The sequence below is a fragment of the Pseudomonas sp. BJa3 genome (assembly GCF_026343815.1).
GTDB lineage: Bacteria > Pseudomonadota > Gammaproteobacteria > Pseudomonadales > Pseudomonadaceae > Aquipseudomonas > Aquipseudomonas soli.
The window spans coordinates 230,687-288,357 of the sequence record NZ_JAOXMC010000002.1 but is presented as its reverse complement, the minus strand read 5'-3'; the positions used below and the strand labels follow the sequence as shown (position 1 = coordinate 288,357).

48 protein-coding genes (2 of these 48 running past the window's edge) are annotated in these 57,671 nt (G+C 64.4%); 25 read left to right on the top strand and 23 right to left on the bottom strand.

The genetic code is table 11. The features are described 5' to 3' along the window. Positions 1-1,029, bottom strand: the 5' portion of a protein-coding gene (locus tag OH705_RS03055; RefSeq protein ID WP_104443965.1) for a glutamine--tRNA ligase/YqeY domain fusion protein. It extends 675 nt beyond the left edge of the window; 1,029 of the gene's 1,704 nt are visible here — the first part of the coding sequence; its start codon is at positions 1,027-1,029; its stop codon lies beyond the left edge, outside the window. 247 nt (positions 1,030-1,276) lie between these two features. Here OH705_RS03055 and OH705_RS03050 point away from each other — a divergent pair, with 247 nt between their 5' ends. Both OH705_RS03050 and OH705_RS03045 read left to right on the top strand, forming a co-directional pair. After that, positions 1,277-1,777, top strand: coding sequence for a peptidylprolyl isomerase (locus OH705_RS03050; protein WP_023630093.1), 501 nt, complete (start codon positions 1,277-1,279; stop codon positions 1,775-1,777). Continuing rightward, positions 1,774-2,496 carry a UDP-2,3-diacylglucosamine diphosphatase gene (locus OH705_RS03045; protein WP_267300923.1) on the top strand — a complete coding sequence of 241 codons (723 nt, stop codon included), beginning with the start codon at positions 1,774-1,776 and terminating at the stop codon, positions 2,494-2,496. Before OH705_RS03050 ends, OH705_RS03045 begins: the two co-directional genes overlap by 4 nt. A gap of 71 nt (positions 2,497-2,567) precedes the next feature. Here the strand turns inward: OH705_RS03045 and OH705_RS03040 are convergent, their stop codons facing one another. Further along, entirely contained in the window at positions 2,568-4,874 is a 2,307-nt protein-coding gene (locus tag OH705_RS03040; RefSeq protein WP_416383563.1) for an acylase, read from the bottom strand. A gap of 200 nt (positions 4,875-5,074) precedes the next feature. Here OH705_RS03040 and OH705_RS03035 point away from each other — a divergent pair, with 200 nt between their 5' ends. Further along, entirely contained in the window at positions 5,075-5,437 is a 363-nt protein-coding gene (locus OH705_RS03035) for a fe2+ zn2+ uptake regulation protein (RefSeq protein WP_038705997.1), read from the top strand. A gap of 36 nt (positions 5,438-5,473) precedes the next feature. Here OH705_RS03035 and OH705_RS03030 read toward each other — a convergent pair whose 3' ends face one another. Then, a complete protein-coding gene (locus OH705_RS03030) occupies positions 5,474-5,662 on the bottom strand; it encodes a hypothetical protein (RefSeq protein ID WP_023632313.1) in 189 nt (62 codons plus the stop codon). Between the two features lie 443 nt (positions 5,663-6,105). Between OH705_RS03030 and OH705_RS03025 the strand changes: the two genes are divergently transcribed. Then, positions 6,106-6,474 (top strand): Mor transcription activator family protein, encoded by a 369-nt coding sequence (locus OH705_RS03025; RefSeq protein ID WP_038705996.1) that lies wholly within the window; start codon positions 6,106-6,108, stop codon positions 6,472-6,474. Between the two features lie 138 nt (positions 6,475-6,612). Here the strand turns inward: OH705_RS03025 and OH705_RS03020 are convergent, their stop codons facing one another. Next, positions 6,613-7,824 carry a PucR family transcriptional regulator gene (locus tag OH705_RS03020; protein ID WP_267300921.1) on the bottom strand — a complete coding sequence of 404 codons (1,212 nt, stop codon included), beginning with the start codon at positions 7,822-7,824 and terminating at the stop codon, positions 6,613-6,615. Between the two features lie 240 nt (positions 7,825-8,064). Between OH705_RS03020 and OH705_RS03015 the strand changes: the two genes are divergently transcribed. Next, positions 8,065-8,934, top strand: coding sequence for a phytanoyl-CoA dioxygenase family protein (locus tag OH705_RS03015; protein ID WP_031314477.1), 870 nt, complete (start codon positions 8,065-8,067; stop codon positions 8,932-8,934). A 172-nt stretch (positions 8,935-9,106) separates the two neighbouring features. Here the strand turns inward: OH705_RS03015 and OH705_RS03010 are convergent, their stop codons facing one another. The 7 genes from OH705_RS03010 to OH705_RS02980 form a co-directional block, all read right to left on the bottom strand. Beyond that, complete coding sequence (locus OH705_RS03010) at positions 9,107-10,069, bottom strand: WD40/YVTN/BNR-like repeat-containing protein (protein WP_038705995.1); 963 nt, start codon at positions 10,067-10,069, stop codon at positions 9,107-9,109. A 10-nt stretch (positions 10,070-10,079) separates the two neighbouring features. Beyond that, positions 10,080-12,494 carry an efflux RND transporter permease subunit gene (locus OH705_RS03005; RefSeq protein ID WP_052062193.1) on the bottom strand — a complete coding sequence of 805 codons (2,415 nt, stop codon included), beginning with the start codon at positions 12,492-12,494 and terminating at the stop codon, positions 10,080-10,082. Between the two features lie 8 nt (positions 12,495-12,502). Beyond that, on the bottom strand, positions 12,503-14,149 hold the full coding sequence (locus tag OH705_RS03000; RefSeq protein ID WP_312025792.1) for a DUF1302 domain-containing protein: 1,647 nt from the start codon (positions 14,147-14,149) through the stop codon (positions 12,503-12,505). A gap of 26 nt (positions 14,150-14,175) precedes the next feature. Continuing rightward, a complete protein-coding gene (locus OH705_RS02995; protein ID WP_038705993.1) occupies positions 14,176-15,597 on the bottom strand; it encodes a DUF1329 domain-containing protein in 1,422 nt (473 codons plus the stop codon). 422 nt (positions 15,598-16,019) lie between these two features. Then, positions 16,020-16,670 (bottom strand): hypothetical protein, encoded by a 651-nt coding sequence (locus tag OH705_RS02990; RefSeq protein ID WP_123902578.1) that lies wholly within the window; start codon positions 16,668-16,670, stop codon positions 16,020-16,022. A 165-nt stretch (positions 16,671-16,835) separates the two neighbouring features. Then, complete coding sequence (locus tag OH705_RS02985; protein WP_267300918.1) at positions 16,836-17,051, bottom strand: hypothetical protein; 216 nt, start codon at positions 17,049-17,051, stop codon at positions 16,836-16,838. Between the two features lie 71 nt (positions 17,052-17,122). After that, a complete protein-coding gene (locus tag OH705_RS02980; protein WP_023628924.1) occupies positions 17,123-18,010 on the bottom strand; it encodes a phytanoyl-CoA dioxygenase family protein in 888 nt (295 codons plus the stop codon). Between the two features lie 391 nt (positions 18,011-18,401). Between OH705_RS02980 and OH705_RS02975 the strand changes: the two genes are divergently transcribed. The 9 genes from OH705_RS02975 to OH705_RS02935 all read left to right on the top strand — a co-directional run bounded on the left by OH705_RS02975 (position 18,402) and on the right by OH705_RS02935 (position 29,648). Continuing rightward, positions 18,402-18,980: a TetR/AcrR family transcriptional regulator gene (locus tag OH705_RS02975; RefSeq protein ID WP_023628925.1), complete on the top strand. Its 579-nt coding sequence runs from the start codon at positions 18,402-18,404 to the stop codon at positions 18,978-18,980. A gap of 288 nt (positions 18,981-19,268) precedes the next feature. After that, the gene (locus OH705_RS02970; protein WP_023628926.1) at positions 19,269-20,795 is read left to right on the top strand and encodes a flavin-containing monooxygenase; all 1,527 of its coding nucleotides are present in this window, start codon (positions 19,269-19,271) and stop codon (positions 20,793-20,795) included. After that, positions 20,792-21,667 carry an alpha/beta fold hydrolase gene (locus OH705_RS02965; RefSeq protein ID WP_023628927.1) on the top strand — a complete coding sequence of 292 codons (876 nt, stop codon included), beginning with the start codon at positions 20,792-20,794 and terminating at the stop codon, positions 21,665-21,667. The genes OH705_RS02970 and OH705_RS02965 overlap by 4 nt, the downstream gene beginning before the upstream one ends. A 218-nt stretch (positions 21,668-21,885) precedes the next feature. Further along, on the top strand, positions 21,886-23,043 hold the full coding sequence (locus OH705_RS02960) for an iron-containing alcohol dehydrogenase (RefSeq protein ID WP_110605051.1): 1,158 nt from the start codon (positions 21,886-21,888) through the stop codon (positions 23,041-23,043). 12 nt (positions 23,044-23,055) lie between these two features. Next, on the top strand, positions 23,056-24,387 hold the full coding sequence (locus OH705_RS02955; RefSeq protein ID WP_267300915.1) for an APC family permease: 1,332 nt from the start codon (positions 23,056-23,058) through the stop codon (positions 24,385-24,387). Positions 24,388-24,466: 79 nt separating this feature from the next. Then, positions 24,467-25,891, top strand: coding sequence for a gamma-aminobutyraldehyde dehydrogenase (locus tag OH705_RS02950; protein ID WP_267300913.1), 1,425 nt, complete (start codon positions 24,467-24,469; stop codon positions 25,889-25,891). 43 nt (positions 25,892-25,934) lie between these two features. Beyond that, the gene (locus tag OH705_RS02945; RefSeq protein WP_038705991.1) at positions 25,935-27,188 is read left to right on the top strand and encodes an aspartate aminotransferase family protein; all 1,254 of its coding nucleotides are present in this window, start codon (positions 25,935-25,937) and stop codon (positions 27,186-27,188) included. A 96-nt stretch (positions 27,189-27,284) separates the two neighbouring features. Then, positions 27,285-28,664: an aspartate aminotransferase family protein gene (locus OH705_RS02940; RefSeq protein WP_267300911.1), complete on the top strand. Its 1,380-nt coding sequence runs from the start codon at positions 27,285-27,287 to the stop codon at positions 28,662-28,664. 117 nt (positions 28,665-28,781) lie between these two features. After that, positions 28,782-29,648, top strand: a complete 867-nt coding sequence (locus tag OH705_RS02935; RefSeq protein ID WP_416383565.1) for an NAD(P)-binding domain-containing protein — start codon at positions 28,782-28,784, stop codon at positions 29,646-29,648. Positions 29,649-29,903: 255 nt separating this feature from the next. Here the strand turns inward: OH705_RS02935 and OH705_RS02930 are convergent, their stop codons facing one another. From OH705_RS02930 to OH705_RS02900, 7 genes are all read right to left on the bottom strand, one after another. After that, positions 29,904-30,953 (bottom strand): AraC family transcriptional regulator, encoded by a 1,050-nt coding sequence (locus tag OH705_RS02930; RefSeq protein ID WP_094011254.1) that lies wholly within the window; start codon positions 30,951-30,953, stop codon positions 29,904-29,906. Continuing rightward, a complete protein-coding gene (locus OH705_RS02925; protein WP_094011194.1) occupies positions 30,946-31,974 on the bottom strand; it encodes an AraC family transcriptional regulator in 1,029 nt (342 codons plus the stop codon). The genes OH705_RS02930 and OH705_RS02925 overlap by 8 nt, the downstream gene beginning before the upstream one ends. A 141-nt stretch (positions 31,975-32,115) precedes the next feature. Then, positions 32,116-33,786 (bottom strand): long-chain-fatty-acid--CoA ligase, encoded by a 1,671-nt coding sequence (locus tag OH705_RS02920; RefSeq protein WP_416383562.1) that lies wholly within the window; start codon positions 33,784-33,786, stop codon positions 32,116-32,118. A 106-nt stretch (positions 33,787-33,892) separates the two neighbouring features. Next, on the bottom strand, positions 33,893-34,660 hold the full coding sequence (locus OH705_RS02915; protein WP_267300905.1) for an SDR family NAD(P)-dependent oxidoreductase: 768 nt from the start codon (positions 34,658-34,660) through the stop codon (positions 33,893-33,895). Next, positions 34,660-35,832 (bottom strand): acyl-CoA dehydrogenase family protein, encoded by a 1,173-nt coding sequence (locus tag OH705_RS02910; protein ID WP_267300904.1) that lies wholly within the window; start codon positions 35,830-35,832, stop codon positions 34,660-34,662. The genes OH705_RS02915 and OH705_RS02910 overlap by 1 nt, the downstream gene beginning before the upstream one ends. A 54-nt stretch (positions 35,833-35,886) precedes the next feature. After that, complete coding sequence (locus OH705_RS02905; protein WP_094011192.1) at positions 35,887-36,243, bottom strand: DUF6285 domain-containing protein; 357 nt, start codon at positions 36,241-36,243, stop codon at positions 35,887-35,889. Then, entirely contained in the window at positions 36,240-37,298 is a 1,059-nt protein-coding gene (locus tag OH705_RS02900; RefSeq protein WP_038705986.1) for a phosphotransferase family protein, read from the bottom strand. The genes OH705_RS02905 and OH705_RS02900 overlap by 4 nt, the downstream gene beginning before the upstream one ends. A gap of 202 nt (positions 37,299-37,500) precedes the next feature. Here OH705_RS02900 and prpR point away from each other — a divergent pair, with 202 nt between their 5' ends. Then, a complete protein-coding gene (gene prpR, locus OH705_RS02895) occupies positions 37,501-39,450 on the top strand; it encodes a propionate catabolism operon regulatory protein PrpR (protein WP_094011191.1) in 1,950 nt (649 codons plus the stop codon). Positions 39,451-39,501: 51 nt separating this feature from the next. On the opposite strand, the gene OH705_RS02890 is transcribed toward prpR, so the two are convergent. Genes OH705_RS02890 through OH705_RS02880 form a run of 3 tightly spaced genes read right to left on the bottom strand, consistent with a single transcriptional unit; the run spans position 39,502 to position 45,618 of the window. Next, complete coding sequence (locus tag OH705_RS02890; RefSeq protein WP_267300901.1) at positions 39,502-43,176, bottom strand: translocation/assembly module TamB domain-containing protein; 3,675 nt, start codon at positions 43,174-43,176, stop codon at positions 39,502-39,504. After that, the gene (locus OH705_RS02885) at positions 43,173-44,915 is read right to left on the bottom strand and encodes an autotransporter assembly complex protein TamA (RefSeq protein WP_094011189.1); all 1,743 of its coding nucleotides are present in this window, start codon (positions 44,913-44,915) and stop codon (positions 43,173-43,175) included. The genes OH705_RS02890 and OH705_RS02885 overlap by 4 nt, the downstream gene beginning before the upstream one ends. Positions 44,916-44,967: 52 nt before the next feature. After that, positions 44,968-45,618: a GNAT family N-acetyltransferase gene (locus OH705_RS02880; protein WP_104443978.1), complete on the bottom strand. Its 651-nt coding sequence runs from the start codon at positions 45,616-45,618 to the stop codon at positions 44,968-44,970. Between the two features lie 163 nt (positions 45,619-45,781). Between OH705_RS02880 and xthA the strand changes: the two genes are divergently transcribed. From xthA to OH705_RS02855, 5 genes are all read left to right on the top strand, one after another. Then, the gene (gene xthA / locus OH705_RS02875) at positions 45,782-46,594 is read left to right on the top strand and encodes an exodeoxyribonuclease III (RefSeq protein WP_267300899.1); all 813 of its coding nucleotides are present in this window, start codon (positions 45,782-45,784) and stop codon (positions 46,592-46,594) included. Between the two features lie 137 nt (positions 46,595-46,731). Continuing rightward, positions 46,732-47,610 carry a formylglycine-generating enzyme family protein gene (locus OH705_RS02870; RefSeq protein ID WP_094011187.1) on the top strand — a complete coding sequence of 293 codons (879 nt, stop codon included), beginning with the start codon at positions 46,732-46,734 and terminating at the stop codon, positions 47,608-47,610. Between the two features lie 119 nt (positions 47,611-47,729). Further along, positions 47,730-49,394: a cyclic peptide export ABC transporter gene (locus tag OH705_RS02865; protein WP_038705980.1), complete on the top strand. Its 1,665-nt coding sequence runs from the start codon at positions 47,730-47,732 to the stop codon at positions 49,392-49,394. Between the two features lie 228 nt (positions 49,395-49,622). After that, complete coding sequence (locus OH705_RS02860; RefSeq protein ID WP_267300898.1) at positions 49,623-52,079, top strand: TonB-dependent siderophore receptor; 2,457 nt, start codon at positions 49,623-49,625, stop codon at positions 52,077-52,079. A 130-nt stretch (positions 52,080-52,209) separates the two neighbouring features. Continuing rightward, complete coding sequence (locus tag OH705_RS02855) at positions 52,210-53,217, top strand: GlxA family transcriptional regulator (RefSeq protein WP_038705978.1); 1,008 nt, start codon at positions 52,210-52,212, stop codon at positions 53,215-53,217. Between the two features lie 45 nt (positions 53,218-53,262). Here OH705_RS02855 and OH705_RS02850 read toward each other — a convergent pair whose 3' ends face one another. Together OH705_RS02850 and OH705_RS02845 are read right to left on the bottom strand one after the other, a co-directional pair. Further along, on the bottom strand, positions 53,263-53,778 hold the full coding sequence (locus OH705_RS02850) for a thioredoxin family protein (protein ID WP_094011253.1): 516 nt from the start codon (positions 53,776-53,778) through the stop codon (positions 53,263-53,265). Between the two features lie 19 nt (positions 53,779-53,797). Further along, a complete protein-coding gene (locus OH705_RS02845; RefSeq protein WP_023632725.1) occupies positions 53,798-54,073 on the bottom strand; it encodes a DUF2790 domain-containing protein in 276 nt (91 codons plus the stop codon). 219 nt (positions 54,074-54,292) lie between these two features. Here OH705_RS02845 and OH705_RS02840 point away from each other — a divergent pair, with 219 nt between their 5' ends. The 5 genes from OH705_RS02840 to OH705_RS02820 all read left to right on the top strand — a co-directional run. Next, positions 54,293-55,033 carry a response regulator gene (locus OH705_RS02840; RefSeq protein WP_046855862.1) on the top strand — a complete coding sequence of 247 codons (741 nt, stop codon included), beginning with the start codon at positions 54,293-54,295 and terminating at the stop codon, positions 55,031-55,033. Beyond that, entirely contained in the window at positions 55,030-56,316 is a 1,287-nt protein-coding gene (locus OH705_RS02835; protein ID WP_104443982.1) for a sensor histidine kinase, read from the top strand. The genes OH705_RS02840 and OH705_RS02835 overlap by 4 nt, the downstream gene beginning before the upstream one ends. Before the next feature lie 149 nt (positions 56,317-56,465). Then, positions 56,466-57,164: an AzlC family ABC transporter permease gene (locus OH705_RS02830; protein ID WP_038705975.1), complete on the top strand. Its 699-nt coding sequence runs from the start codon at positions 56,466-56,468 to the stop codon at positions 57,162-57,164. Then, complete coding sequence (locus OH705_RS02825; RefSeq protein WP_023632701.1) at positions 57,161-57,475, top strand: AzlD domain-containing protein; 315 nt, start codon at positions 57,161-57,163, stop codon at positions 57,473-57,475. Before OH705_RS02830 ends, OH705_RS02825 begins: the two co-directional genes overlap by 4 nt. Continuing rightward, a protein-coding gene (locus OH705_RS02820; RefSeq protein ID WP_267300892.1) for an AraC family transcriptional regulator crosses the window boundary here: on the top strand, positions 57,472-57,671 show its 5' portion. 637 nt of this gene lie beyond the right edge of the window; the window shows 200 of its 837 coding nt (coding positions 1-200); its start codon is at positions 57,472-57,474; its stop codon lies beyond the right edge, outside the window. Before OH705_RS02825 ends, OH705_RS02820 begins: the two co-directional genes overlap by 4 nt.

The window sequence follows — 57,671 nt, the reverse complement described above, 5'->3', positions numbered from 1 at the left end:
GAACTCGAGCATCGCCATGTCGACCACGCCGTCGGAACGGTTGGTGCCGATCATCTCGCAGAAGTTGCGGATCGAGGCCGGGGTGTAGCCGCGGCGGCGGTAGCCCGACAGGGTCGACATGCGCGGATCGTCCCAGGCCTCGACGTGGCCTTCGTCCACCAACTGCTTGAGCTTGCGCTTGGAGGTGATGGTGTAGTTCAGGTTCAGGCGGCTGAACTCGTACTGGCGCGGGTGCGCCGGCACCGGCAGCTTGTCGAGGAACCAGTCGTACAGCGGGCGGTGGCTCTCGAACTCCAGGGTGCAGATCGAGTGGGTGATGCCTTCGATGGCGTCCGACTGACCGTGGGTGAAGTCATAGTTGGGGTAGATGCACCACTTGTCACCGGTCTGATGGTGATGGGCATGGCGGATGCGGTACAGGATCGGGTCGCGCAGGTTCATGTTCGGCGAGGCCATGTCGATCTTAGCGCGCAGCACGCGCTCGCCGTCCTTGAATTCGCCGGCCTTCATGCGGGCGAACAGGTCCAGGTTGTCCTCGACGCTGCGCTCGCGGAACGGGCTGTTCTTGCCTGGCTCGGTCAGGCTGCCGCGGTATTCCTTGGCCTGCTCGGGGGTCAGGTCGCAGACGTAGGCGTTGCCCGACTTGATCAGCTCCACGGCCCAGGCGTGCAACTGGTCGAAGTAGTCCGAGGCGTAGCGCACCGGGCCTGCCCATTCGAAGCCCAGCCACTTGACGTCACGCTGGATGGAGTCGATGTACTCCTGGTCTTCCTTGGCCGGGTTGGTGTCGTCGAAACGCAGGTGGCAGACGCCGCCGAATTCCTTGGCCAGGCCGAAGTTGACGCAGATCGACTTGGCGTGGCCGATGTGCAGATAGCCGTTGGGCTCCGGCGGGAAACGGGTGACGATGCTCTGGTGCTTGCCCGCGTCCAGGTCGGCCTGGACGATCGGCCGCAGGAAGTTCACAGGGACGGCGGGGGCGCCTTTGGCAGCGGCGTTTGGCGCGTTGTCGGCAGTGGGCTTGCTCATAGTGTCCTTGAATGCAGGTAGCCGGCCGGGTAGGCCGATTGAATCAAAGGGCCTATCATAGCCGAAGCAGTCAAGCTGCTGACAGCCGGAGCACCGACAAAGTGGCGCGTTTTGTCGCCGCAGCGGTCTACAATCCGGCACAATGACGCCCCAGTGGCCTGTGCCGCGGCTGCCTGATCCTGCGTCAGGTTGTCCGAGCGCAGCGCGCACCCTATTTCCCGAATGCCTTGAAAGAGCGAATTTCAGCATGTCCAAAGTCAAACTGAGCACCAACCACGGCGATATCGTCCTGCAACTGAACGCCGAGAAAGCCCCGCTGACCACCGAGAACTTCGTTCAGTACGTCAAGGAAGGCCACTACGACGGCACCGTGTTCCACCGCGTGATCAAGGGCTTCATGATCCAGGGTGGTGGTTTCGAGGCTGGCATGAGCCAAAAGAAAACCCGCGCCAGCATCCAGAACGAAGCCGACAACGGCCTGAAGAACACCAAGTACAGCATCGCCATGGCCCGTACCATGGAGCCGCACTCGGCCTCCGCGCAGTTCTTCATCAACGCCTCCGACAACGACTTCCTCAACCACAGCGGCAAGAACGTCCAGGGCTGGGGCTACGCGGTGTTCGGTGAAGTGATCGAAGGCCAGGAAATCGTCGACGCCATCGAAAAAGTCGCCACCGGCTCCAAAGCCGGCCACCAGGACGTGCCGAAAGACGACGTGATCATCGAGAAAGCCGAGATCATTGAGTGATACTGCTGATCTCCGATCTGCACCTGCAAGAAGAACGCCCGGACATTACCCGGGCGTTTCTTGATCTGCTCGACGGCCGCGCCCGCCACGCCAAGGCGCTGTACATCCTCGGCGATTTCTTCGAGGCCTGGATCGGCGACGATGCCATGACGCCCTTCCAGCAGTCGATCTGCCAGGCTCTGCGCCGGTTGAGCGACAGCGGCACGGCCGTGTACCTGATGCACGGCAACCGTGACTTTCTCATTGGCCAGGCGTTCTGCGACGCCGCCGGCTGCACCCTGCTGGCCGACCCCAGCGTGGTCGAGCTCGGTGGCGAGGCGGTGCTGCTGATGCATGGCGACACCCTGTGTACCCGTGACGTGGCCTACATGAAGCTGCGCCGCTACCTGCGCAACCCGCTTAGCCTGTGGATCCTGCGGCACCTGCCGCTGGGCACGCGGCACAAGCTGGCACGCAAGCTGCGTAGCGAAAGCCGCTCGCAGGCACGCATGAAGAGCACCGAAATCGTCGATGTCACCCCCGAGGAAGTGCCCAAGGTGATGGCCGCCCACGGCGTACGTACCCTGGTCCACGGCCACACCCATCGACCGGCGCTGCACAAGCTGGTGGTCGACGGCCAGCCGGCACGGCGCATCGTGCTGGGCGACTGGGATCGGCGTGGCTGGGCCTTGCAGGTGGATGAACAGGGTTTCCAACTGGCCCCGTTCGACTTCTCCTGAAACTGCGCGGGGCAAGCCCGCTCCCACGATTCACGTAGGAGCGGGCTTGCCCCGCGCTGCCACCGACGGTGCTATTTGGCGCTGACCACCTGACCCTGGTCCCGCTCGCTGATCACATACTGCTGATACTGCGGATCAGCCTTGATCTGCGCCTCGGTGAACGGAATCGGCGCCAGTTGCTTGGCCGCGAAGGCCCGCGTCTGGTCGGCGGCATGCGCTGACGCCCGCTCGCTCGACAGCGAGAACGCCAACAGCCCTTGGGCTTGCGGGCCCTGCTCGGTGAAGCTGACCACCTGCAGATAGCTCGAACCACTGACCACCAGGCGCTTGCCCGGCCCTACCGGCACACTGACCATCGCGTTGTAGACGCCCAAGGCCTGCGGCCCGCCGGGCACCGGCGTGCCATCGGCGGCCTGCTGGATCTGCCCCCACCGCTGGTCGGCGGCGATACCAGCCTCGTTCACCTGCGCAAGCGAGCCCAGCGCCGCCTCGTGCAGCAGCTTGCGCACGGCGGCCTGCTCCACCGCCAGGCCACGAGGCGTGTGCAACGGGTCGGCCGGATCGAACGGCACGCGCCAGCTTTGCGGATGCTCGGCCAGCGTGGCGGCGATGTTCATGAAATGAACCAGGCCGATACCGCTGTCCTGATCGGCTTTGCCGTTCCATGCCTGCAGGCTGGCACATACCGACTGAATGTCCGCCTCCACGCCCTTGCACCATTGCAGCAGATCCGGCATCAGCAGGCTGGCCTGGTACACCTCGTCATCGAAGACCATGTGCTGGAGCTCGGCGCTGCCCAGCTTGCCCTTGCCCTGCAGGCGCTGCAGGGCAAAGCGGCTGCGCAGGCCCAGGGGCTGGTGGGCACGGCTGACCAGGGGCGAGAAGCCGGTCAACGGCTGGGCCGGGTTGACCATCCACGCCGAGTCGTTGGCGTGCTGTACATAATCGCGCCGCTCCAGGCTCGGCAGCAGGTTGGCCGGGAAGATCCCTGACTGGGCCGCCTGCGCATCCACCTTCCATTGACAGGCACTGCGCGAGCCGTCGAGCACCACCAGCGGGCCAGACGCGCCGGGGGTGCTGCACTGCTCCAGCATCCCCTGGTCGACATAGGGCACCACCGACTGATTGAGGTACAAGGCCTGGCCAGCAGCGTCCACTGCCAAGGTATTGACCCAGGGGATGCCCTGCAGCTCACCCACCGACGCCTTCAGCGCTTGCAGGCTGTCGGCACGGTTGATCCGGTACCACTGCTGCAATACCCGGGTATTGTCCAGATTTGCATCGCGCAGACTGTAGGCGGCGTGCTTGTCCCAATCCAGACGGCCGGGCCATTGCACCACAGGGCCGAACTTCGACAGGTGAATCGTGCGTTCGACCTGGCTGAGCGTACCGTCCTCCCCCTTCACCGTGACCTTGAGCAGCTTGCGCTCCAGCGGCAGCGACTGGCCGTCATACAGATAGCGGGTGGCGTCCCTGGGATCCAGTTGCAGGCGATAGAGGGTGAAGTGCTTGGAGGTGTCGACCGTGTGGGTCCAGGCCAGTTGCCGGTTGAAACCGATATTTACCACTGGCAGGCCCGGCAACGCCGCTCCCATCACATCCAGTTGCCCGGGGATGGTCAACTGCATCTGGTAAAAACGCATCCCGCCAATCCACGGGAAATGCGGGTTGGCCATCAGCAGCCCACGGCCATTGGCCGAACGCTCGGCGCCCACGGCCACGGCATTGCTGCCACGCTCGGCGGCGAACTGCGCCTGTCGCGCCAAGGCCACGCTGTAGTCGACCTCCGGGCGTTGCGCCGCCAGCTCGGGAGGCGTCGCGGCGACCACGGCCTCGACGAATTGCCCTACGCCGCCCTCGGCAAGCAAGCGCCGGGTCAGCTTGACCAGATCGCGGCTGGTGATCGGCCGTAGCCACTCCCCTGCCCCGCACTCGGCCGGTAGCCCCTCGATCCGTCGTTCACCCAGGGCACGGTTGTAGCCGTTGGCATACCCATCAAGCAGATCACGCACCGCCACCGGCTGCGCCGTGAGGAAACTGTCTACCGCCGCAGGTTCGTTGAGCCAGGTAAAGAACAGGTCACTGGAGAGGTTGTCACGCTGCTCGACCGTCTTGCCGTCGGCACCGAAATACCGGGAGCGCTCGCCATTGACCGTCAGCACCTCGCCGGCCAGCAGGCACAGGTTGTCCTGGGCGTAGGCGTAGCCGATGCCGTAGCCCAGGCCGCGCTCGTCCTTGGCCAGGATGTGTGGCACGCCGAAACTGGTGCGACGGATCTGCGCGGACGCCTCGCCATCGGCCTCGCGCGCCTGCAGGGTCAGGCTGGCAGCGACCAGGGCGGCGGCAAGGCCCAGGCGAAACAGGGGAAGAGGGATCACAGGCACTCCTCGTGCTTATCGGGGTCATCCCGAACAGACGAATGGCCAGATGAAAATTTTACGTTCAACGCGGTGCTGCAACGTTCTCAACAGAACATGTCAGATTTTTTTCACCGGGGGTTGCAGTTTTGTCGAGCTCAAACGTCTTTAGATGTGAGGCACCCATGATTTCGGGACAGTCCACGAAAAGGAGCATTCACATGTACAACCCGCAACAATCGCTGGCGGCGCAGCCTGCGCCCAGTCAGGCCGCCGCCCCCCAGGAAGAACGCGTGGGCAACGAGCAAATCCGCGAGCTGCTGCGCGCCTACGGCCTGCGCACCAGCCTGATCCGCCTTAAGGTCATCGACGCCCTGCACACCGCCGGCCGCAGTGGCCGCAGCATTGGTGTGCGTGGCGTGCATGCGCAACTGGAGCAACTGGACATCCCGCTGTCGTTCCTGAGCGTGCGAGAGGTGCTCAAGCGCTTGTGCAGCGAAGGCGTGATCAGCCTGGGCAGTGACAAATGCTACAGCCTCAACCCCCAGGCCCGAGCCGTGCTCGAGCAACCCGCCTCGCGCTGAGCGCATGGCCGGCAAGGATATGCCGGCCCGCCTGCTTCAGGGTTTCACCTTGCGCCGCAGGATCCCGTTGATCACCACCACGACCACCGCAATGGCGATGGCGACGTACTGGAATGTCTGCTCGCTGATAGTGCCCTGCTTCTGCAGGTAACTCAGACCGAGCATGATCCCCAGCACCACCAGGATGATCAGGATCGAATATTTCAGGCGCTGCACATGTGTCATCGGAGGTTCCTTGCGACATCGGGGACATGAGGCTCCAACGGAGCCGCCGCCATGATACCTCGGCTGCTTTCCCCTCGCTGCAGTTCCTGCCTGATCCTCACACGACAATCTCCCAGTTCGGTCACAGCCTGGCGAGCGCATCGAGATACGCCCGTGGTTGCATGTCTAGGTAAGCTACCCAATTCGCCATCATGGAACCCTTTCTCTAGATGGTTTAGGGCCTGTAGCGCAAGGGTGAAGGCATTTCCCACTTCAAGACACCCGATTGCCCGCAAATGACAGACAAGGACGACTACAAGCCCCGGTCCGCTTCGCGCCTAGCGACCCTTTCCGTCGCTGTTCGAAAATCCGCCTACGCCACGCGGGCCATCCCGTGGCAACCCTCGCCGCAGCCGGTCCGAGCCTCGGCGTCGGCCAAACCCAATGACGGAAGGAACCATTACGTGGAAATGCCAGACCTGAGCAACATTGACCTCACCCAACTGCCTCATTCGCTGCAGGCGCTGATCGAATGCATCGGTCTGGACAGCGCCTACCGGCTGACGCATGCCTTTGGCGGGCGCCCGAAGTACATCCCCAAACATCGCCGACGCACCAAATTGGCCGATGTGCTGCCGCCAGAAGCGCTGGACGCGCTGATCCAGCGCTTCGCCGGCCTTGCCCTGGAGATTCCCAAGTCCGACCACTTCCAGCGCCAGCTGCGCAACCAGCAGATCCAGCGGGAGAGCGCCAGCGGGCTGTCACGCAGCCTGCTCGCCGACAAGTATGGATTGAGCCTGCGACAGATTGGCAACATCCGTAGACAGGCGTAGCCAGCACCGCCCTGGACTTGGCCGAAGCGGGTGACGCCGGAACCTGCCAGTGGCGCTGAGGAGGCGCTGGACCAATTTGTCGCAATCGACCGTCTGAAGATCAGACACGGATCAAGTCGATGCAACAGCGACCTCGGTCTACTTTTCGCCTTCCTCGAGCGGTGTGCTCCACAGCACCAGCTCAAGCGCCGCGGCGATCTGGATACGGTGGTCGGCAAATGGAATGGGCAGCAGGTCCTGGGCGCGTTCCAGGCGCCGCAGCAAGGTATTGCGATGCGTACCCAATACTTCGGCGGTCTGGGTGATATTGCAGCCATGGGCCAGGAATGCCCGCAACGAATACTGCAGCACCACCGGCTCTGAAGCCAGGCGCCCCAAGGTACTCAAGACAAACTGCCTGGCCGCCCGGGCGTCCTGTGTCATCAGCGACACCATCCTCACCTGATCGATACTGGCCACAGGCGGCGCGCCCGCCAGGCGCCCCATCAGCCCCTGGGTGGTCAAGGCTTCCAGGTGGGAGCGACGGAAACCGTTGAGCCCCGCCGCAGGGGCGCCCAGTGCCGCACGAACGCCTGGGTACTGACGAACCACGCCTTGCAGCGCATTGAGGTCCAGAGGCCTTGTCGCAGCACTCCAGCCCCATAAGGTCGCAGGCCCGGCGAACACCACCAGCGGCGCCCCCGCCCCCGTGAGGCTTGCCAGCGCGCGCGCCATGTCCTCTAGCGGACGAATGTGCGCTTCGGGCGTCTCGCTCCACACCAGAAAGGCCTGGTGCTTCTGCGCAAGGCCGTAGCCCAGGCGCCTGGCGAACTGCTCGGCGTCGACATCGCGGCCGTCGAGCAGGCGACTGACCAGGCTGCGTTTGTCGATGTGCTCATCATGAGCCTGGGCGTGCTTTTCCTCGAGGATGATCCGGGTGATCACTCGCATGTTGCTGTCGATGAACTCCGAGATCGAGCGCGAGGAGACGTCCAGTAACTCCTCGAGCAGCGCCGGGTCCTGGGTCAGGCCGAACGCCATCTTCATCCATAGTTCCCAGGCGGTGTTCTGTGTCGACCTGGCGACATTCATCAGCAGTTCAGACAGCCCGCGATGGGCGAGCTCCCGTGCCGTATCCACCATGTCAGCCGATACATAGGGTTCCACCGGCTCGCCTGGGCGCTGCATGTTGGCGTTGGCCCAATGCAACAACTCTGCTCGATTGGCGCGCCGACACGCGGCCAGGATAACCGGGTCCTCCAGCAACCTTGCGTCTTCCGGAGACGCGAAAAGCGCCTGGTTGAGCCGCTCGACCCACTCCGGCGGCAGGGCCTGGGCACGTTCGGCGCCTTTGCGGATCAGTTCACGCACCGCTTCGGACGGGCGTGGCCAAGGGGAGGGAGGAAGATTCATAGAGAGTGCAAAATGCTCAAAAAAATGAGGGAAAATGGTGCTTTTTGTACCTTGGCCACAGGCCGGTGGAAACATAGCATGAAGCCACTGCCTGAGCAAAAAGCACAAGGAAGGCATCTGCCACGCCATGTCCCTTGTTCGGGTTGGGCGCCCTGCCAACCGGCCAGCGCGACAATGCCTTTGAATCGGAGTGTCAACATGTCAGTCCCCGAAAAGAATCCTCCACTACTACCCAGCGTAACCCGCTCGACTTCGCCTGAAGAGATCGTGCAACTCAGCGATCAGGTCGGCGCGGTCATCATCCGCAACTTCATGACCCCCGAACAGGTAAAGCGGATCAACCAGGAGGTCGACGCCCCACTCAAGGCCTTGGACGCAGGTTCCAAGCATGAACACGAGCTGATCGTCGAGTTCCATGGCCGACAGACCAAACGGCTGACCAACCTGGTAACCCACAGCAAGACCTTCCGCGAGGAAATCCTCGATGACGACCTGTTCCACGAATTAGGGCGCGTGCTCTATCAGTCGGACGCTGGCGACTGGTGGCTGACCACCGCGCAACTGATTGAAATCGGCCCGGGCAACAAAGCACAGATGCTGCACCGTGACATGGCCCAGTACTACCCCTACGTTGCCATGAACAAGCATGCGCCGCGGGCCATCGCCAACCTGATGCTGGCACTGACCGACTTCACCGAAGAAAACGGCGCTACGCGTCTCATCCCCGGGAGCCAGGATTGGGATGATTTCGGAAACGTCGGCACCCCGGAAATGACCATCCCTGCGGTGTTGAACGCAGGCGATGCGGTACTGTTCGGCGGCAAGGTCGTCCATGGTGGTGGCGCCAACGTGACCGCCGGTGAGTTCCGCCGGGGCCTGACCATTCCACTGCAGGCTTCGATCCTCACGCCGGAAGAGGCTTATCCGTTGATCGTGCCGCTGGAGGTAGTGAGGACGCTTTCTGCGCGCGTGCAGAAGATCATCGGCTTCCGCTCACAGTATCCTGCGGGCAGCCCAGGCCTGTGGCAGCATAACTACGCTGACCTGGCGGACCATCTGCAGCTGTAACGCGATTGATCGATTCGGGGGACGGACCACCTGCCCCCGGATATGCCTGCTTGGTCAGTAATGCCCTGCCCACTGCTCGACCGCGTCCTACCCTCTCTCAAGTGGTTGATTATTGGCATTCGGCCTGGGTCGTTTTGCGACCCAAGCCATGATCAGTTCGTCGGTTAACGCCTCACTTCTGGTACGGCATCACGCCACGGCGCGAGAACAGCACAGGCGTACCCTGTGCATCGAGCAGCACCGCCGTCAGCGACAAGTCATCCGCCGACTGCTTTTCCTGGAAATGCCGCCCGCCATCCTCGCTCAGCATCATCAGCCCATCCAGCCCGACCACCAGCACTCGGGAACCCGCTACCGCCATTGCGGTGACGGAACCTTTACCGTGGGTAGGCAATCTGCGCCATCCCTTCCCTTCCTTTGTACCCTGCAGCAACGTGCCTCGCTGACCGCCGAGCAAGAGGCTGCCGTCATCCAGGACAGCCCCCGACCACAAGCTGCCTGCGTAGCCGGTATCCAGGTAACCCCAGCTTTTGCCTTGGTCCTCGGAGTGCAGTAGCTGCCCATGCTCGGCGGTGGCGTACAGCGTGCCGTGGCTGCCGGCAAACAGCCCCATCAGGTTGAGATCGGCCTTCCTGGCCCCCGGGGGCGGCGGCAACGATTGCTCGGTCCAGGTCTTGCCACCATCTTCGGTGATCAGCAGCAACGACCACAGCCCCACGGCAACGCCCTGTTGGGCGTTGAAGAAATGCACGTCGAACAGCGGCCGATCTACGTCGCTGGACAAGCGCTGGATTTGCCACGACTCGCCACCGTCGGCGGTGGCCAGGATCGCCCCCCAATGGCCAACCGCCCAGCCACGCTGGGCGTCGACGAAAGACACACCTGTCAGTTGGGTCGACACCGGTACCGAACGTGCCTGGCGAAAGCGCTTGCCCTGATCGTCCGACAGCAAGACCACGCCGTGGTCGCCGACCGCGACCACGCGCTCCCCGGCCCACACGGCATCCAGCATGGTCGCTTGCGTGGCATTGCTCGCCTGCACGGCAGGCACTGCCTGCAAGGGCTCGGCCCGAGCAGACAGCAACGGCAATGTCGCGGCGAGCACCGCCGCGATCAATGAACCCCTGAATCGCATGTTTCTCTCCTCAGTGCAGCAGCGCGCCGATCATGCGCACGGGGCGCTTGCGCGGGAATACCCGCTCCAGCCAGACCGCGAATGCCGGCAGTACGGTCATGGCCATGACCATGTTGACGATGAACATGAAGGCCAGCAGCTTGCCCATGTCCGCCTGGAACTTCAGGTCGGAGAACGCCCAGGTGGCCACGCCCACCGCCAGGGTGATCGCGGTGAAGATGGTGGCCACGCCCACTTCGAGCAACGCGTGCTCGACCGCTTTGGTGATCGACTGGCCATGGGCCAGGTGCAACTGCAGGCGGTTGTAGATGTAGAAGGCGTAGTCGACGCCGATGCCCACGGCCAACACCATCACCGGCAAGGTGGCGATGGTCAGGCCGATCTGCAGCTCCTTCATGAACCAGTAGCCAATGAATGTACCGATGGTCAACGGCAGGCAGCACACCAGCACCGCGCGCAGGTCGCGGTAGACCGCGAATACCAGCAACGCGATCGCGGCATAGACATACAGCAGCATGGGCGTCTCGCTCTTCTCCACCTCCTCGTTGATGGCCGCCAGGACACCGGCGTTACCCGAGGCGAGGCGGATCGCCTGGCCCGGTTGCGGATACTCGCTACGAAACGCCTTGACCGCCTCCACCACCCGGTTGATCGTCGTGGCCTTGTGATCAGCCAGGTACAGGTGCACGGCGGACATGCTGCAATCGGTACGCACCAGTCCAGGGGTGCGCGCCACCTCGGTAGCCAGCGCCGCGTAGTTCATCGGGTCGATGGGCACCACGGCCATCTTCGGGTTGCCTTCGTTGTAGCCCTCGTTGAACTGGCGCAGGTTGCTGGAGAACGACGCTACCGACAGCACGCCAGGCACGCCCTGCATGGCCCAGACGAAGCGGTCCTGGTACTGGCCCGCAGCGACATCCTCGCACGCCGCCGGCACGCCTTCGCCAGCCTCCCCCGGCTTGGCTTCGAACACCACGCTGAGCCAATCCAGCCCGATGTCATAGTTGTTGGCGATGGACACGGCGTCGCGGTTGAAGCGCGAATCCTCGCGCAACTCCGGGGCCCCGGCCTGCAACGAGCCGACGACACGGTCATGGCTTTGCCAGATCGCCACCAGAAAGATCACCAGCGCCACGCCCAGGACCCACTGCGCGTTGCGCCACTCGGCCAGCCGCGACAGGCCACGCAGCCAGCGGGTACGGCGCTGCCGGGAAATTTCCTGGGCCGCCGCGTACTCGTCGTCGACCCGCAGCATGGACGCCAGCAAAGGCAGCATCAGCAGGTTGGTGATGATCTTGTAGGCCACTCCGAGCGATGCGGTGATCGCCAGTTCCCGCACCATCGGGATCGGGATCAGCAGCAGCGTCACGAAAGACACCAGTGCAGTCACCAGTGCCAGCGTTCCCGGGATCAGCAAGCCGGTGAAGCTCGAGCGTGCCGCCGCTTCGGCGCTCTTGCCGGTGGCGATCTCGCGGACAATGAAGTTGATCTGCTGCACGCCATGGGACACCCCGATGGCAAACACCAGGAACGGCACCAGCACCGCCAGCGGGTCGAGGCCATAGCCCAGCAAGCGCAGACTGCCGAATTGCCAGACCAACGAGGCCAGAGAACACACCAGCGCCAGCAAGGTGAAGCGCAGTGAATGGCAATACCAGTACACCGCCGCCGCGGTCAGCAGCAGCGCCAGCAAGCAGAACTCCAGCACCGCCGAAGCGCCGTCGGCGATGTCGCCGATCTGCTTGGCGAAGCCGATGATCTGCACTTCGAAATCGCCATCTTCGAACTGCTGGCGTAGCTCTTTTTCCAGGCGGTGATTGAACGCGACATAGTCCAGATGCGTCCCATCGGCCTCGTACTCGTTGAGCTCCGCGGTGATCATCGCGCTGCTCTGGTCACGCGACACCAGGGTGCCGATGAAGCCCCCTTGCGCGGTGGAGTTGGCGATCGAGGCGATGACCTGGTCGTTCAGGTGCTCGGGCGAAACCGTGCCCGGCACCAGCGGATCGGCGCGAAAGCCTTCTTCGGTAATCTCGTTGACGAAGGCATTGGGCGTCCACAACGAGCGCACGCTGCTGCGCGAGATCCCCGGCAGGAAGCTGATCGCCTGGGTCACCTCATACAGTCGCTTCAGCCCAGGGGCGCTCCAGATATCACCTTTGCGAGCCTTGACCACGATGGTCAGGCGATTGGCGCCCATCAGGTCGTTGCGGTACGTCTCGAAGGTCTGGATGTATTCATGGCCGACCGGCAACTGTTTTTCGAAGCCGGCGTCCATACGCAACTGCACCGCGAACCAGGCCATGACCAGGGTGAACACGGCCAGGCCCGCCAGCACCAGCCGCCGATGTCCGAACAAGACCCGCTCGACGCGTGGCAACACGCCACGCGCCTGGATCCCTGTCAGTTTTACAGAACCGTTCACAGGAGGCCTCACAAGGTACGGGAGATCGCGATGCCGACATAATCGCGGTCACGATACAGCTGGTCGTAAGGGGTATCCCCGCCCATGAACTTGGCGTAGTTCAGGGACACCTGCCAGCTGGCCGGGTTGCGCACGAAATTCAGGTAGAAGTTCATGCTGCTAGCGTCCTTGGTAAAGGTGGCCGTGAGGTTCGGTGTACGCCCGCTCAGCGAGCGTGCGTAGAACACCCCCGGGGTGACCTGCCAGCCCGGCAGCAAGGTGCCGTCATAGGTCATGCTGAAGTCCAGGTTGATGCCCGACGAGGTCTTGTCGCCACGCGACTTCGGCGCGGTCGCAGGGTCCAGCTGCCAGGCATTGAGGCCGGCGGCGAGCGGCTCGCCGTTGACCTGGTCATGTAGCCCCGGGTACTTGATGACCACAAGTTCGGTGAGCAAGGTACCAGTGCTTGCGCCAGTGAAATCCAGCAGCGTCGGCGAGTTGGACGGCGTGAAGCTGTAAAGGCCGGTCAGGTGCCACTGGAACTTCTTCTCGTCCTTCCAGCATTTGCCGCCATTGCTCGAACACAGGTCGACGACCGGGTTGAGCATTACCGAATCCTTAGGCCGGTAGGACAGCTCGGTACCGACGGCCCAGTCGCCGATCGGCATGTTGGCGCTGACGCCATACATCATCCGGTCTTCCTGGTAGCGCCAGGAGGGTGCGGCGGCAAAGGTGTCCGGGTCGAGAATATCCACGCGCAACGACGGCGTCTTGTCGTGGTAGCGCATCACGTAGAAGCCATAGTTGACGTCGCTGTCCTCCGGTTGCCAGCGCAGCGAAAGGCCCCACTGGCCGCTGTCCCTGGCTTTGTTCTCGGAGAACCCGTACTCGCCCCTGCCCTCGCCGAGCGCGTTGGTGGTGGACCAGTAGCTGCCCACCGGCGGCAGCTCGCTCTTGTTCCAGCGGAATTGATAGTAGGCCTCGACGTTGACCCCCGAGCCCAGGCCGGAGGCGACACTGAGCATCGGCGCCGGCAGCACGGCCTCCTTGAGCTGCACCCCCGGACGGGCCAGGGCTTGATAGTCGTAGGCGTTAGTATTGTTGATACCCCCAGCCACGAACAGGCTCTCGCCCCAGTTGATCACCTGGTTACCCAGGCGCGCCCGGACACGCTGCTCGCCCACGTCAAAGCCTTTGCTCACCCACAGATCGAGCAGGCGAGCCTTGAAGGCGAGATCGTCGCGAGCATCTTTGCCAAGGCCGCTGCTGCCGATGCTTTCAGGGGTGTTGAACGAGCGCGTGCCAGTGGTATCGGTGGCCGCGAAGTCACGGATCCAGGTACCGCGCGCCATGAAGGTGACGTCCTCGGGCATCTTCAGCAACAGCTCGTGGGTACCCTTGAGATAGTTGGTGAACATGTCGCCGCGGTCGTAGTTCAGGTCGCCCTGATCCGCAACGCCCGAGCTCTGCGCCAGGCAGCCGGACGGCACATTGTGCCCGGTGGCCCCCTGGTTGATCAGGTTGCAGCCGCGCGACTCCGTACGTACGCCCATGCCGGCGGTGATGGTGGAGTCGAACGAACCATTGAGGGTTTCGGTTTCGAAGGTGAACCCCATTGCCAGTGGGGTGGTGCACACGATGACAAGGCCTGATGCTTTGCTAATTATTCTTTTCATTCTGGCTCTCGATCTGACGTCGTTCTTTAGCGTTCGCTGATGGCTCGCAGGTTATCGGAGGTGTAGAAATCGCGTTTCAGGCGTGGGCTGCTACCTTCATCGGTGAGCCAGCGGATATCGTTCTTGCCAGCTCCGACCGAGGTCATGTCGAACAGGTAGCGGCCATCGACCAGGTTGTACTGGACCTGGGCCTGCACATCGCAAGTGCCGGTTTCGTACACGGGGATCGAGAAGCCTTCACGCACTTTCCAGATCTGTCCTTGCTTGTCGTAATCGACAGCCAGCAGCGGGTTCCAGCTATCCTCGTCGATGTAGAACATGCGTTTTGGCGCCTGGTGGCGCATGCCCTGGCGCACATTGGCTTCGACCACCCAGACCCGATGCAACTCGTAGCGGCGCGCCTGCGGCGCGATTGAATCGTTGCCGGCGAACGCCTCCACCTTGGCGGCGGTGTCATAGGCACCGAAGGCGTTGTAAGGCACCAAAAGCTCCTGTTTACCGACCAGTTTCCAGTCAAAGCGGTCCATGGTGCCGAAGAAGACGTTCGCCTCATCGACGTTGTACTGGTTGTCCAACCCGATCTGCGGCGCGTCGTAGGAATACGACGGCATGCGCCGCACGCGACGCTGGCCAGGGAAGTAGTAGAACGTCGTGGCCTGCTCGCCGGCGACAGCCGTCTGCACCCCTGCCTGCCCAGCCAGCGCCGCTGGCTCCCGATAACTGGAGAACGTGGCATTTTCCAAACGGCCAGTTGCGGAAAAGAGTTCACTGCCTTTCTTTCCCCACGGCGTGAAGAAGAAGGTATCCGACGACTGGCGTAACCACTCCCCGCCCTTGCGCGGCGAGATGCCTGAAATGCTTTTTGGAATTTCTACACCAAGGCCGCGATAGCGCATCTTCATGTTCCACATCACCTCAGCACCAGTGCTGGGCAGAGGGAACGGGATGCCGGGTACGTGAGCCTCTACGAGGGCAACCCCTGAAGGGTCGAGCTTGGCGAAGCCAAGGTTCTGCCGTGTGTTATCCGCCACGAAGTCCGGCACGCCGCAGCTGCGTCGGGTCGGATAGACCTCCATGCGGTAGCCCGGAATCTTCTTGAACAGTTCAAGCTGACCCGGGGACAGCTTGCTCGCGTACTGCGCCACGTTGCTCGCATCGATGCTGTAAAGTGGCTTATCGCTCCTGAACTTCCAGTGCTCGGCGCGCATCTGGCCGTAACTCCAGCCCTCCCCTTGTGGCCCCGGCGTGGCCCACGCCGGAATATCCCCGCTTGAATTGGCGGCCACCTCACCGCCCAGTGGCGTCAGTTCGGAACCCAGCTTCTGGGCGCCCTGAGACGCGGCCTGCACCGAGCAAATCGCGCCCGATACAGCAAGGGTAATCAGCAACTGCCTGAACATTCGGCGGGTAGAAACATCGCGTTCACGCACTGTGGATACTTTTTTCATAATAGGCTCCTCGGAAAAGGGCCTGCACCGGCAACCCAACCTTTGACAAGGAATTCGGCACCTATCGCAAGCTGATCAACTGACATGATCATATGACCATGTCGGTTGATCATGAAGCAAAGCATATGCCAGAACTCTTCACGCCATCATTAGTTGATATAAATCAGCCAGTTAGTCACAACACGCTTTAGATAAGCTACGAACACCTGCCCTTTAATGGGAAATAAAGGAACAAGTGTTACCAGTGCACGCCCATTCCTGGCGCATTTAAGGCACCGCTTGCAGCCACCAGCCCTATGTCCAAGCGCGCCCTAAACATAAATTTACGCCAAAAAAAACCGCCCCTAGAGGCGGTTGAAACGGCAGGCTCCTGGCCCGCCATGGAGTAACTTCATAGACTGAAACAGCCGAATAAACACGGTCTACTCAAAGCGCGCAAGATGCCGCCTTAGTTGGATTTTACTGGCGCGCTCAAGCGCACCATAGGCATAGAATGACTGCACGATCGAGTACGACCACGTCAGAAAAGCCAGCGTCATGAAAACCATCTTTGTGTCATCGCCCGCAATCGGGAAGAAATCATAGCGCAATGCTATCGTCAATCCCGCCACACCACTCAAGGTGGTGGCCAGCGCATGCAGAAGCTCACCGGCACGACACAGCCGCCAGACAAAATAGGCCAGGTAGGTCGTGTAGACCAACCACATCCCTACATAAAAATAAGGGAGGAAGGCCTTGAACGAGGCCGACATAAAGTAAATGGCCGCGACCACGAAGCCAGCCAGGAATAGCAAAATGTCACTCACCGGAGACGGCTTGTAGTCATGCGTAACCGACATCAAACCGAGCGTTGCAATCACAGGAATCCCAACACCTCGAGAAAAGGCATCAAGAAACATGGCGACGTTATAATTAGCCTGCCAACCGGTAACGATAAAGACCGCAAAATTTGTCGCCGATATTCCTACAATCAAAAACTCTCCACCGATTAGATAGTTTCTTCTCCCGAAAAATGCCACCCCATAGAACAGACCGCAGATAATTAGCAGTACACATGAGACCAGGATGCCCACTTCTATCAGTTGCACGAAAACAACCTCTTAATCTGGAGGGCGACACCATATTGTCATTCGACTGAGTTCCGTAGGTCAATGGACACCATGGGCCACCTGGAAAATGCTGGCTAAGTTACTGACCTGCTCCAGCAACTGCATTTATAGGGGCAGGTCAGCCAACCGTTAGTTGATCAGGGCCCTCAGGTCACTATCAATTTCCTTTAGCACTTCTGGCGAAATCAATCCGCCAGAGTATTTCGCCGCTGTCACCAAGGCAAAGCCGCGGGCCATGCCAATTTGCGGATGCTTACTGATACCGGGCACGTGCTTTTCAAGTACCTGGCTCGTATTGTTGTTATCCAGCAATTCGCCTACTTTCGAGTCGATTGAAAACGCCATGGTCTTATCTCCTTGGTTGCGCCCTGTCGGGCAGAAATTCAATACGCAGCCAGCCGTGCAAGCCCAAGCACTCAGAAGTCTTTCCCTGGTTCGGAAAAGGCAGGCATGCCCAGGAGCTCCTGCGGGTCACGCATCTGACCATCGATTTCCACCCAGCCCAGCAGCGTAGAGCTCACACTCCAACCCAGAAGGCGCTGCATTTCTGCAGGAAGTTGGCGAATCCGTTCAATGGGGATGGAAAGGAAGTGATTCTCTTCAAGGCGCAGGATGGCCAAGTCGTAGGCCATGGTCAGGCCAGTCCGAGGAGACGACGTGGTATTGGCGCCACCGCCGTGATAGACCGAGCCCAGCCACAGCAGCGCAGAGCCTGCCTTCATCTCAGCGGCGATGGTTTCTTCCTGGGTCGGCATGCGCTCGTCATCCCATTGATGACTACCCGGAATCACTCGCGTCGCCCCGTTTTCTTCGCTGAAATCCGAGATGGCCAGCATCATCTGCAGGCGGGCCTCGCGTCCGAACTGGGGATGTCGCCACAGCGAAGTGGCGTCGTCTCGATGCAAGGGCTGCAGGCCTTGGCCTGGCCCGATTTGAATGGCCTGGGTAATGCTGAGTTGAATGTCAGGCGCCATTTCGATGCGGTCGCTGCCCACCCATACATGGGTTGGTGTCTGAAGAATCTGCCTGGCCGCGCCGATGAACAATGGGTTTAGTGCAACCTCCACCGCGATGTCGCTTCGACCGATGATGCGACCGACACGGCGCGTCTGCGTACCGGCGAAATAGGGGTCTTCTCCGCAGGGCGTGACATTCAAGTAGGTGTCCAGCTCCTCGGCGAGGCACTTGAGCGTCTCTGGCGAGACGAAATCGGAAATGATGACCCCGCCGTCACGCCGGATGATTTCCACCACCTGTTCAACCGACGAGTCACCACTGACCGTCGAGAGTTTTCGTGTATCCATCTGCCTTCTACCTGTCCGGTTTTGTCATTGTTCTGTCCAGCGAGCCCGGGCAACGGCGTCGTCTCACCGGAGCCGCCAGCACAGTCACCTCCTGCGCCACTACCGAAGCCCTTGATCACCTGCTCGGCGTTGCCATGATTATTTAATATAGTCATTTGATCAAGTCATTTGATCTAGGTTTTTTGTAACCCTCCCGCGGCCGCCTCGACTTCAGTGAAATCCAGCGCTCGGCATTCGTTACTGGCAATGACCACATACCGGCCGCCAAGGTGCGGACACAAACGGCTCCATCCACCCATCTCATGGAACAGGCAATGACTTTGCGATAGCATTCGTCACCGCCGACGCCGGCACCGGCGGTTGGCGCAATGCCGACAAGGGAGAACGCTGAATGGCTCGGATAGGCGCAGAAGAACGCAGACAGGATTTCATTGAAGCGACCATCAAGGTGATCGCGGAACATGGCATAGCCAACGCCACGACGCGGCGCATCGCGGCAGCTGCGGATTCACCGCTGGCATCGCTGCATTATGTTTTTCACACCAAGGAGGAGTTGTTCTATTCGGTCTACGAGTCTTTGATCAACATGCCACAGCAATCGCTGCAGGCGCCGGCAGACGCCCTCCCCGCCGACTCGGTGGGAGATATGCTGCGCCAACTGGTCAAGTGGTTCATCGCGCACCCCGAACGGGCCATCACACAATTCGAGCTCTTCTTCTGGAACCTGCGTAACGATCCGCAGATGGCAGCCAAGATCTATATCGTTTCCCTCGAAGCGACTCAGCAGGCCATCCAGAAGGCAACCGGCGATGCGCTGGACCATGCCGCACGGACCACTGTCAGTCGGCTACTGATCAACCTCTTCGATGGCTTACTGCTCTCCTGGACCGCCCACGGCGACCCCGAACGCCTGGAAGCGGAGACAGAAACGGCCTGCAAGGCGGTCAGGCTGCTGGTGGAAAGCTACTGAGAGGCCATCCAGAGATGCCGTGCTCCGGTGCGACGCGGCAATCCTGGATACATAGGGCCCGATAGATAGAACCACTGGGGCTTCTTGCAGCATTAGCAGTCCCCTTCTCCCAAAACGACTCCCCCCACGCGTTGGCCGGCGCCCTCGCAGTCACTCAAAGTTCAAATCATCCCAAAAAAAAGACTTCGCGGTGCATTTTGCACCTTGTACCGGGCAATCGGCCACCTCATCATGGTCAAATGATCAAGTCAAAAGATCAGTCTCTACAACACTAGAATAGGAGGCGACATGTCCTCGCACACTGCTCTTCCGGTTGAGCCGCTCGACATTTTGATCATTGGAGCCGGTGTGTCTGGCATCGGCGCGGCGGCCTATCTGCGACGCCAGCAACCCGACAGGACGTTCGCAATTCTCGAGTCCCGCGAACGCATGGGCGGCACCTGGGACCTGTTCCGTTATCCCGGCATCCGCTCCGACTCGGACCTCTACACCTTCGGTTTCGACTTCAAGCCCTGGACCAAGGCGAAATCCCTGGCGGATGCCGCGGACATTCTCGAGTACCTGCGCGAAGCCATCGACGAGTACCAGCTGGAGCCGTTCATCCAGTACCAGCAGAAAGTCGTCTCGGCCAACTGGCAAAGCGACAGAGGCCTGTGGGCGGTGCGCATCGAGGAAGGCCAGACGGCTCAGGTGCGTACGGTCGAATGCCGCTGGCTATTCAGTGCCGGTGGCTACTATCGCTACGACCAGGGCTTCACCCCCCGCTTCGAGGGCACCGAGCAGTTCAAGGGCCAGATCGTTCACCCGCAACACTGGCCGGAGAACCTCGACTATGCGGGCAAGCGCGTGGTCGTCATCGGCAGTGGCGCGACCGCGGTAACGCTGATTCCGGCCATGGCAGACAAGGTCGCCAGCATCACCATGCTGCAGCGCACGCCTTCCTACATCATCAATCAGCCGGCCACTGACGGGGTTGCCGCGTTCCTGCGCAAGGTCCTGCCGGCGCAAACCGCCTATTCCCTGACGCGCTACAAGAACGCCAAGATCACCTTGGCGTTCTGGGGCTTCTGCCAGCGTTTCCCCAAGCTCTCGAAAAAACTGCTGCTGTGGCTGACCCGCAAGGAGTTGCCGAAGGACTACCCGGTCGACGTGCACTTCAACCCACCCTACAACCCGTGGGACCAGCGTCTGTGCTCGGTGCCCGAGGGCGACCTGTTCAAAGCCATCAGTACCGGCAAGGCCGACATCGTCACCGACCATATCGAGCGCTTCACCGAGTCCGGCGTATTGCTCAAATCGGGCAGGACGCTGGAGGCCGACATCATCGTCACGGCCACCGGGCTCAACGTACAAATGTTCGGTGGCATCACCCTGCACAAGGACGGCAAGCCGGTGGTGCTCAACGAGACCCTGGCCTACAAAGGCATGATGCTCTCCGGCGTGCCCAACTTCGCTTTCGCGGTGGGCTACACCAACTCGTCCTGGACCTTGAAGGTCTGCCTGCTGTGCGACCACTTCTGCCGCCTGCTCGGTTTCATGGCGCGCGAAGGCTACAACGTCTGCGAGCCAAAGGCGCCGGCCGGGATCGAAACCCGCCCTCTGCTGGACTTTGGTGCCGGCTATGTGCAGCGCGCGCTCGACAGCGTGCCGCGGCAGGGGCCGTGTGAGCCCTGGGTGATGTCGATGGACTACTTCCGCGATATCAAACTGCTGCGCCGCGGCACAGTGGCGGAAAAGTGCCTCAGTTTCAGCAGCGTACCGAACGTGCCGGTGCATGCCGGCGTCGAACTGCAACAGCCAGGTAGCCGCCGATGAGCCGTGATCGCTTCTGCGAGCTACCGGGCAAAGGCAAGCTCTGCTATCGCAGCTACGGTGTCGAGGGTGCCCCGGCGGTCCTGCTCATCGTCGGCCTCGGGCTGCAGCTTACCTACTGGCCGCAAGCGCTGATCGCCGGGCTGGTCGAGCAAGGGCTGCAGGTCATCACGCTGGACAACCGTGACTCGGGCAGGTCGTTCTTCACCGACGTGACGCCGCCCACGACCCTGCAGCAGTTCCTGCGCAAGCGCACCGCCGGCTATGACCTGGCCGACATGGCCAACGACGTCATCGGCTTGATGGACGGCTTGCAGCTGCAAACAGCGCATGTCGTGGGAATGTCGATGGGCGGCATGATCGCGCAGACCCTCGCGGCACGTTATCCGCAGCGGGTCAGGACCCTCACATCGATCTTTTCCACCACGGGTTCCCTGCGCGTCGGCCAGCCGGCGCTCAAGGCCCTTCTGCAGTTGCTGCGCCGCCCGCCGCGCAGCGAGAAGGAAAGCGTTCGCGACTACGTGGACATCATGCGCGTGATCGGCTCCACCCTCGAGTGGAACGAGCCGGCCTTGCGTGAGTATGCCCAGCTGGCCTGGGAGCGAGGCGGTGGCGAGGCGAGCAACCTCGGTACCGCCAGGCAGATCGGCGCAATCATCAACTCCGCCGACCGTACCGAGGAGCTGCAGCGGATTCGTTGCCGCACCTTGGTCATCCATGGGGAAAAAGACCTCATGGTCGCCACCAGCGGTGGCTACGCCACGGCGGCGGCGATCCGTGGCTCCAGCCTGGTGTTGCTGCCCGGGATGGGGCATGACTTTCCGGCTTGCCTGTCCACCACGCTGCTGTCCCTGCTGACGGGGCACTTGCGTTAACAACAATTTTCTTTAGGGGCGTGCAGCTTGGCCGCCCCTCTTTTTATTCCGCTGGAGGCCTTTAGCGACACGTTGCAACACCACCCAAAACAACAACATACCGGCTTGCGCCAAAGCGCCAGGCCACACATCACACGCCTGAGCGGCCGACCGCGACCAGGCGCGGGTGCTCCTCCACTGCCCTTTCGACAATGACAACAATTGAGCAAGAGGTACGTATGGAATTCAAATTCTTACTCCCCAGCAAGATCGTGATGGAACCTGGCCTGCGCGAGCGCACCGGTGAACATCTCCAGGGCCTTGGCCTGGCGCGGGTGCTGATCGTGACCGATGCCGGGGTCAAGGCCGCCGGCCTGCTGGACAGCATCTATGCCAGCCTGGACAGGGCAGAAATTGCTTACGAAGAAGTCGCGGACATCAAGGCCAATCCACGCAGCGAAGACATCAACCGGACGGCGCAGCAATATCGGGGCAAAGGCATCGACGGCCTGCTGGCGGTGGGTGGCGGCAGCGCGATGGACGCGGCCAAGGCCATCAGCCTGCTGCTTACCCACGACGGGCGGATCGAGGACTACGAAGGGTCGTTCACCCTCAAGCACGCCATACCGCCGATCATCGCCATCCCGACCACCGCAGGTACCGGCAGCGAAGTGACGTGCTTCTCGGTGATCACCGACACTGCCCGCCATTTCAAGATGAGCGTCCATGATTACCGCGTCGGCCCCGTGTTGGCGCTGCTCGACTCCCGTATCCTCGACACCCTGCCCGCGTCGATTGCCGCCGCCACCGGCATGGATGCCCTGACCCATGCCATCGAGGCGTACACCTGCCGCGTTTCGAACCCGATCAGTGATGGCCTGGCATTGCATGCCATCCGCCTGATCAGCCAGCACCTCAAGGCGGTCGTACTGGAGCCAGACAATCAAGAGGCGCGCGAGCAGATGTTGGTGGCGAGCCTGATCGCCGGCATGGCATTCGGCAACGCTGACGTCGGCAGCGTGCACTGCATCTCCGAGTCAATTGGCGGCATGTACGACACCCCGCACGGCGTCGGCAACGCGATCTTCCTGCCCTTCGTCTTTGGCCACAACCGCGATGCCGACATCCTGCGCCACGCCCAGGTGGCCTACGCCCTGGGGATCGACCCGACGCTGGCGCCGGCCGCCGCCGCCGAGGCCGCCGTGGGTCATCTGTTCCAGATGAGCAAGGACCTGGGCATCCCCTCCTTCGCCGAGGTCAAGGGCGTGCGCGAGGAGGACTTCCAGGCCATCGCCGAAAAATCCAAGCAGAACTTCTCGGACGCCAGCAATGCCAAGGCGATGTCCGTCGAGGCTTATCACGACATCATCACCACCGCTTACCACTTCGTCGCGTAGGAGGGCTGCGTCATGAGTCATTCAACCTCCAGCGCCTCGTTGAGGCGCACCTTGGGGTCGTTCTCGGTGCTGCTGTTCGGCCTGGCGTTCCTTGCCCCGCTGATCGTCTTCGGCACCTACGGCGTGATCACCCAGGCCAGCGGCAACACCACGGCAATGGCCTACCTGATCGCGGCGACCGGGGTGGTGTTCACCGCGTTGAGCTACGGGCGGCTGGTCAGGGTATTCCCGGTAGCCGGTTCGGCCTACACCTACACCCGCAAGATGCTCAATGCCAATCTCGGGTTCATGGTGGGCTGGGCCGCCCTGCTCGATTACTTCTTCATCCCGATGCTGATCTGGCTGCTCGGTGCCAGCTACCTCAACATGGCCTTTCCAGAGGTCCCGCAGTGGGTGTGGATCAGCGGCTTCATCGTTTCCACTTCACTGCTCAATGTCCTTGGCATCCAGGTCGCCAACCGCTTCAACGTGCTGTTGATGGCGGCGCAACTGGCGATCATCGTCGTGTTCCTGGGCCTGTGCATGCACTACATCGTGGCGGCGAACGGCCCTGGCGGGCTGCTGTCGGCCAAGCCGTTCTTCAATCAGGACGTGCCCTTCGCCACCAGCATGGCCGGCGCCGCCATTGCCGCCTACTCGTTCCTGGGCTTCGACGCGCTGTCCACGCTGAGCGAGGAGACCCGAGAGCCGGGCCGGACGCTGCCACGCGCCATCCTGCTGGTCGCGTTGATCGGCGGTTCGGTGTACGTGGGCTCCTCGTACTTCATGTACCTGGCCCATCCCTCCCCCAGCTTCGAGCAGGTGGACGGAGCCGCCTTCGAGATCGCCCGGATGATCGGCGGCGATGTGTTCTTCGCCGTGGTGCTGGCGGGGATCATCATCGCCCACTTTGCCGCGGGCATGTCGTTCCAGGCCAGCGTGGGACGGCTGCTCTATGCCCTCGGCCGGGACAACCAGCTGCCGCGCAAGGTGTTCGGTGTCCTGCATCCGCGCTTCAAGACCCCGGCCTTCAACATCCTGCTCTGCGGCGTTTTCGGCACGGCGGGTTTTGCCTTGACGATCGCCACCGCGACGTCGCTGGTCAACTTCGGCGCGTTTGTCGCTTTCACCGCCGTCAATCTGTGTGCATTGCGGCTCACCTTCGATGCACGGGTCAAGGATGGCGCCGGCCTGCTGCGTGGCGTGCTGTTCCCGCTCATCGGCTTGGTCACGGCCGGGTGGATGCTGATCAGCCTGGATAAAGACGCGCTGATCATGGGCAGTTGCTGGCTCGGCCTGGGGCTGGTCTACCTGGCCTGCCGCACCAGCTTCTTCCGCAGCCCCGTCCCTGAGGCATTGGTATAGCGACCCCGTTTCAATCGAATGCCCTGACGACAATCACAAGGCCGGCCATTGGCCGCGCCGTTAAATGGCGAGAAACGACATGCAAAGCAAACTTCTGATCAATGGTGCCCTGGTAGCCGGCGAAGGCGACGAGCTGGCCGTGTACAACCCCTCCCTGGGCAGCGTCCTGGTGCAAACCAACGAGGCCAGCCAAGCCCAGGTCGAGGCCGCGGTGCAAGGCGCCGATGCGGCCTTCGAAGCCTGGTCGCAAACCCCGCCCAAGGACCGCGCAGCCCTGCTGCTCAAGCTCGCCGACAGCATCGATGCCCAGGCACCGGAGTTCGCGCGCCTGGAAGCCGACAACTGCGGCAAGCCTTACACCGCCGTGCTGCAGGACGAGCTGCCGGCGGTGTCGGACGTGTTCCGCTTCTTCGCCGGCGCCGTGCGCTGCCTGCAAGGTTCGGCCGGGGGCGAGTACATCCCGGGGCACACCTCGATGATTCGTCGCGATGCGGTCGGCGTGGTCGCCTCCATCGCGCCGTGGAACTATCCCTTGCTGATGGCGGCCTGGAAACTCGGCCCGGCCTTGGCCGGCGGCAACACCGTGGTGCTGAAACCCTCGGAGCACACGCCGATGACCACTTTGAAACTCGGCGAACTGCTGGCCGAGATCTTCCCTGCCGGCGTGGTCAACATCGTCCATGGTCGGGGGGCCACGGTCGGTGAGCCGCTGACCAGCCATGCCAAGGTGCGCATGGTGTCGCTGACCGGCTCCGTACGTACCGGCAGCCGGATCATCGAGGGCACCGCCGACAGCGTCAAACGCATGCACATGGAATTGGGTGGCAAGGCCCCCGTGCTGATCTTCGACGATGCCGATATCGACGCGGCCGTCGAAGGCATTCGTGCCTTTGGCTTCTACAACGCAGGCCAGGACTGTACCGCCGCCTGCCGCCTGTATGTGCAGAAGTCGGTCTACCCCGAGTTCGTGCGCAAGCTCGGTGAGGCCGTGGCCAGCATCAAGTGCGGGCTGCAGGATGATCCCTCGACCGAGATGGGGCCATTGATCACCGAAGAGCACCTGGGTCGCGTCGAAGGCTTCGTCAAGCGTGCCCGGGAAGTGCCTCATATCGAGGTCGTCACTGGTGGCAAGCGCGCCGCAGGTAGCGGGTTCTTCTTCGAACCGACGGTCCTGGCCGGTGCCCGCCAGGATGACGAGGTGGTGTGCCGGGAGATCTTCGGCCCGGTGGTGACAGTCTCGTCGTTCGAGGACGAAGCCCAGGCGCTGGCCTGGGCCAATGACTCCGACTACGGCCTGGCCTCTTCGGTGTGGACCGCCGATGTCGGCCGCGCCCATCGCCTGGCCGCGCGCCTGCAATACGGCTGCACCTGGGTCAATACCCATTTCATGCTGGTGAGCGAGATGCCCCATGGCGGCGTGAAGCTGTCCGGCTACGGCAAGGACCTGTCCATGTATGGCCTGGAAGACTACACCGTGGTGCGCCACGTGATGTTCAAGCACTGATAGCGCCAAGCAAATGTTGCCCGATCACTTCAAGAGGTTATGCATGAACAACATCGAGACATTCGAACGGCTCGAGTCCAACGTGCGGATGTATTGCCGCGATCTGCCGCTGGTCTTCGATACTGCCCAGGGCAGCAAGATCCGCGGCGAGGATGGCCGCGAGTACCTGGACTTCTTTGCCGGCGCCGGTGCCCTGAACTACGGCCACAACGACCCGCGCATGCGCGATGCGCTGATCGCGTACCTGTCGGCCAACGGCGTGACCCATGCCCTGGACCTGCACACCACCACCAAGCGGCAGTTCCTCGAGTCGCTGGAACGCGACCTGTTCAAGCCGCGCGGCTGGGACTACAAGGTGCAGTTCACCGGCCCGACCGGCGCCGATGCCGTCGAGGCGGCATTGAAGCTGGCGCGCAAGGCGACCGGGCGGAGCAAGATCGTGTCGTTCTATGGTGCCTACCACGGCATGACGGCTGGTGCGCTGGCGGTCACTGGCAACCGCACCCGGCGCGGTCCGGGGCTGTCCACCGACGTGGTGTTCGTGCCCTACGAAGACAGCCCTTACGGCGCCTTCGACAGCATCGGCTTCCTCGAGCGCCTGGCCAACGACCAGGGCAGCGGCTCGGAGCTGCCAGCGGCGGTGATCGTCGAATCGGTGCAGATCCAGGCCGGCGTCTACCCCGCCTCCAATCAGTGGCTGCAAGCCTTGCGCCAATGGACCCGTGCACACGGGGTGTTGCTCATCTGCGACGAGATCCAGGCTGGCTGCGGCCGCACCGGTGACTTCTTCGGCTTCGAGCGCTCCGGGGTGGTCCCTGACCTGATCACCTGCGCCAAATCGATCGGTGGCTACGGCCTGCCCATGGCCATCGTGTTGATCGGCGCCGGGCTGGATGTCTGGGAGCCGGGCGATCATATCGGCACCTTCCGCGGCAACCAGTTGGCGTTCCTTACCGCCCAGATTGCCCTCGGCTATTGGCGCGACGAACAGTTCCTGAAGTTGCTGGCCGCCAACTGCGCGGCCATGGAACGCGCGGTCGCCGGCTACGCCGAGATTCCAGGGGTCGCCTCGGCGCGCTGCCGCGGCATGATCGCCGGCATCGATTTCGGCCGCGGCAACGTAGCCTTGGCCAAGGATGCCCAGCAGCGCGTGCTGCAGGCGGGCGTGCTGGTCGACCGCTGCGGGCCGAACGGCGAGATCATCAAGCTGATGCCACCGGTGAACACCCCGACCGAGCAGCTCGAACAGGGTCTCAAGGCGTTCGGCGAAGCGGTCGCGGCAGCGCTTGGTCAGTAACCGCAGGATCCTGCCGTGCGTCCCGTGACGATCCACGGGGCGCAGGCAACCTGCTCACTTGCGGGCGATCGAAGCCTGCGACAGGAACATGAACCAATGAACACGCTCACTGCGACCGCGCGCAACGATCTGGCAGCACTCATTCACCCCAACACCAACCTGGCCCAGCATCAGGAAATCGGGCCGTTGGTCATCACCGCAGGCGACGGTGTGCGGGTCTTCGACGAACAGGGCAATGCCTATATCGAAGCCATGTCGGGCCTGTGGAGCGTTGCCCTGGGTTTCAGCGAACAGCGCCTGGTCGACGCCGCCGTCGAGCAGCTCAGGCAACTGCCCTACTACCACAGCTTCAGCCACAAGACCAACGCCCCGGCCGCGGCGCTCGCCGCCAAGCTGGCGGAGCTTGCGCCCGGCGATCTGAACCATGTGTTCTTCACCAACTCAGGGTCCGAGGCCAACGACTCGGTGGTGAAGATGGTCTGGTACGTGAACAACGCACTGGGCAAGCCCGCCAAGAAGAAGTTCATCTCCCGCCAGCAGGCCTATCACGGCGCCACCGTCGCCTGCGCCAGCTTGAGCGGCATCCCGTCGATGCACCGTGATTTCGATCTGCCGGCCATCCCGGTGCATCACCTGACCTGCCCGAACTTCTATCGATTCGGCCGGCCTGGCGAGACCGAGGAAGCCTTTTCGGCGCGCCTGGCGGACGAGCTGGAGCATTACATCCTCGACGAGGGCCCGGAAACCATCGCCGCGTTCATCGGCGAACCGGTGATGGCCGCAGGCGGCGTGATTCCGCCTCCCCAAGGCTACTGGGCAGCGATCCAGGCGGTGTGCAGACGCTACGACATCCTTGTGGTGATCGACGAGATCATCACCGGCTTCGGCAGGCTTGGCACGATGTTCGGCGCCGAGCTGTACGGGATCCAGCCCGATATCATGGTGCTGTCCAAGCAGCTCACCTCGTCCTATCAGCCCCTGGCCGCCGTGCTGGTGTCCGATGCCATTCATGACGTCCTGCTCAGCCAGAGCCAGCGTTTGGGAGCCTTCGCCCATGGCCTGACCTGCACGGGTCATCCCGTCGCCACTGCGGTGGCGCTGGAAAATATCCGCATCATCGAAGAGCGCGACCTGGTGGGCCAGGTCCAGCGCCTGGCCCCTGAATTCCAGCGCCGTCTGCGAGCATTCGCCGACCATCCGCTGGTGGGCGATGTGCGCGGTATCGGGCTGGTGGGCGCCATCGAACTGGTGGCGAACAAGGCCACCGGCCAACCCTTCGCCCAGCCCGGCACCTTGGGTGGCTATGTGTTCAGACAGGCGCACAAGCACGGGCTGATCATTCGCGCCATCTACGACACGATCGCCTTCTGTCCGCCGTTGATCTGCACCCAGGCCGATATCGAGGCGATCTTCAGCGCCTTCGAGCGCACGCTGGCCGACGCGACTGACTGGGCCCGCGCACAGAACCTGTTGTAGGCGAAAGACTGCGTCCGCGTCCTGGATACCTAAAACAAAAATCATGAGGGTTGGAATGTGAGCACGCAAAATGAGCAGCGCCTCGACGTCGATGTATCGGTAGTCGGGCTCGGCGCCATGGGCACGATCATGGCCCATGCATTTCTCAAGCAAGGCAAACGCGTGGCGGTGTGGAACCGTTCGCCTGGCAAAGCGGCGGCGCTGGTCGCCGCTGGTGCTCAGCTGTGCGACTCGGCTCACGCCGCGCTCAGCGCAAGCCCGGTCACGGTCTTCGTGCTGCTGGACGACCAGGCGACCCATGGCGTGCTTGGCATGCCGGGGGTGATGGCGGCACTCGCAGGTCGCACAATGATCGATTACACCACCAACGGCCGCGACGAGGGCCTGGCGCTTCAGGCGCTGGTCAACGCCGCTGGTGGCCTGTACGTCAAAGGGATGATCGTGGCCTACCCGCGCAACGTCGGTCATCGCCAGAGCCACACCCTGCATACCGGCGATCGTGAGGGTTTCGAGCAGCATCGGGCGCTGCTCGAAGCGCTGGCCGGTCAAACGATGTTCCTGCCTTGGGACGAAGCACTGGCCTTTGCCACCGTGCTCCACGCCCAGGCATTCGCCACGATGATGGCGTTCTTCGAGGCCGTGGGCGCGAGCGAGCGTTTCGGCCTGCCGGTGGCGGAGACGGCCAGGCTGCTGCTCGACACGTCACGGTTTTTCATAAGCGACGCGCTCGAAGAAGCGGTACGCCGGCTGGAAGCGCAGGATTTCGCAGGCGATCAGGCCAGGCTCGATGTGCACGCCGGCGCCTTCGCTCACATCGCCCAGGCGCTGCACGCGCAAGGGGCCTGGACGCCGGTCTTCGACGCCGTATGCGGGGTCGTGCAACGGGCTGAATCCATGGGCCATGGCGATCAGGACATCGTGGCGGCCACCCAGGTATTCGCAGCGGCCAACCCTCCCGAAACAGCCGCACAAAGGCCCATTTAATGGCGCACTTTATCAAGCTTTAGCCAACGCCACGGGCCAGACTCGAAGATAACTACAAAAACAAAAGCTGGAGGTTCCCATGCGTATCTTTGCTTTTCTGGTGGCCAGCGTGACACTTGCCCTGTTCCTGACGGCGGTCTACGCCCCTCAGTCTTCCATAGTCAGTCGATCCGTGGCACAAACGGCGCACGCGGCGCACCCTATCGCGAGCATTGGCGATATATTCCGGGGTTACTAGCGAAGGGCCGACACCCTCTAGGGGCGCGTACGTCCGCGCCCCAGCAGACGCGGCTGGCGCTTGATGCCGTGGGCCTTCTGCCAGCTCAACGGGCTCATCTGAAACCAGCGATGAAAGGCTCGGCAAAATCCACTGGTGTCGGAATAGCCGAGCAGCGCGGCCAGCTCGCCGATGTTGGCCGAAGGCCTGGCAAGGTAGGCCTGGGCCATGGACTGACGTACCTCCTCGAGCAATTGCTGGAACGTCAGCCCTTCCTGCGTCATGGCCTGACGCAACTCATTCGGCGTCAGCGCCATGATGCTGGCCACTTTCTGCGCCGTGGCCCGCCCACTGGGCAGCAGGTGATGCAGCAACTGCTTGATCTGGATGGCCAGCTCGTCGCCGGACAGCCGCTCCAGGCGCTGCATCCTCCTGACCACCAGTTGGTGCAACGCCTCATCACACAGGACACAGGGCTGCGCCAACAGCGATGATTCGAACACCAGGGCGACACAACGCGCATTGAAGGTGGGCGGCATGCCGAGCGCCTGGGCATACAGGGCGACATCGGTACTGGGCGAATGGTTGAGCCAGAGGGCGCTAGGTAGCCAGTGCGGGCCTGCCAGTGCGCGCATCAGTGCGATGCCCACGGCACCGGCCAGCTCCTCTGCCTGGCCCACGCCGGGCGCGTGGGAGGGGCGAACATGATAGCTGAGGATGGTCAGGCCGTTTTCGCTGTCCAGCCCGACTTCGGCCGCACCATTGTACAGGGCGTAATGGTTGCGCAACTCCACCAGCGCATCACCGACCGTGCGCGCATTGCGCAGCAGGTGGAGCAAGTCACCCAACACATCGGAGGCCTGGAACAGACCATATTCCAGGCCGAACAGCGCATTGCCCGAATGCCGACTGCAGGCCTCGAGCAAAGCACAGTATTGCTGGTAGGGGAGCAGATCGTCCTCGTCTTGAAGGCCCTGGCCCGGCAGGCCGACGTGCTTGAGCATCTGCTCGGGATCAAGCCCCTGCCCGGCGGCGAAGGCATGAAACCCGGTGAGGCTGATTGCCCGGACAAAGGGAACGTCAGCCATGTCGACCACGCCCGCTCTCGGCATCAGGCGCCTGGCGTAGCTGGCGCTTCCATTGTTGCGGGCTGAGGCCATGCCAGCGGCTGAACGCCCTGGAAAACGCGGCAAGCTGGGTGTATCCCAGCAACTCTGCCACCTGCGTCAGGTTGATCGTCGCATCTCGTAGCAAGCGGGTGGCCATCGCCTGGCGGGTCCCGTCCAGCAATGCCTGGAAACTCGTGCCTTGGGTCAGCAGGTAGCGCTGCAGGCTGCGCGAGCTGATCTTAAGATCCATGGCAATCTGTTCGACCGTGACACGCCCCTGGGGCATGTGATTGCGCATAAGCTTTTGTACGTGCATGGGCAACGACTCCAGCGTGATATCCGCCAGCTCGTCCTGGAACTGCCGGGTCAGTTGCAGGATGCGTTGATCCTTTGCGCCAAGCTGTGCGTCCAGCAGCGCAGGGTCGAACACCCAGGCGTTTTCCGTGCTGGAAAAACGCGGCGCCACCCCCAGCAGACGCCGGTATGCCGAAGGCTCCGCCCCCGCGCCATGGCACAGCAGCAGGGCCTGCGGGCGCCAGAGGTGCTTGAGCAAACTGTGCATGAGCTGCGCGCTCATTCCCATCGCCCACTCCACGGTCTGTCTTACACAGGGCAGATCCGCATCGGTGACCTGACAGCTCAAGCGTGCATTGCCGAGATGCCGCTCCAGGCGAAACTCCACTGCCGTGCCGAGCACATGGGCGTACCGGACCAATGCCCTCAGCACCTCACCGACTGTGTCCGCGCTCTGAATGACATGCAGCAGGGTCCCCATCCCCCGCATGCCATGTTCAAGCCCGAACTGCAGAGCGAACAGGCGATTACCCGAACGGTGCGCAGCCAACGCCAGTAGCGCGTTGAACGGGCGGGTTTCGATTGCGCCATCGGGCTCGCCAAGGGCAAGCGAAACCTCTGCAAGCAGCGCATGAGGCTCGAGCCTCTGGGCCAGAGCGAAGTCGTCGAATCCAAGTAACGCGGTCCCCAGGATATAGGACGTCATCAGAGAAGATCCGGCTCATGAATGTCGGTTCACAGGCAGGTAGATGCCTACCTGTATTTTGGCGGATAGTGTGAAGCTTTTCCTCCGTTCGATATAGCAGACTTGAGCGAGCCGGCGGCCGATCGGGAGGGTGACCACGCATCACCCTTCCGGCCGGTCACTGGCTGCAGCCGCCTGGCGAGCCCATTCGCGCAGGACGAATTTCTGGATCTTGCCGGTGGCCGTCTTCGGCAACGCCACCAACGACACATGCCGCGGCGCCTTGAAGTGCGCCAGGCGCTCGCGACACCAGCGGATCAGCTCTTCGCCGGTGATATCCCCCTGGGCCTCGGCGCACAGGGTGACGAAGGCATGCGGGGTTTCGCCCCAGCGCGAATCGGGCCGCGCCACCACGGCGGCCTCGAGCACCTCGGGATGCTGGTAGAGCACCTCCTCGATCTCCAGCGAACTGATGTTCTCGCCGCCGGAAATGATGATGTCCTTGGCCCGGTCCTTGATCTCCACATAGCCATCAGGGTGCAGCACGGCCAGGTCGCCGGTGTGCAGCCAGCCGCCAGCCAGGGCGCTGCGGGTGGCTTCGGGGTTGTGCAGGTAGCCTTTCATCACCGTGTTGCCGCGCACCACCAGCTCGCCCAGCGTCGCCCCGTCGGCGGGCACCGGCTGGCCGGTTTCGCTATCCAGGACCGTGGCTTCCTCGAGCATCGGATGGGCCACGCCCTGGCGGCTCATGAACCGCGCGCGAGCCTCCAGCGGCAGCTCGTCGACGCCTGGCTGCCACAGGCACAAGGTACTAGGGCCATAGCTTTCGGTCATGCCATAGGCATGGGTGATGCTGAAACCGCGCGCCTCCATGGCGGCGATCACCGCGCTGGGCGGTGCGGCGCCACCGGTGATCACCGACACCGCCTGGGACGGCGCGGCGCCTGCCGGAGCATGGATCAGCATCGACATCACCACCGGCGCGGCGCTCAGGTGGGTCACGCCATGCGCGGCGATGGCGGCGTGAATCGCCTCGGGCTGCACCTTGCGCAGGCACACGTGGCTCCCCCCCGACAGGGTCACTGCCCAGGTATGGCTCCAGCCGTTGCAGTGGAACATCGGCAGGGTCCACAAGTAGACGCTGCGCGGACCGAGCTGGAAAATCAGCGCCCCGGCGCAGGCATTGAGGTAGGCGCCACGGTGATGCAGCACCACGCCCTTGGGATCGCCGGTGGTGCCGGAGGTGTAGTTGATGGCGATCGACTGCCATTCGTTGTGCGGCGCGCTCAACGGCCGGTTGCCATCGCCCTGGGCCAGGAAGCTTTCGTAGTCCAGGTCCGGCGCCAGGTCGGCGCCCTCGGCCTGGGCATCATCGATGCCCACCAGCAGCGGTGGCGTGTCCAGCATCGCCAGCGCCTGGTGGACCACCGCGCCGAACTCGCGATCGCACAACAGTACCCTGGCCGCGCAATGGCGCAGGATGAAGGCGATGCTGCGCGCCTCCAGGCGGATATTGATGCACACCAGCACGGCACCCGCGCCGGGCACGCCATAGTGCGCCTCGAGCATCTCGGGGATGTTCGGCGCCAGGATCGCCACACGCTCGCCCGGCTGCACGCCAACCCGCTCCAGGGCGCTGGCCAGGGCCCGGCTGCGCTGGTGCAACTGCTGGTAGGTGTAGCGACGGTCGCCGTACACCACCGCGTCGCGCTGGGGATAGACCTGCGCGGCGCGCTTGAGGAACGACAGTGGTGACAGCGGCACGTGGTTGGCCGCATTCGGGGCCAGTTCGTGTTCCAGGCTCGGGTTCATCATGACGGGTCCTTCGTCCATGGGCAGTTCAACGGTTGCACGCACATAACTACCTCTGTTTCTTGTTGTTCTTGACCGGCACGGCCGGTGCCATTCATCGCGGGATTTGCAAGGCTGGGCGGTGTGTCTACAGGCTGCTGCACAGGTGGCCGCCATCGACCACGATCTCGCTGCCGCTCATGCCGCGGCCGGCGTCACTGGCGAGCAGCAGCAAGGCGCCGTCCAGGTCCGCCGGCTGGCTGTAGCGCCGGCTCGGAATACGCGAACGCAATCTCTGCCCCGCGTCACTGGCCAGGAACGCCTCGTTCAGGTCGGTCATCACGTATCCCGGCGCCAGGGCGTTCACGCGAATGCCATGGCGCGCCAGCTCCAGGGCCATGGCGCGGGTCAGGTGCGCCAGGCCGGCCTTGGCCGCCAGATAAGGGCCGACGGCGCCGGCCACCCGGCTGGCGAGGATCGAGGTGACGTTGATCAGGCTGCCGCCCTGCCCTGCGGCAACCATGCGCCGCGCGCTTTCCTGGGCCACCGTCCAGGCGCCCTTGAGGTTGGTGTCGAGTACGCGGTCCCAACTGCCATCATCGCAGTCGAGCAGCGCCTGGCTGTCGCTCACGCCGGCGTTGTTGACCAGCACATCCAGGGGGCCGGCGGCATCGAGCACCCGGCAGACATCGTCCCGGCGGGTCACATCGAGGGCAAAGGCGCGGGCCCGGCCGCCGCTGGCCTGGATGGTCTCGACCAGGGCCTGCAACGGCGCCTCGCGCCGGGCGGTGACCAGCACCTCGGCGCCGGCGGCCGCCAGGGTTTGGGCAAAGTGCCGGCCCAGGCCACTGGAGGCCCCGGTCACCAGGGCGCGACGGCCATCAAGAGAGAACAGTCGAGCAAGTTGCGGCTGCATCAGTGACCTCCCGGGCGCTGGTCGAGGAGTTTCTTCGCCAGGCCCATGCGGTGCACTTCGCTCGGACCGTCATAGATGCGGAACGGCCGGATATCGCGGAAGATCCGCTCCACCACCGTGTCCCCGGTCACCCCGCGCCCGCCCAGCACCTGCATCGAGCGATCAACCACCCGCCACAGCGCCTCGGAGCTGATCACCTTGGCCATGCTCGAGTCGACATTGCCCCGCTCGCCCTGGTCGAGTACCCAGGCGCAGTGCCATACCGCCAGGCGCACCACATGCAGGTCCATCTGGTTGTCGGCGAGCATGAAGCCGACACCTTGGTGCTCGCCCAGCGATTTGCCGAAGGCGTCGCGGGTGCGCGCATGATCGCAGGCGATGTCGTGGGCACGACGCGCGGCGCCGAGCCAGCGCATGCAGTGGGTCAGCCGTGCCGGCGCCAGACGCACCTGGGCGTAGCGGAAGCCCTTGCCGATCTCGCCGAGCACATCGCTCGCCGGGATGCGCAGGTTGTCGAAACGCAATTGTCCGTGGCCACCGGTGAAGCAGCTGTCCAGCGAGTCCAGTTGCCGTTCGTGGACGATGCCCTCACGCCGCATGTCGCTGAGGAACATGGTCGCCGTGCCGTCCTCCATGCGCGCCATGATGATCGCGAAATCGGCGCCGTCAGCGCCGGTGATCAACCACTTGCGGCCGTTGATCAGGTAATCGTCGCCATCGCGGGTGGCCGTGGTGCGCAGCATCGACGGATCCGAGCCTGAGCCCGGCGCAGGCTCGGTCATGGCGAAGCACGAGCGCGCCCGACCCTGGACCAGCGGGCGCAGCCAGCGGTCCTTCTGCGCCTCGGTGGCGACCACGTCCATCAGATGGATATTGCCTTCGTCGGGTGCGTGGATGTTCAGCGCCACCGGCCCCAGGGGTGAATAACCGGCCTCTTCGAAGACGATCGCCTTGGCCACATGGCTCAGGCCCATGCCGCCCATCTCGGGGCTGGCATGCGGGGTCAGCAACCCGGCGATGCGGGCCTTTTCCAGCAGGTCCTGACGCAAGTCGTCGCTGGGGCCGTGGCGGTCCTGGCGCGGGTCTTTCTCAAACGGAATCACGTGATTGGCAATGAAGTCGCGCGTTTTCGCCTGCAAGGTCAGCAGGTCGTCCGACAGGGTGAAGTTCATGGTTGTCCTTCTATGCGTTTTCAGTCTTGGAAATCGGGCAGTGGCCACCGGCGTTCAGGGCATGGCCTTGGGGTTGCTGATCGCCAGACGGTCAAGCGTCGTCTGGCGCAGCGCCTCGACCAGGGCGCGACGTGCCTGCGGCGCGTCGTGGCGACCTTCGCGGATGGTCTGGGCCAAATGCTGTCTCGTGCCGGCCAGGGTCGCTGGCGGCGCCTCGAGCACGGCGCCCAGACGTGCGTGCTCCTGGACCTCCAGCTCGCCTTGCAGGCGGCTTTCACGCGCAGCGATGGCCATGGCGTTGGCGATCATCAGCGCCGGGTAGCGCAGCTCGCCGGACAGCTCGGGCAACACCTGCTCCAGCAAGGTCTGGCGAGCGATATCGAGCAGTTGCGCGGCATTCGGTTGGGTCATGGCGCCTCGGCTCCGGTCATGTTCAAGATGTCGAGCTCCAGCTCCGGCAGCAGGCGCGCGGTCAGAGCCAGTTCGAGGGAAGGTTCTTCGCCGGACAGGTGGCGTTGTCCTTGCTGCAGGGCGATAACCGCCCAGCGCAGGGTGGCCATGACCTGCCAGTAGTGCAGTTGGCTAGGTTCGATGGCCAGGCTGGACACTTCGTGATAGCCGCGCAGGAAGTCCTCGAGCAGGCCGATGCCGCCCGCCTCCAGGTCGGGGCGGGTGAAACGCCAGCAACGGGCGCTGAACCAACCCAGGTCCTCGCAGGGGTCGCCCCAGCCACTGAATTCCCAGTCGAGCACCGCCTCCAGCCCCTGTTCGCTGGCCAGGTAGTTGCCGGTGCGGTAGTCGCGGTGCAGCAGGCACAGGGCCTGACTGCGCGGCACATGCAGCTCGCACCAGCGCAGGCCCCACTCCAGGGCCGGGTAGGCCTGGTCGAGGGTGTCGAGGTAGCGCCGGTAGGCCGTGAGGGTGGCCAGGGCGGGTGAGCCCTGAGGTATTGGCAAAAAGTCCAGCGCCGCACACGGGGGGCGCACCTGATGCAGGCGCGCCAGGTTGGCGCCCAACTGCGCCGCCAGCCCGCCCTGCCCTTGCGCACCGGCCTGGGCGCTGAGCAGGCGCCCGGCGGCGATGCCCGGCACGTATTCCATGAGGAAGAACACCCGCCCATGCACCCGCGTGTCACGGCACAGCCAGAGCGGTCGCGGTACCTTGACCCCGGCCTGGTAGACCACCTGCAGCACGGCGAACTCCTGTTCGCGGCCGAGGCTGGCCGGCAGCGCCGACAGTGCGTCACTGCGCAGGACCCAGCGCCGGTTACCGGCCCAGGGACCACCCTCGATCAACAGGTCGAGCCGCCAGTTTTCCTGGATGGCACCACCGCTCAACCGCTTGCGCGCTGTGATGAGCACCCGCTCGGCGGCGGCGCGTTCGCGAATGAAGTCGACCAACTGCTGGTCGTTGTCGCTGGCCGCGATCGGATCGCTGGCCAGGGACGTCGTGGAGGAACTGCTCATGGGTCGATGGGCCCTGCCTTCGCTGGTGAATTGGCAACAGGGCCAGAGCAAAGCCTGGGCCAACTGTCGACCATCCACCTGCGAGCCCCGTGACGCCTGGGTTTGGGCATGTCCTGGCAGTGCCCGGCTGGACAATCTTCATTTCACTTGTGCAAGGCATTCATTCACTATTGAAACATTGCAACCATGAACAGGGTCCGCCATGCACTCCCCCGCCTCCAAGGTCGTCGTGCTGATCAGCCACCTGCAACGCCCTCGGCAGCGCAGCCGTCTCGCCCAGGTCGTGAGCGGGCTCACGGCGGATTACCCCGACACCCGTATCGAAGTGCTCGACACCTCGGTAGCCGAAGCGCTGCAGACCGCCCGCGAGCTGGAGCAGCGCGGCGAAGTCGATGTGTTCGTCTGCGCAGGGGCCACCGCCGCCTACCTGCGCAAGCACCTGGCCCGGCCAGTACTGGCAATGCGCGTCGGCGGCGGCGACTTGCTGCGCGCCCTGGGGCAGGCCAAGGCCCACGGCACGCAAGTGGCCGTGCTCAGCTACGACCACATCAACCAGGACCTGCAGGCATTGGCGGCGCTGTTCACCGTGCAGGTGCACCAGGCCGCCTATACCTCGCTTGAGCAAGCCCGCCACGCCGTCGATTACGCCGCCCGGCTGGGCTGTGGCAGCATCATCGGCTCGTCTACCGTGGTGGAGCTGGCCGAGCAGGCCGGGCTGCAGGGCGTGCTGTCGCTGAGCGAGGACACCGTGCGCAAGGCGCTCGAAGAGGCCCTTGGCATCCTCGACAGCCAGCGCATCGAAATCGCCAAGCGCCGCCACCTCGATGCCGTGCTGCAACATATCCCCACCGGGGTCGCGGCCGTCGACAACCAAGGCCTGGTGCAGTCGCTCAACCCGGCACTGGCACAGTTGCTGGGATTGCCGGCCAGCGCGGCGCTCGGCCGCCCATTGCAAGCCCTTTGCCCCGAGCTGGACCTGCAGCAGGCCTTGCAGGACGGCACGGGCGAGGACAACCGTGTCATCCGCCTGGGCGCGCAAGCCGTGGTCAGCAACCTGCTGCCGATCCTGGAGAACGGCGAGCGCACCGGCCTGGTGCTGACCTGCCAGGACATCAGCGCCGTGCAGCGAGCCGACCAGCGCATCCGCGCCAGCCGTCGCCCCGGCGCCTTCACCGCGCGCTACCGGCTGGAACAACTGAGCGGCAACAGCAGGGCCAACCGCGAGATGCTGCAGTTGGCCGAGCGCTTCGCCGCCAGCCACTCGACCATCCTGATCACCGGCGAGAGCGGCACCGGCAAGGAACTGCTGGCCCAGGGCATCCACAATGCAAGCCCGCGCCGGCAGGGCCCTTTCGTCGCCATCAACTGCGCGGCATTTCCCGAAACACTGCTGGAGAGCGAACTGTTCGGCTACGAGGAAGGCGCCTTCAGCGGTTCGCGCAAGGGCGGCAAGCCCGGTCTGTTCGAGGCCGCGCACCGCGGCACGCTGTTCCTCGACGAAATTGGTGACATGCCGGTGTCGTTGCAGACCCGCCTGCTGCGGGTGCTGCAGGAGCGCGAAGTGCTGCGCCTGGGCAGTACCGAACCGATTGCCATCGACGTGCGGATCATCGCCGCCACCCACCAGGACCTGGGCACGGCCATCGACCAGGGCAGTTTCCGCACCGACTTGTACTACCGTCTGAACATCCTGCGGCTGCAGACCACGCCCCTGCGCGAACGCCCCGAGGACATCGCCCTGATCTGCCAGAGCATCGGCCAGCGCCTGCTGGTCCAGGGGCAGCCAACAGGCGCTGCACAGGTAATGACGGCGCTATTGCCCTACCTGGTGCGCCATGCCTGGCCGGGCAATGTCCGTGAACTGGAGAACGTGATCGAGCGGGCGATGCTGTCGGCCCGCGAACTGCTGCGCGACGAAGGGGTGGACGAGCAGTACCTGGCGCGGGTGCTGCCCGAGCTGTGCCAAGGCCAGTTGCCATCCCGGCGGGCCAAGGCGCCGCAAGCGTCCGACCTGCAAACGGTGGGCAAGGCCGCGCAGCTGCGCCATGTACGCGAAACCCTGGACAGTTGCCAGGGCGACCTCGACGAAGCCGCGCGCCGCCTCGGCATCAGCCGCACCACCTTGTGGCGGCGCCTGCGGGCTGCGCGTTGAGCCGTGCCATCCGCCACCGGCCAGCGCTGGCCGGGGCGGATAAAGGACAGATCAGAAATCGCGCTTGTAGAAGATATCCAGCGAGCTGGCCAGGCCGCTGGCGGCTTCCAGGTAGACCTTCTTGCTGAGCTTGTAGCGCAAGGCGATGGTGTTGGCCGGCTCGAACACGCCTACGCCGTAGCGCAGGCTCAGGCGCTCGGTGAGGTTGCCGCTGGCCACCACGCTGGTCTTGTTGCCCGTACCTTGGGTGTCAAGCTGGAAGTCGTCGATGCCCAGGTTCGAAGCCAGGCCGCCGGTCAGGCCGGCGCTGCCCATCAAGCCCAGCCCCAGCGCCGCCTCGGCAAGCATGTTGCTGTCCTCGCCGGAGCTGTTCAGCGGCCGGCCCAGCACCAGGTAGGACAACGCCTGCTCCTGGCTCATCGCCGGCTCCGAGAACACCTTGGTGGTCGGCTGCTCGGCGCTGCCACTCAGGCGAATACCGGCGATCACGTCGTCGACCTTTCGGATCGCCTCGATATCCAGGTACGGCTGGTCGATGGGACCGGCGAAAAGCAGCCGCGCGCGGCGAATGGTCAGCTTCTGCCCGTAAGCGCGGTAACGCCCATCGGCCAGGCTGAGCTCGCCCCGGGTGTCGAGGTTGTCGCCGATATGCACGTGCCCCAGCAGGTTGGCGGTCAGGCCGAAGCCCTTGAACGACAGTTTTTCGCTGCCGACATCGACATCGATGTCCATCGCCACCGCCACCGGCGGCTTGCCCTGTTCGGTCTGGTGGCCAACGATCACCGTGTCGTCCGAGACCTTGACCGTCGACGGCGGCAGCTCGCGCACGGTGATCTTGCCCTTGGGCACCTGCACCTTGCCGGTCACCGCCAGTTTGTCGTCCAGCAGGCGAATGCTCAGGTCGGGCGCCATTTCCAGCGCCGCGTAGGGCTCGACGCTGACCGGCAGCTGCTGGCCTTGCAGGCGCAGGTCCATGCCCAGCGCCTGACCCCAGGTCAGGTGTCCGGTCAGTTGCCCACGCCCTGCCGCGCCACTGCGCCAGTTGCCGTTCAATTGCACCTGCTCACCGGCGATCAGCGCCTGCAGCGACAGGCCCTCCAGGCTCACCGGCAACTCCGCGCCGCTGACCTCGCCACCGCTCAAGGCCAGGCTGCCATTGACCTGGGGCGCAATCAGGCTGCCGGACAGACGCCCGCTGCCGTTGAGCTGGCCAGCCAGGCGCTCGACCATCGGCAGGAACGGCCGAATGACCGACAGCTCAAGCCCGGCCAGGCGGAAATCACCGGACAACGGCTTGTTGCGGCCCAGCGGATCAAGGCGGGTGTTGACATTCAGCTCACCCAGGCGCTCGCCACGGAAGTCCAGGCGGGTGTCGACCCGGCGTGGCGCCAGGGTGCTGTCCAGGCGCAGCACCTGATACGGGAAGTCGACCCAGCGGTCCTTGTCGCGTACCCGCAAGGTGCCGCCGCCGGCATCGACGCGGATGCTGCCCTTGGGCCCGCTGGCCGGGATGTCGAGGTTGATGTCGGCGTTGAGCAGGCCCTGCCAGGCAAAGTCCTTGGGCAACCACTGCGCCAGACTATCCAGCGGGAACTGCTTGAGGTGGTAGCGCAGGCGCGGCTCCGGCGCCAGGCGCTGGTCCTCGCCGCACAGGCTGGCCTGGCCGGAGCGCCAGCAATGGGCGCCGAAATCGAGCTGGCCGCTGGCCAGACGCTGCAGGCGCGCCGGCGCCTGCAACTGCCAGTCCTGGCCTCCGGCCTGGATGCGCCCGCTCGCCAGGCGACCGCGCCAGTCGCCCTTGGCCAGGGCGCCATCCAGCGCCAGGTCAAGCTTGAGTTGCGGGCCGTCGAGGGCCAGGGTGGCGGCCTGCTGGCGAAGATCGCCCTTGCCTTGCACATCAAGGCTGCCCAGGGAGGTATCACCCACCCGGATACCGCCGGCCTTGAGCGTCACCTGGCCGCGCTGGGCATTGTCCAGCCGGGCATCCAGGTCCAGCCGCTGCACGCGGTTGTCCGCCTGGCCCAGCTGTTGCCCCTGCAGAGTCAGGGTGCCTTGCGGCGCGGCCAGGGTGCCGGCCAGGTCCAGGCGCCCCTTGGCCTGCCCTTGCAGTTGCGGCCAGAGCTGGCCCAGGCGCGGCAGGTCGAGGTCGACACGTCCGGCAAGGCGTTGCTGTACGCTGGCGCTGCCATTGATGCGGTTGTCGCCCAGCTGCACCGCCAGGCTGCCCAGGGTCCAACGCTCGCCCGCGCCTTCGGCGTCGACCTTGACCAGCGCCGGCTGGCCGCGCAGGCGCCCTTTGAGGTCCAACTGAGCCTTGAGCGTCAGTTGCTCGTGCTTCAATTCGCCCTGGCTGCGCAGCGGGCCGGCCAGGGTGCCGGGCAGCTCCGCCAGCCAGTAGGCCGGGTCCAGGGCCGACAGTTGCAGGTCGACATCCCAGGCCAGGGTGTCGGCAAAACGCAGGGCGACACTGCCGGCGGCCTTGCCCTGCCCGGCATTGAGCACCAGCTGCGGCAGGCGTACCTGGCCCAGGTCGCCGTCGAACGGGCTGGCCAGGCTGAAGGCGCCGGCCGGGCCATCCAGGTCGCCGTTGAACACCCCCTTGTAGCTGCCGTCGCGGTACTGCACCTGGGCGTTCAAGCGCTTGAGCGTGACCTGGGGCGCCGTCTCCAGCGGGTACAAGCGCAACCAGGGGAAGTCCAGCCAGTCGAGGCTGGCATCGGCGCTCAGGCCCTGCTGCCAGTCGGCGCTGGCCTGCAGCTTGAGGCGCTGCTGGTCGCTGGCGTTCAGGTCCAGGGCGTCGAGCCGGGCGCCCTTGGCATCGACCTTGCCGGCCAGCACCAGGCCGATCGGCCCTTGCTCGGCGGGCAGCGTGGCCGAGCCGGACAGCTGATAACCCTTGAGCAAATCACCCTGGGCATCGAGCCGCAGCTGGTCGAGTTGCAGGGTGTCGGGCAGCTCGGCTGCGGGCTTGAAACTGTCCGCGCGAATGCTCAGGTGGGCCGGCAGGTGCTCAGCCAGGGCCTGCAGCTCACCGCTCAGGCGTGCGTCCAGGTAGCCACTGCTGGTGGCATCGATGGCAAGGGATTTCTGCAACTCGCCCTTGGCGCTCAAGGCCAGTTGCCAGGGTTTGCCATCGACCGCCGGCAGTTGCAGCGTGCCTTGCAGCTGCAGCGGCCAGTCGCCCTGGGGTACCAGGTCGCCCTGCACGTCCAGGCGCAGGTCGTCGCGGCGCAGTTGCAGGCTATCCACGCGCAGCCCGCTCGCGGTCCAGTGCGCGGCCAGGCTGAGGTCGCCCAGCAGGTCGCTGCCATCCAGGCGCAGTTGGCCCAGCTTGACCTCGCCCAGCTCGATGGCCAACGGCAGATTCAGCGCCGGCAGTTGCAGCGGGCCGACATCGGGCTTGTCCTCGCCCGGGGCGAAGGCCATGTCGATACGCTCGGCCTGCAGACGCTCGACGCACAAGGTGGCGCGCAGCAGGCAGGTTGGCGACCAGTCCAGTTGCGGGGCCTGCACCTCGACACGGTCTTCGCCCGCCGTCCAGCGCAGTTGGCTTGCCTGCCAGCTGCCGCCGAGGCGTCCGGAGAAATCGCTGACTTGCAGCCCCGGCACCAGGCTCAGCACCCAACGACTGCCGCCCTGGGTGCCCAGCACCAGGCCCAACGCCAGGACGATCAGCAACAGCAGGCCCAGCAATGCCAGCAGGATGGGTTTGACTACACGCGTCACAGCTCAGGCCCCATGGAGAAGTGCAAACGAAAACCACCGTCGTCATCCAGGGCGCGGGCCAGGTCCAGGCGCAGCGGCCCCACCGGCGACACCCAGCGCACGCCGATGCCGACGCCGGTCTTGAGGCTGGGCAGTTCCAGCGAGTTGAACGAATTGCCCTGGTCGATGAAGGTCGCCAGGCGCCATTTCTCGGCAATCGAGTACTGGTACTCGGCGCTGCCGGCCACCAGGTAGCGCCCACCGATGCGGTCGCCCTGGTTGTTCTTCGGCGACAGCGACTGGTAGTCGTAGCCGCGCACGCTTTGGTCGCCACCGGCGAAGAAGCGCAGTGACGGCGGGATGTTCTGCTGGTAGCCATTGGTGGCACTGCCGCCGAACTGCACGCGGCCAAGGAAACGATGGTTCTGGCCCAGGGTGGTCAAGCCCTTGAGCAGCACGTTGCCGTGGATCAGGTTGGTGTCCGAGCCCAGGCCTTCCTTGGCCGCCTGCAGGTCGAACTGCAGGCGGTAGCCATTGTGCGGGTCGATGCGGTTGTCGCTGCGCAGGTAGGAAAAGCTGACGCCCGGCATCAGCAGGTTGCTCAGCCCCGAGTCGTCGCCCAGGCGATATTCCTCGCGCTGGTACTTGAGCGAAATCACCCGCTGCCAGCCGCTGGGCAGCTTGCTGTGCCACTCCGGGCCGACCGTCAGCAGCTTGCTAAGGGTGTCGGTGCCGGAAATCTCTTCGTTCTGGTAGCCGCCGGCGAAGCGCAGCTTGTCGGTGAGCGGCGGATCCAGCGGGATGTCGTACCACAAGCCGACGTTCTGCCGGGGCGCCGACAGCTCGGTTTCCCAGCCGTAGCTGTGCCCTTGCGGGTTGACCCAGTGGCGGGTCCAGTTGGCCTTGCCGCGTGGCCCGACGTCGGTGGAGAAACCCAGGCCCAGGCCGAGGGTGCGTGGCTTGCGGGTGTCGAGGTGGACGTCCACGGGGATATCCTCGCCCACTGCGGCGGTGGGCGCTGCGTCCACCCGAACGCTGTCGAAGTAGCCACTGGACTGCAGGTCGTTGTTGAGCTCGGCGATCAGTTCCGAGTCGTACGGGGTACCGGGCTTGAACCCCACCATGCGCTGCAGCAGGTCGTTGTCCAACGGCGCATCGCCGCCAAAGCTCACCGCGCCAAGGCGGTAGCGCGGGCCGCTCTGGTAGACCAGCTCGATATCGGCCACACCGGCCTGCGGATCGACCGCCAGGCGCTGGCGCTCGAAGCGCCCGGCGAAGAAGCCGTAGCGCGAGGCCTGGTTCTGGATCAGCCGCTTGGCATCCTCGTAGGTGCCATGGTTGAGCTGCTCGCCTGGGCGCAACGCCTTGCTGTCGGGAATGCGGAACACCCTGAGTTCGCTGGCCGGCCCTTCGATGCGCACGGTCACATTGCGCAGCCGAATCGGCTCGCCGGGCTCGACCTGGATGATCAGTTGCGGTGGCTTGTCTTTTTCGGCCGGCGCCTTGACCTCGGTCTCGACCCGCGCCTGGTAATAGCCCAGGGCCTGGGCCGCTTTGCGCGCCTGCTCCTCGGCGCCCCGGCTGAAGCGCTGCAAGGCCTCTTCGTCGCGGTCACCCAGGCTGCCGATATACCCTTCGATATTGGACTTGAGCGCCTTGTTGGCGGGTTTGACCCGTACCAGCAATTCGCTCTGCGCCCATGCCATGGAGCTGGCGGCCAGCAACAGCAGGCCCCAGCCAAGTCTTCCTGAATACGTCATGCGCGGCATGCTACCAGAGCGCAACGGCCAAGGGGCTTTCAGAAAACGCCTGTCACAGGTTCGCTACCCTCGACGAGCGCGGGTTGGGGTGGAAGAACACCCGCTCACGGATCGGCCCCACGGCGATCTCGCCGATCTCTTCATAACCCTGGCGCTGGTAGAACGCCAGGTAATGCGCATTGCCGGTGTCCAGCACCACGCCGTCGGTACCGGCGTCTTCCGCGCACCAGTCATGCACGGCCTGCAGCAGTTGCTCGCCGTAGTGCTGGCCCTGGAACTGCGGGTGCACGCCCAACAGCGGCAGCACATGCACCTTGTCCCCCGGCAGGCACCCGGCCAGCGCGGCCTGGTAATCCAGGTAGCGGCGGGTGCAGCGCAGGCCGGTGCCGAGGATCATGCGCAGGCGCCAGGCCCAGCTGTCGGCCACGCCAAGCCGGCGTTGCGGCGGCACGATCAGCGCCAGGCCGATCAGGCGATCCTCCAGCAACAGCCCGATCGCCGGCAATTGCAGATAAAAGTGCTGGCGCACCCACTCGCGCACCATCACCCGCAGGCGGCGCTCGTACCCGGGGCGCTGGGCCTCGAACAGCCAGGCGAAGGTCGGTTCGTGGCGGTAGGCATGGTAGAGCAGCGAACGCGCCTCGCGGGCGTAGCCGGCGTCTAGCAGGCAGATCCGGGCCGGGGCGGCGATGTCGTCGGGCATTGCGGGCAGTCCTCCTGGAATGGGCGTACAGGGCCTTGGAACCAGATTCCGGCGCTGGGTTCACCTCCTCCAGCACGTTAGCAGCGCCCGCCGCGCGGCGCCATGCTGGCCGTGGCCGGCGATGTCGGCTAGCATCCGTGGCTTTTACCAGGATCGTCTTTCCATGAAGATCGTCTCGTTCAACATCAACGGCCTGCGCGCCCGCCCGCACCAGCTGGCGGCGCTGATCGACAAACACCAGCCGGACGTGATCGGCCTGCAGGAAACCAAGGTCAGCGACGATCAGTTCCCGTTGGCCGACGTCGAGGCACTCGGCTACTACGTGCACTACCACGGCCAGAAGGGCCACTATGGCGTCGCCCTGCTCTCGCGGGAAAAACCGCTGTCGCTGTCCAAGGGCTTCGCCAGTGACGAGGAGGACGCCCAGCGCCGCTTCATCTGGGGCACCTTCGCCGATGCCGACGGTACGCCGATCACCATCATGAACGGCTACTTCCCCCAAGGCGAAAGCCGCGACCACCCCACCAAGTTCCCGGCCAAGCAGCGCTTCTACAGCGACCTGCAGGCCCTGCTCGAAGGGCAGTTCAAGAACGACCAGCCTGTGGTGGTGATGGGTGACCTGAACATCTCGCCCCAGGACTGTGATATCGGCATTGGCCCGGACAACGCCAAGCGCTGGCTGAAGACCGGCAAGTGCAGCTTCCTGCCCGAAGAGCGCGAGTGGATGGAGCGTCTCAAGGGCTGGGGCCTGGTCGACAGCTTCCGCCACCTGTACCCTGACGTGGCCGACCGCTTCAGCTGGTTCGACTACCGCAGCCGCGGTTTCGAGGACGAGCCCAAGCGCGGCCTGCGCATCGACCTGATCATGGCCTCCCATGGGCTGCTGCCGCGGGTCAGGGCCGCCGGGGTCGACTATGAGCTGCGCGGGATGGAAAAGCCTTCGGATCATGCACCGATCTGGCTTGAACTGAGTTGATTGCGTACGGGCTGCGCGCTCACAGGCGCAGCCCTACCACACCTGGATACAAATCCCCCTTAAACATCGCCTCGTTCAGTTCGTCCAACAGCACGAACTCCCGCTGTCTGCCCAGCAACCCTGAACAAGGCTTCCCCATGACCGCACCCCTGAACCGCCTCACCCTGGCCGCCCTGCTGGTCGCCTGCAGCCTGCCGGCCCTGGCCGCGGCGCCCGCGCACAAACCTGGCAGCGTGTTCCGCGACTGCGCCAAGACCTGCCCGGAAATGGTGGTGCTGCCCGCCGGCAGCTTCATGATGGGCACCCCGGATGACGAAAAGGGCCGCCAGGACGACGAAGGCCCGTTGCACCAGGTCACGTTCAAAAAAGCCTTTGCCGTGAGCCAATATCAGATCACCAACGGGGAGTGGAAGGCCTACCTCAAGGCCACCGGCTACAAGGTGCCCAACGGCGATACCCGTCCGGGCCGCGAGTGCATCGCCGGCGTGCCGCGCTACCAGCAAGGCGACCGCCAGCCCGCCGTGTGCCTGAACTTCCACGAAGCCGAGGCCTATGCCAGTTGGCTGTCGAAGAAGACCGGCAAGGTCTACAAGGTCCTCAGCGAATCCCAGCGCGAGTACGCCGTGCGTGGCGGCAGCACCGGGCCGTTCCCCTTCCCGCTCGATGACAACGACGAGCAGAAGTACCAGATCTCCAAGCACGCCAATACCTACGGCCCTACCGACGGCTTCTCCTTCACCTCGCCGGTCGGCAGCTTCCCGCCCAATGCCTTTGGCGTCTACGACGGCCACGGCAATGTCTACGAATGGACCCGCGACTGCTACGTCGACAGCTACGCCAGCGCCCCCACCGACGGCAGCCCGCAGACCAACAGCAGCGAATGCGAGGATCGCCGGGTGATCCGCGGCAACGACTACACCGAGGCGCCGATCTTCTCGCGCTCGGGCAACCGCAACGAGCGCAGCTCCACCCTGCGCGGCGACTGGATCGGCTTCCGCGTCGCCCGCGAGCTGTAAGCCCTGCCCCGCCCCGGCGCCCTCGGCGCCGGGCGACTAAATCCGCGCAAAACCCTCTCGTCTACCAAGATCAGGACCTGCTCCTGCCCGGCGCCAACGAATACTCACGAGATGCCCCCATGACGCTCAAGACACCCAGCCTCGCCCAGGAAACCCTGCGCATACTCAAGCCGTTCTGGATGCTGGTCGCGCTTTCGGCGGCCCTTGGCGTGGTCAGCGGCCTGAGCGTCACCGCCCTGCTGGCCACCATCAACAGCGCGATGAATGCCGCCGGCGGGCCGGACACCCATACCGCCCTGCTGTTCGGCGGCCTGTGCGTGCTGACCCTGGCCTGCTCCACCGGCTCGAACCTGCTGACCAACTACGTGGGCCAGAAGGTGGTGGCGCGGCTGCGCCGCGAATTGTCCGCCAAGGTGCTGGTGGCGCCGATCGCGCAACTGGAGCGCTACCGTGCCCACCGCCTGATCCCGGTGCTGCTCAACGATGTCAGCACCATCAGCGCCTTCGCCCTGTCCGTGGCACCCATGGTCATTGCCTTTACCGTCACCTTGGGCTGCCTCGCCTACCTGGCGCTGCTGTCCTGGCAGATCCTGCTGATCACCGCCCTGACCGTGGTGATCGGCACTGGCGCGCAGTTCCTCGCCCACCGCTTCGGCATGAAGAACATCCTCACCGCGCGCAACGGCGAGGACGAGCTGCAGAAGCACTACCAGGCCCTCTCCGGCGGCGCCAAGGAACTGCGTATCCAGCGCAAGCGCCGCCAGTACATGCATGACCAGCTGATCCACGGCGCCACCGAGCGCATCTGCAAGGCCAACATCCGCGCGGCGAACATCTTCGTCAGCGCCGAAACCTTCGGTTCGATGCTGTTCTTCGCCGTCATCGGCGTGGCCATCGCCTTCCAGGCGCTTTGGCCGAGCACCGAGCGCACCGTGCTTGGTGGTTTCGTGCTGGTGATGCTGTACATGAAGGGGCCGCTGGAGCAGTTGATCACCAACCTGCCGAGCATCAGCCGCGCGCAGATCGCCCTGCGCCGCATCGCCGAGCTGTCGGCGCGCTTCTCGTCGCCCGAGCCGCACCTGCTGGTGAGCGACCGCGCACCCGCCGTGTCCAGCGTCGAGTCCATCGAGCTGCGCCAGCTGCGCTATGACTACCCGCAGGTCGAGGGCAGCCAGCCGTTCCACCTGGGGCCGGTGAACCTGAGCATCCGCCAGGGCGACATCGTCTTCATCGTCGGCGAGAACGGCTGCGGCAAGACCACCCTGATCAAGCTGCTGCTGGGCCTGTACAGCCCGCAACAGGGCGAAGTTCGGCTCAATGGCGAAACGGTCACCCCGCAGCGCCTGGACGACTACCGCCAGCTGTTCACCACCATCTTCGCCGACTACTACCTGTTCGACGAGCCGCTGCCCGGCCAGGCCGAACTGCCGCCCGAGGCCGGCAAGTATCTGGAACGCCTTGATATCGCCCACAAGGTGAGCATCCGCGACGGCAGCTTCACCACCACCGACCTGTCCACCGGCCAGCGCAAGCGCCTGGCGCTGATCAATGCCTGGCTCGACCAACGCCCGGTGCTGGTGTTCGACGAATGGGCCGCCGACCAGGACCCGGCCTTCCGCCGCGTGTTCTACACCGAGCTGCTGCCGGAGCTGAAACAGCAGGGCAAGACCATCATCGTCATCTCCCACGACGACCGCTACTTCCCGGTTGCCGACCAACTGGTACGCATGCACGGCGGCCAGATCGTCGTCGAGCGCAACCAGGAACCCGCCCTGCCCGCCTGACTCCGCCTCACGGGCGGTGGATCCTCGCCACCGCCCGCACTTTGTAAATTCCCCGCCGCATCGCTCGTTCCCCTATTGCCGCACGCTGAATCAACCCTGCCCACAGGGAAGTCGCAGGTCAGGCCTCTGCCAACCGTAAATATTTTTCCGGTTTTGGCATGCGCATGCGTCCTACTCGCAACGGAATAATTTTCATTTACTTTGCGTACCTTGAGCCAGAGCATAAAAATGCCAATACCAGCCAACACACTGACCCCTTTGAGCAAGGCGCTGATGCTGCGCCGGATGCTGCGTTCCTCGCCGGCCATGGCCACCCTCGGACTCGCCCTGGCCCTGCCGCTGGCAGCGCAAGTGCAGGCCCAGGAGCAGGATTACGACATCCCGGCGCAATCGCTGAGCAGCGCGCTGCAAGAGCTGGGTCGCCAGGGCAACCTGCAGGTGCTGTTCAGCCCCGAGACCGTACAGGGCCTGCGCAGCAGCCCGGTCAAGGGTCGTTTCTCGCCAACCCAGGCAGCTGGGGAGCTGCTGAAGAACAGCGGGATTCGCTACAGCGTGCAGGACAACACCCTGATCATCAGCGGCGCGGCTGAATCCGGTTCGGCCATGACCCTGGACGCCACCACCATCAATGGCCAGGTGCTGGGTGCCACCACCGAGGGCAGCAACTCCTACACCACTGGCGCGGTGACCATCGGCAAGACCGCGCAATCGCTGCGTGAGACCCCACAGTCGGTCACCGTGGTCACCCGCAAGCTGATGGACGACAAGAACCTGGTCTCGCTGGACCAGGTGATGGCCCAGACCACCGGTATCACCCGCGCCAACCGCGGCTATGGCAACCACCACTTCAGTTCCCGTGGCTTCGACCTCACCGACGAAAGCTACATGGTCGACGGCGTGCCAGGCCAGGCCTACGCCTACACCGGCTGGATGACCCCGGACATGGCGATCTTCGACCGCGTCGAAGTGCTGCGCGGCGCCTCCGGCCTGCTGGTGGGCGCGGGCAATCCGGGCGGCGCGGTGAACCTGGTGCGCAAGCGCCCGACCGCCGACCCGCGTTTCTCCGTCATCACCCGCGCCGGCTCCTGGGACAACTACCGCCTGGACCTGGATGCCAGCGGCCGCCTCAACCCCCAGGGCACCCTGCGCGGACGCATGGTTGCCTCCTATGAAGACCGTGGCTACTTCACCGACGTCACCAAGTCCAAGCGGCCGCTGCTGTACGGCATCGTCGAGGCCGACCTCAACGATGCCACCACGGTCGCTGTCGGCCTGCGCCGCCAGACCTCGCGCATCGACGGCTACAGCGTGCTGGGTATCCCCAACAACCCCGACGGCAGCAACCCGCACCTGAAGCGCTCGACCTTCCTCGGGCAGGACTGGGCCAAACTGCAGACCGACATGGACGAGGTGTTTGCCGACCTCACCCACCGCTTCAACGACAACTGGACCGCAAAGCTGGCATTGTCTCACTCCGAAGGCGGCTATAACCGCAGCGCTATCGAGTGGAGCGCGGATGACACGCTGGAATACAACGCCCCTGGTGGCCCGATGGTCAACACCGTCAGCTATCACAAGTTCGACGTGACCTCTAACGCCGTCGACGGCCACTTGGACGGCACGTTCGAGGCCTTCGGCCTGACCCACCAGTTGACGCTCGGCGCCAACTGGTCCAAGCGCAAGATGAACGACAAGGATGCAACCATCAAGCTCAAGGATGCGCTCGGCGCCTCGATTCCGCTCGATGTGTTCAATCCTGACCACAGTAATATTCCGGAGCTGCAACGCAATGGTTGGGACTCGCGGAACGACACCATCGACACCCGCTACGGCACCTACCTGAGCGCCCGCCTGCACGCCACCGAAGACCTGAGCTTCGTCCTCGGTGGGCGCCTGAGCTGGTACAAGAACGAAGCCTGGAACGGCCCGAAGGTGACCACCAGCCGGCAGGACGAGGAATTCACACCCTTCGTCGGTGCGATCTACGACCTGAACGACCAGTGGTCCTGGTACGCCAGCTACGCCGACATCTTCCTGCCGCAGTCCAACTACCGCACCGTCAGCGGCAGCGTGCTCGACCCGTCGGTCGGTTCGAACTACGAGACCGGGATCAAGGGTGAGCTGTTCGACAAACGCTTGAACGTGTCCTTCGCCGTGTTCTACATCGAGCAGGAAGACGTCGCCCAGCAAGATGCAGCCAACCGTGGCAATTGCCCGAGCGATCCGGCCGGCCGCTGCTGGGTCAACGGCGACGGCATCAACCGCAGCAAGGGCTTCGAAGCCGAGGCCACCGGCGAACTGCTGCCGGGCCTGCAAGTGGCGGCTGGCTACACCTACAACACCACCAGCTCCTCCGAAGGTGGCCCGATCTCGGCGCAGACCCCGAAACACATGGTGCGCGTGAACACCAACTACACCTTCCCGGGCGAGTGGAACCGCCTGAGCGTCGGTGGTGGCGTTTCGGCGCAGAACTCCTACGTCGATGCCTACAACGAGGCGTACAACAGCGGCCGGGCTATCTTCGACGCGCGTGCCGCCTACAAGCTCGACGAGCACTGGACCGTGGGCGTGGACGTCGAGAACCTGTTCGACCGCAAGTACTTCGACTCGATGGGCTACTGGACCCGTGGCACCACCTACGGTACTCCGCGTAGCTACATGTTCACCCTGCGCGGCGACTTCTAGACCCCGCACGGCAACAACCGGCGCCCCCTCTCGAGGGGGCGCTGTGTTTTCAGCGGCATCCAACGGCCTGTTGTCTTTCCCCCCGCCCCACCGCACACTCGACCCCGCCAGCCAGGAAGCGGAGTCCGCAGTGCCCACGCCACGCCAATTCAGCAAGAAGACCAGCACCAGCAACATGCTGCGGCTCAAGTCCGGCGACGCCGGCAACCAGCGCCCCTATCGCGTCGACTTCGTCCTGCTCGAGCACTTCTCCATGGCCAGCTTCACCGTGGCGATGGACGTGCTGGTCACCGCCAACCTGCTGCGCGCCGACAGTTTCACCTCCACCCCGCTGTCACTGGGCGGCGATCGCGTGCTCAGCGACCTGGGCCTGGAACTGATCGCCAGCCCACTCGATCCCCGCAGCCTGCACGACCTCGACCTGCTGGTGGTGTGCGGCGGCCTGCGCACGCCATTGAAATACCCTGACCTCGACCGCCTGCTGGACGGCTGCGCCAGCCACGGCATGACCCTCGGCGGGCTATGGAACGGCGCCTGGTTCCTCGGCCGCGCCGGGGTGCTCGACGACTACGGCTGCAGCGTGCACCCCGAGCAGCGCGCCAGCCTGGCCGAGATCAGCCCGCAGACGCGCATCACCCCGGCCAGCTTCACCCTGGACCGTGACCGCCTCAGCGCCGCCAGCCCCAATGGCGCCATGGAGCTGATGCTCGGCCTGGTACGGCGCCTGTACGGCGATGCCCTGGCCGAAGGCGTGGAAGAGATCCTGTCGTTCTCCGGCGCACGCTATCGCCAGGTCGGGCCCGGAGCGAAGAAGTCCATGAGCCTGCACCTGCGCACCATCGTCGAGCTGATGGAAAACAACCTCGAAGAAACCCTCAGCCTCGACCAGCTGGCCGCCTACTCCGGGCGCTCGCGCCGACAGATCGACCGCTTGTTCCAGGCCCAGCTGGGCACCTCGCCCAGGCGCTACTACATGGAGCTGCGCATCACCAAGAGTCGGCGGCTGTTGCAGTATTCGGACCTGTCGGTGATGGAGGTCGCGGTGGCCTGCGGCTTCGTTTCGGTATCGCATTTCAGCAAGTGCTATGCGGCGTACTTCGGTTATCCGCCGTCGCGGGAGCAGCGGCTCGGCGAATGATGTCGCCTGGGGTTGCCCCGCGATAGGGCCGGAACTGTCAACGGATCAGCCCTGCTCATCGAGCAATGCCTGGATCACCCGCTCCTGCCCCGCATAATCGCCTTCGCCAAAGTGCACATGGCGCACCTGCCCCTTGCGGTCGACGAAGTAGTGCGCAGGCCAGAACTGGTTGCCCCAGGCGTTCCAGATCCGGTAGCCGTTATCGACCGCCACCGGATAGGCAATGCCCAACTGCTGCACCTGCGCCCGGACACTGCCGATGTCATGCTCGTAGTCGTACTCCGGCGTATGCACCCCGACCACCACCAACCCCTGCTCGCCATAGCGCCGCGCCCAGTCGTTGACATGCGGCAGGCTGCGCCGGCAGTTGATGCAGCCGTAGGTCCAGAAGTCCACCAGCACTACCTTGCCCTTGAGGGCCGGGCCGGCCAGCGGCGGCGAGTTGAGCCACTGCTCGGCGCCGGCCAGCGAAGGCATGGGGCCATAGCTGTCGCGGGCCAGCAGGTGGCCGGCCAGGCCCAACCCGAGCAGGGCCAGGGCCACGCCGCCGGCCTTGAGCAGGCGGCGCTTGCCGCGTGCCTCAGTTGTCATGACAGCCACTGGTGGCGTAGGAACGGTACTCGACGCTCTGCGGCTTGCCCTGGGAGTCGAGGTAGTCCATGCGGGTGTTGACCACGCCGCAGGTGTTGCTGCGGTCATCCTTCACCGACAGCACCTTCTTCACATCCAGCTTGTCGCCGTAGCGGTACTGCATCACGCTGGCCTCGTTGAGCGAGGTGCTGCTGGCCTGGGCGGTGATGGCGCCGAGGCCGAGGACGGCGAACAAGGCGGCGCTGGCGAGGGTCTTGATAGTCATGGTGGTTCTCCTGATGCGAGGTCTTGGCATTGGGGAGACGTCGCTCCCCGGTAGAGCCATTTCACTCCCGCCAGGTATCCCGCTTGTGTCCACCCAGGCTGTGACGTGCTTCCTCCTGTATCCACGGCAGTGCCAGATACACTGCAATACAAAGCGTGGCAGGCAAGCCCGGATTCGCTCGGTACACTGCGCCCAACCCTCACCTACAAGGACACCCCGATGGAGCATGTCGATCACATCCTGGTCGTCGACGACGACCGCGAAATCCGCGAACTGGTCGGCAACTACCTGAAGAAGAACGGCCTGCGCACGAGCATCGTCGCCGATGGCCGGCAGATGCGTGCCTTCCTGGAAAACAACACGGTCGACCTGATCGTCCTCGACATCATGATGCCCGGCGACGACGGCCTGCTGCTGTGCCGCGAACTGCGCGCCGGCAAGCACCGCAATACGCCGGTGCTGATGCTGACCGCGCGCAACGACGAGACCGACCGCATCATCGGCCTGGAAATGGGCGCCGACGACTACCTGACCAAGCCTTTCTCCGCCCGCGAGCTGCTGGCGCGGATCAACGCCGTGCTGCGCCGCACGCGCATGCTGCCGCCCAACCTGACCATCAGCGAAAGCGGGCGCCTGATCGCCTTCGGCCCCTGGCGCCTGGACACCACCGCGCGCCACCTCCTCGACAGCGAGGGCACCCTGGTGGCGCTGTCCGGCGCCGAGTACCGCCTGCTGCGGGTATTCCTCGACCACCCGCAGCGGGTGCTCAGCCGTGAACAGCTGCTCAACCTCACCCAGGGCCGCGAGGCGGACATCTTCGACCGCTCCATCGATCTGCTGGTCAGCCGCCTGCGCCAGCGCCTGGGCGACGACGCCCGCGAACCCACCTGCATCAAGACCGTGCGCAGCGAAGGCTATGTATTCTCGCTGCCGGTGCAATTGCTGGAGTCGCCGGCGTGAAGTGGCCGCGGACCCTGGCCTCGCGCCTGGCGCTGATCTTCTTCACAGGATTGGTGCTGGCCTACGGCCTGTCGTTCAGCCTGCAGGCGTATGAGCGCTATGTCAGCAGCCGCTCGATGATGCTCAGCAACCTGGAGCTGGACGTCTCGACCTCTGTCGCCATCCTCGACCGACTGCCCGCCGCAGAGCGCCCGGCCTGGCTGCCACGCCTGGAACGGCGCACCTACCGCTACCAGCTGGACGAGGGGCTGTCCGGCGAAGCCATGCCCAGCGAGAACCCGCCGATGGCCGCCGACTCCATCGTCAAGGCCATCGGCGACCGCTACCGCCTGACCTTCCAGGAAATCCCCGGCCCCAATGCGCATTTCCAGGCCCACCTGCGCCTGGCCGACGGCGCGCCGCTGACCATCGACGTCACCCCGGCCCCGGTGCCGGTGGCCACCTGGCTGCCAGTAGTGCTGCTGATCCAGCTGGCGGTGCTGCTGGCCTGCACCTGGCTCGCCGTGCGCCTGGCCATCGGCCCGCTGACCCGGCTGGTCCAGGCTGTGGACAACCTTGACCCGAACAGCCCCGGCCCGCTGCTCGACGAAAGCGGCCCACGCGAGGTGCGCTACGCCGCCGTGGCCTTCAATGCGCTGCAGGCGCGTATCGCTGCCTACCTCAAGGAACGCATGCAATTGCTGGCGGCCATCTCCCACGACCTGCAGACGCCGATCACGCGCATGAAGCTGCGCGTCGAGCAGATGGACGACGGGCTGGAGAAGGACAAGCTGTGGCACGACCTCGACGCCATGGAGCACCTGGTGCGCGAGGGCGTGGCCTATGCCCGCAGCATGGACAGCGGCACCGAGGCGCCGTGCCGGGTCAACCTCGACGCCTTCCTCGACAGCCTGGTGTTCGACTACCAGGACAGCGGCGCGCAGGTGAATCGCAGCGGCAGCGCCCAGGCCACCCTGGAAACCCGCCCCCACGCCTTGCGCCGGGTACTGGTGAACCTGGTGGACAATGCGCTGAAGTTCTCCGGTGCCGCGCAGCTGGAAGTCGGCTGCGAGAACGGCGTGACGCTGATCCGCGTGCTCGACGATGGCCCCGGGATCCCCGAGGCGGAGCTCGACGACGTGCTCAAGCCGTTCTACCGGGTCGAAAGCTCGCGCAACCGCAGTACAGGCGGCACCGGGCTGGGGCTGGCCATCGCCCAGCAGCTGACCCAGGCCATGGGCGGCAGCCTGACCTTGCGCAACCGCGCCGAAGGTGGGCTGTGCGCCCAGGTCGAGTTGCGTTGAAGTAAAGGGCAAGCCCGCTGCTCAAGCCTGAGCGAGCGGGCTTGCCCTATTGACGCGGCCAGCAAAGGCGACAACAAAGCAAGATCGTTCAAGCCACCCTCTGGCCTGTCTGGCATGCTTGTCTGCCCTGTCGATTCGTTGCCGCTTCCATGCCCAGCCCACCCCTCGCCCGCCAAGCGTTCCTCCACGGCGCCATCGCCATCCTGCCGCTGTCCGTGGCCGTTGCCCCCTGGGGCCTGCTCGCCGGCAGCATGGCCATCGAAGCCAACCTCAGCGCCTGGCAAGGCCAGGGCCTGTCGGCCATCGTATTCGCCGGCGCCGCGCAACTGGTGGCCATCGGCATGCTCAAGGGTGGCGCCAACCTGTTCTCGATCCTGCTCACCACTCTGCTGCTGACCTCCCAACACCTGCTCTACGGGCTGTCGATGCGCCCGGTGCTGTCGGGGCTGCCGACCCGCTGGCGGTTGGGCCTGGGCTTCCTGCTCACCGATGAGTTCTTCGCCCTCACCAGCCACCACGACCAGCAGCAGTTCAACCGCTGGTACGCCTTGGGCGTGGGCCTGACCTTCTACGTGGCGTGGAACCTGTTCACCCTGGCCGGCATCGTCCTCGGCCAGAACATTCCGCACCTGGACCAGCTGGGCCTGGACTTCTCCATCGTCGCCACCTTCGTCGCACTGATCGCGCCGCTGGTGCGCAACCTGCCGACCGTGGTGTGCGTGGCGGTGTCGCTGTTCTGCTCGGTGCTGTTCAGTTACTGGCACTGGGAGACCGCCCTGGTCGCCGCCGGTCTGCTGGGCATGGCCGCCGGGTTCGTCTGCCAGAAGTTTTCCGGAGGCCGCTTATGATCTGGCTGCTGATCTTCGCCATGGGCGCGGTGGTGTTCCTCAACCGCTACGCCTTCCTCGAACCGCGCCTGCCCCTGCGCCTGAGCTCCAATGCGCGGCAGTTCCTCGGCTTTGCCGTGCCCGGAATGCTCACCGCGATCTGCGGGCCGATCATCTTCCTGCCCGAGCACCAGCTCGACCTGAGCCCGCTGAACCCCTACCTGCTCGGTTCGCTGGTGGCCATCGCCCTGGTGCTGTTGACCCGCAGCGTATTGCTGAGCATGCTGGCGAGCATGCTGATCTTCTTCCTCCTGCGCAGCTGGCTGGCATGAGCACGCCACTGCGCGAACAGGCCCACCTGTGGCAGGCGCCCGCCCTAGGCGATGTCGAGATGCTGCACGCCCGCTATATCCAGCAGCGCTTCGCCCCGCACGTGCACGAAGGCTATGTGTTCACCGTGATCGAGTCCGGCGCCCAGCGCTTCTGGCACCGAGGCAGCGAGCACCTGGCTCCGGTGGGCAGCATGGT

Excerpts from the sequence above, each read along its gene's own strand:
- OH705_RS03050 (WP_023630093.1), top strand. The coding sequence starts at position 1,277 with ATGTCCAAAGTCAAACTGAGCACCAACCACGGCGATATCGTCCTGCAA.
- OH705_RS03035 (WP_038705997.1), top strand. The coding sequence starts at position 5,075 with ATGTACAACCCGCAACAATCGCTGGCGGCGCAGCCTGCGCCCAGTCAG.
- OH705_RS03030 (WP_023632313.1), bottom strand. The coding sequence starts at position 5,662 with ATGACACATGTGCAGCGCCTGAAATATTCGATCCTGATCATCCTGGTG.
- OH705_RS03015 (WP_031314477.1), top strand. The coding sequence starts at position 8,065 with ATGTCAGTCCCCGAAAAGAATCCTCCACTACTACCCAGCGTAACCCGC.
- OH705_RS03010 (WP_038705995.1), bottom strand. The coding sequence starts at position 10,069 with ATGCGATTCAGGGGTTCATTGATCGCGGCGGTGCTCGCCGCGACATTG.
- OH705_RS03000 (WP_312025792.1), bottom strand. The coding sequence starts at position 14,149 with ATGAAAAGAATAATTAGCAAAGCATCAGGCCTTGTCATCGTGTGCACC.
- OH705_RS02995 (WP_038705993.1), bottom strand. The coding sequence starts at position 15,597 with ATGAAAAAAGTATCCACAGTGCGTGAACGCGATGTTTCTACCCGCCGA.
- OH705_RS02985 (WP_267300918.1), bottom strand. The coding sequence starts at position 17,051 with ATGGCGTTTTCAATCGACTCGAAAGTAGGCGAATTGCTGGATAACAAC.
- OH705_RS02980 (WP_023628924.1), bottom strand. The coding sequence starts at position 18,010 with ATGGATACACGAAAACTCTCGACGGTCAGTGGTGACTCGTCGGTTGAA.
- OH705_RS02975 (WP_023628925.1), top strand. The coding sequence starts at position 18,402 with ATGGCTCGGATAGGCGCAGAAGAACGCAGACAGGATTTCATTGAAGCG.
- OH705_RS02970 (WP_023628926.1), top strand. The coding sequence starts at position 19,269 with ATGTCCTCGCACACTGCTCTTCCGGTTGAGCCGCTCGACATTTTGATC.
- OH705_RS02965 (WP_023628927.1), top strand. The coding sequence starts at position 20,792 with ATGAGCCGTGATCGCTTCTGCGAGCTACCGGGCAAAGGCAAGCTCTGC.
- OH705_RS02960 (WP_110605051.1), top strand. The coding sequence starts at position 21,886 with ATGGAATTCAAATTCTTACTCCCCAGCAAGATCGTGATGGAACCTGGC.
- OH705_RS02955 (WP_267300915.1), top strand. The coding sequence starts at position 23,056 with ATGAGTCATTCAACCTCCAGCGCCTCGTTGAGGCGCACCTTGGGGTCG.
- OH705_RS02950 (WP_267300913.1), top strand. The coding sequence starts at position 24,467 with ATGCAAAGCAAACTTCTGATCAATGGTGCCCTGGTAGCCGGCGAAGGC.
- OH705_RS02945 (WP_038705991.1), top strand. The coding sequence starts at position 25,935 with ATGAACAACATCGAGACATTCGAACGGCTCGAGTCCAACGTGCGGATG.
- OH705_RS02940 (WP_267300911.1), top strand. The coding sequence starts at position 27,285 with ATGAACACGCTCACTGCGACCGCGCGCAACGATCTGGCAGCACTCATT.
- OH705_RS02935 (WP_416383565.1), top strand. The coding sequence starts at position 28,782 with ATGGGCACGATCATGGCCCATGCATTTCTCAAGCAAGGCAAACGCGTG.
- OH705_RS02930 (WP_094011254.1), bottom strand. The coding sequence starts at position 30,953 with ATGGCTGACGTTCCCTTTGTCCGGGCAATCAGCCTCACCGGGTTTCAT.
- OH705_RS02925 (WP_094011194.1), bottom strand. The coding sequence starts at position 31,974 with ATGACGTCCTATATCCTGGGGACCGCGTTACTTGGATTCGACGACTTC.
- OH705_RS02920 (WP_416383562.1), bottom strand. The coding sequence starts at position 33,786 with ATGGACGAAGGACCCGTCATGATGAACCCGAGCCTGGAACACGAACTG.
- OH705_RS02915 (WP_267300905.1), bottom strand. The coding sequence starts at position 34,660 with ATGCAGCCGCAACTTGCTCGACTGTTCTCTCTTGATGGCCGTCGCGCC.
- OH705_RS02910 (WP_267300904.1), bottom strand. The coding sequence starts at position 35,832 with ATGAACTTCACCCTGTCGGACGACCTGCTGACCTTGCAGGCGAAAACG.
- OH705_RS02905 (WP_094011192.1), bottom strand. The coding sequence starts at position 36,243 with ATGACCCAACCGAATGCCGCGCAACTGCTCGATATCGCTCGCCAGACC.
- OH705_RS02900 (WP_038705986.1), bottom strand. The coding sequence starts at position 37,298 with ATGAGCAGTTCCTCCACGACGTCCCTGGCCAGCGATCCGATCGCGGCC.
- prpR (WP_094011191.1), top strand. The coding sequence starts at position 37,501 with ATGCACTCCCCCGCCTCCAAGGTCGTCGTGCTGATCAGCCACCTGCAA.
- OH705_RS02885 (WP_094011189.1), bottom strand. The coding sequence starts at position 44,915 with ATGACGTATTCAGGAAGACTTGGCTGGGGCCTGCTGTTGCTGGCCGCC.
- OH705_RS02880 (WP_104443978.1), bottom strand. The coding sequence starts at position 45,618 with ATGCCCGACGACATCGCCGCCCCGGCCCGGATCTGCCTGCTAGACGCC.
- xthA (WP_267300899.1), top strand. The coding sequence starts at position 45,782 with ATGAAGATCGTCTCGTTCAACATCAACGGCCTGCGCGCCCGCCCGCAC.
- OH705_RS02870 (WP_094011187.1), top strand. The coding sequence starts at position 46,732 with ATGACCGCACCCCTGAACCGCCTCACCCTGGCCGCCCTGCTGGTCGCC.
- OH705_RS02865 (WP_038705980.1), top strand. The coding sequence starts at position 47,730 with ATGACGCTCAAGACACCCAGCCTCGCCCAGGAAACCCTGCGCATACTC.
- OH705_RS02860 (WP_267300898.1), top strand. The coding sequence starts at position 49,623 with ATGCCAATACCAGCCAACACACTGACCCCTTTGAGCAAGGCGCTGATG.
- OH705_RS02845 (WP_023632725.1), bottom strand. The coding sequence starts at position 54,073 with ATGACTATCAAGACCCTCGCCAGCGCCGCCTTGTTCGCCGTCCTCGGC.
- OH705_RS02840 (WP_046855862.1), top strand. The coding sequence starts at position 54,293 with ATGGAGCATGTCGATCACATCCTGGTCGTCGACGACGACCGCGAAATC.
- OH705_RS02830 (WP_038705975.1), top strand. The coding sequence starts at position 56,466 with ATGCCCAGCCCACCCCTCGCCCGCCAAGCGTTCCTCCACGGCGCCATC.
- OH705_RS02825 (WP_023632701.1), top strand. The coding sequence starts at position 57,161 with ATGATCTGGCTGCTGATCTTCGCCATGGGCGCGGTGGTGTTCCTCAAC.